The organism is Kocuria salina, assembly GCF_013368965.1.
GTDB classification, from domain to species: Bacteria; Actinomycetota; Actinomycetes; order Actinomycetales; family Micrococcaceae; genus Kocuria; species Kocuria rosea.
The window spans coordinates 167,598-223,799 of sequence record NZ_SSSF01000001.1 but is presented as its reverse complement, the minus strand read 5'-3'; the positions used below and the strand labels follow the sequence as shown (position 1 = coordinate 223,799).

The 56,202-nt window shown below is 75.1% G+C and carries 48 protein-coding genes (1 of these 48 cut by a window edge); 23 read left to right on the top strand and 25 right to left on the bottom strand.

Annotated elements, in window-relative coordinates; all coding sequences use genetic code 11:
* A protein-coding gene (locus E7Z53_RS01035) for a LacI family DNA-binding transcriptional regulator (protein ID WP_176336962.1) crosses the window boundary here: on the top strand, positions 1-820 show its 3' portion. The gene continues 221 nt to the left of window position 1, outside the view; only the last 820 of its 1,041 coding nucleotides appear in the window; the start codon falls outside the window, past its left edge; the stop codon is at positions 818-820.
* On the opposite strand, the gene E7Z53_RS01030 is transcribed toward E7Z53_RS01035, so the two are convergent.
* Positions 807-2,024: an MFS transporter gene (locus E7Z53_RS01030; protein ID WP_081994034.1), complete on the bottom strand. Its 1,218-nt coding sequence runs from the start codon at positions 2,022-2,024 to the stop codon at positions 807-809. The two genes, E7Z53_RS01035 and E7Z53_RS01030, sit on opposite strands and share 14 nt — an antisense overlap.
* 290 nt (positions 2,025-2,314) lie before the next feature.
* On the opposite strand from E7Z53_RS01030, the gene E7Z53_RS01025 reads away from it, so the two are divergent.
* Genes E7Z53_RS01025 through ligM form a run of 3 tightly spaced genes read left to right on the top strand, consistent with a single transcriptional unit; the run spans position 2,315 to position 5,526 of the window.
* Positions 2,315-3,187 carry a methylenetetrahydrofolate reductase gene (locus tag E7Z53_RS01025; protein ID WP_176336961.1) on the top strand — a complete coding sequence of 291 codons (873 nt, stop codon included), beginning with the start codon at positions 2,315-2,317 and terminating at the stop codon, positions 3,185-3,187.
* Positions 3,188-3,204: 17 nt separating this feature from the next.
* On the top strand, positions 3,205-4,059 hold the full coding sequence (gene purU / locus E7Z53_RS01020) for a formyltetrahydrofolate deformylase (protein WP_035923823.1): 855 nt from the start codon (positions 3,205-3,207) through the stop codon (positions 4,057-4,059).
* Positions 4,060-4,116: 57 nt separating this feature from the next.
* A complete protein-coding gene (gene ligM / locus E7Z53_RS01015) occupies positions 4,117-5,526 on the top strand; it encodes a vanillate/3-O-methylgallate O-demethylase (protein WP_017834679.1) in 1,410 nt (469 codons plus the stop codon).
* Here the strand turns inward: ligM and E7Z53_RS01010 are convergent.
* From E7Z53_RS01010 to E7Z53_RS01000, 3 genes are read right to left on the bottom strand one after another with little or no spacing between them, the layout of a single operon-like run.
* Positions 5,523-7,640: a bifunctional anthranilate synthase component I family protein/class IV aminotransferase gene (locus E7Z53_RS01010; protein WP_176336960.1), complete on the bottom strand. Its 2,118-nt coding sequence runs from the start codon at positions 7,638-7,640 to the stop codon at positions 5,523-5,525. The genes ligM and E7Z53_RS01010 overlap by 4 nt on opposite strands.
* Before the next feature lie 7 nt (positions 7,641-7,647).
* Positions 7,648-8,358 (bottom strand): FadR/GntR family transcriptional regulator, encoded by a 711-nt coding sequence (locus E7Z53_RS01005; RefSeq protein ID WP_095650268.1) that lies wholly within the window; start codon positions 8,356-8,358, stop codon positions 7,648-7,650.
* A gap of 45 nt (positions 8,359-8,403) precedes the next feature.
* Positions 8,404-8,787, bottom strand: coding sequence for a hypothetical protein (locus E7Z53_RS01000; protein ID WP_176336959.1), 384 nt, complete (start codon positions 8,785-8,787; stop codon positions 8,404-8,406).
* Positions 8,788-8,923: 136 nt separating this feature from the next.
* On the opposite strand from E7Z53_RS01000, the gene E7Z53_RS00995 reads away from it, so the two are divergent.
* Both E7Z53_RS00995 and E7Z53_RS00990 read left to right on the top strand, forming a co-directional pair.
* Positions 8,924-9,244: a putative quinol monooxygenase gene (locus E7Z53_RS00995; protein WP_017834683.1), complete on the top strand. Its 321-nt coding sequence runs from the start codon at positions 8,924-8,926 to the stop codon at positions 9,242-9,244.
* A gap of 82 nt (positions 9,245-9,326) precedes the next feature.
* Entirely contained in the window at positions 9,327-10,124 is a 798-nt protein-coding gene (locus E7Z53_RS00990; protein WP_017834684.1) for an IclR family transcriptional regulator, read from the top strand.
* Between the two features lie 22 nt (positions 10,125-10,146).
* On the opposite strand, the gene E7Z53_RS00985 is transcribed toward E7Z53_RS00990, so the two are convergent.
* The gene (locus E7Z53_RS00985; RefSeq protein WP_176336958.1) at positions 10,147-11,745 is read right to left on the bottom strand and encodes a GMC family oxidoreductase; all 1,599 of its coding nucleotides are present in this window, start codon (positions 11,743-11,745) and stop codon (positions 10,147-10,149) included.
* Positions 11,742-12,356, bottom strand: coding sequence for a hypothetical protein (locus tag E7Z53_RS00980; RefSeq protein WP_095650269.1), 615 nt, complete (start codon positions 12,354-12,356; stop codon positions 11,742-11,744). Before E7Z53_RS00980 ends, E7Z53_RS00985 begins: the two co-directional genes overlap by 4 nt.
* Positions 12,357-12,486: 130 nt before the next feature.
* On the opposite strand from E7Z53_RS00980, the gene E7Z53_RS00975 reads away from it, so the two are divergent.
* Positions 12,487-12,924, top strand: a complete 438-nt coding sequence (locus E7Z53_RS00975; protein ID WP_017834687.1) for a GNAT family acetyltransferase — start codon at positions 12,487-12,489, stop codon at positions 12,922-12,924.
* A 7-nt stretch (positions 12,925-12,931) separates the two neighbouring features.
* Here E7Z53_RS00975 and E7Z53_RS00970 read toward each other — a convergent pair whose 3' ends face one another.
* Positions 12,932-13,858, bottom strand: a complete 927-nt coding sequence (locus tag E7Z53_RS00970) for a DUF5996 family protein (protein WP_095650270.1) — start codon at positions 13,856-13,858, stop codon at positions 12,932-12,934.
* 209 nt (positions 13,859-14,067) lie between these two features.
* Here E7Z53_RS00970 and E7Z53_RS00965 point away from each other — a divergent pair, with 209 nt between their 5' ends.
* Together E7Z53_RS00965 and E7Z53_RS00960 are read left to right on the top strand one after the other, a co-directional pair.
* Positions 14,068-15,528, top strand: coding sequence for an MFS transporter (locus tag E7Z53_RS00965; protein ID WP_017834689.1), 1,461 nt, complete (start codon positions 14,068-14,070; stop codon positions 15,526-15,528).
* Between the two features lie 187 nt (positions 15,529-15,715).
* Positions 15,716-17,296 carry an alpha/beta hydrolase gene (locus E7Z53_RS00960; protein ID WP_109243154.1) on the top strand — a complete coding sequence of 527 codons (1,581 nt, stop codon included), beginning with the start codon at positions 15,716-15,718 and terminating at the stop codon, positions 17,294-17,296.
* Between the two features lie 210 nt (positions 17,297-17,506).
* Here the strand turns inward: E7Z53_RS00960 and E7Z53_RS00955 are convergent, their stop codons facing one another.
* Positions 17,507-18,469: a DMT family transporter gene (locus E7Z53_RS00955; RefSeq protein WP_109221392.1), complete on the bottom strand. Its 963-nt coding sequence runs from the start codon at positions 18,467-18,469 to the stop codon at positions 17,507-17,509.
* Between the two features lie 93 nt (positions 18,470-18,562).
* Between E7Z53_RS00955 and E7Z53_RS00950 the strand changes: the two genes are divergently transcribed.
* Both E7Z53_RS00950 and E7Z53_RS00945 read left to right on the top strand, forming a co-directional pair.
* Positions 18,563-19,738 (top strand): PQQ-dependent sugar dehydrogenase, encoded by a 1,176-nt coding sequence (locus E7Z53_RS00950; RefSeq protein ID WP_095650273.1) that lies wholly within the window; start codon positions 18,563-18,565, stop codon positions 19,736-19,738.
* A 199-nt stretch (positions 19,739-19,937) separates the two neighbouring features.
* The gene (locus tag E7Z53_RS00945; RefSeq protein WP_176336957.1) at positions 19,938-22,046 is read left to right on the top strand and encodes a glycosyl hydrolase family 8; all 2,109 of its coding nucleotides are present in this window, start codon (positions 19,938-19,940) and stop codon (positions 22,044-22,046) included.
* A 30-nt stretch (positions 22,047-22,076) separates the two neighbouring features.
* On the opposite strand, the gene E7Z53_RS00940 is transcribed toward E7Z53_RS00945, so the two are convergent.
* From E7Z53_RS00940 to E7Z53_RS00920, 5 genes are read right to left on the bottom strand one after another with little or no spacing between them, the layout of a single operon-like run.
* On the bottom strand, positions 22,077-23,129 hold the full coding sequence (locus E7Z53_RS00940) for a siderophore-interacting protein (RefSeq protein ID WP_017834695.1): 1,053 nt from the start codon (positions 23,127-23,129) through the stop codon (positions 22,077-22,079).
* Complete coding sequence (locus E7Z53_RS00935) at positions 23,126-24,091, bottom strand: ABC transporter ATP-binding protein (RefSeq protein WP_017834696.1); 966 nt, start codon at positions 24,089-24,091, stop codon at positions 23,126-23,128. Before E7Z53_RS00935 ends, E7Z53_RS00940 begins: the two co-directional genes overlap by 4 nt.
* Positions 24,088-25,167, bottom strand: coding sequence for a FecCD family ABC transporter permease (locus tag E7Z53_RS00930; protein ID WP_176336956.1), 1,080 nt, complete (start codon positions 25,165-25,167; stop codon positions 24,088-24,090). The genes E7Z53_RS00935 and E7Z53_RS00930 overlap by 4 nt, the downstream gene beginning before the upstream one ends.
* Positions 25,164-26,255: a FecCD family ABC transporter permease gene (locus tag E7Z53_RS00925; RefSeq protein WP_176336955.1), complete on the bottom strand. Its 1,092-nt coding sequence runs from the start codon at positions 26,253-26,255 to the stop codon at positions 25,164-25,166. The genes E7Z53_RS00930 and E7Z53_RS00925 overlap by 4 nt, the downstream gene beginning before the upstream one ends.
* 13 nt (positions 26,256-26,268) lie before the next feature.
* Positions 26,269-27,375: an iron-siderophore ABC transporter substrate-binding protein gene (locus tag E7Z53_RS00920; RefSeq protein WP_440941477.1), complete on the bottom strand. Its 1,107-nt coding sequence runs from the start codon at positions 27,373-27,375 to the stop codon at positions 26,269-26,271.
* A 213-nt stretch (positions 27,376-27,588) separates the two neighbouring features.
* On the opposite strand from E7Z53_RS00920, the gene E7Z53_RS00915 reads away from it, so the two are divergent.
* The 5 genes from E7Z53_RS00915 to E7Z53_RS00895 all read left to right on the top strand — a co-directional run bounded on the left by E7Z53_RS00915 (position 27,589) and on the right by E7Z53_RS00895 (position 35,110).
* Positions 27,589-29,058, top strand: a complete 1,470-nt coding sequence (locus tag E7Z53_RS00915; RefSeq protein WP_109268342.1) for a pyridoxal phosphate-dependent decarboxylase family protein — start codon at positions 27,589-27,591, stop codon at positions 29,056-29,058.
* Entirely contained in the window at positions 29,058-30,404 is a 1,347-nt protein-coding gene (locus tag E7Z53_RS00910; protein WP_176336954.1) for a lysine N(6)-hydroxylase/L-ornithine N(5)-oxygenase family protein, read from the top strand. The genes E7Z53_RS00915 and E7Z53_RS00910 overlap by 1 nt, the downstream gene beginning before the upstream one ends.
* Complete coding sequence (locus tag E7Z53_RS00905) at positions 30,401-32,800, top strand: GNAT family N-acetyltransferase (protein ID WP_176336953.1); 2,400 nt, start codon at positions 30,401-30,403, stop codon at positions 32,798-32,800. Before E7Z53_RS00910 ends, E7Z53_RS00905 begins: the two co-directional genes overlap by 4 nt.
* Positions 32,801-32,887: 87 nt before the next feature.
* On the top strand, positions 32,888-34,000 hold the full coding sequence (locus E7Z53_RS00900; RefSeq protein WP_176336952.1) for a hypothetical protein: 1,113 nt from the start codon (positions 32,888-32,890) through the stop codon (positions 33,998-34,000).
* A 93-nt stretch (positions 34,001-34,093) separates the two neighbouring features.
* Positions 34,094-35,110 (top strand): DNA topoisomerase IB, encoded by a 1,017-nt coding sequence (locus E7Z53_RS00895; protein WP_176337218.1) that lies wholly within the window; start codon positions 34,094-34,096, stop codon positions 35,108-35,110.
* Between the two features lie 43 nt (positions 35,111-35,153).
* Here the strand turns inward: E7Z53_RS00895 and E7Z53_RS00890 are convergent, their stop codons facing one another.
* Positions 35,154-36,389 (bottom strand): FG-GAP repeat domain-containing protein, encoded by a 1,236-nt coding sequence (locus tag E7Z53_RS00890; RefSeq protein WP_176336951.1) that lies wholly within the window; start codon positions 36,387-36,389, stop codon positions 35,154-35,156.
* Positions 36,390-36,668: 279 nt separating this feature from the next.
* Positions 36,669-36,914 carry a hypothetical protein gene (locus E7Z53_RS00885; protein WP_176336950.1) on the bottom strand — a complete coding sequence of 82 codons (246 nt, stop codon included), beginning with the start codon at positions 36,912-36,914 and terminating at the stop codon, positions 36,669-36,671.
* Positions 36,915-37,274: 360 nt separating this feature from the next.
* On the opposite strand from E7Z53_RS00885, the gene E7Z53_RS00880 reads away from it, so the two are divergent.
* A complete protein-coding gene (locus tag E7Z53_RS00880; RefSeq protein ID WP_176336949.1) occupies positions 37,275-38,036 on the top strand; it encodes a DUF6544 family protein in 762 nt (253 codons plus the stop codon).
* Positions 38,037-38,094: 58 nt separating this feature from the next.
* Here E7Z53_RS00880 and E7Z53_RS00875 read toward each other — a convergent pair whose 3' ends face one another.
* Both E7Z53_RS00875 and E7Z53_RS00870 read right to left on the bottom strand, forming a co-directional pair.
* Positions 38,095-39,669, bottom strand: coding sequence for a DUF4389 domain-containing protein (locus E7Z53_RS00875; protein WP_176336948.1), 1,575 nt, complete (start codon positions 39,667-39,669; stop codon positions 38,095-38,097).
* A 184-nt stretch (positions 39,670-39,853) separates the two neighbouring features.
* Complete coding sequence (locus E7Z53_RS00870; protein WP_176336947.1) at positions 39,854-40,852, bottom strand: zinc-dependent alcohol dehydrogenase family protein; 999 nt, start codon at positions 40,850-40,852, stop codon at positions 39,854-39,856.
* Positions 40,853-41,135: 283 nt separating this feature from the next.
* Between E7Z53_RS00870 and E7Z53_RS00865 the strand changes: the two genes are divergently transcribed.
* Entirely contained in the window at positions 41,136-41,999 is an 864-nt protein-coding gene (locus E7Z53_RS00865; protein ID WP_035923377.1) for a VOC family protein, read from the top strand.
* A gap of 74 nt (positions 42,000-42,073) precedes the next feature.
* Here the strand turns inward: E7Z53_RS00865 and E7Z53_RS00860 are convergent, their stop codons facing one another.
* The gene (locus E7Z53_RS00860) at positions 42,074-42,331 is read right to left on the bottom strand and encodes a DUF6480 family protein (protein ID WP_176336946.1); all 258 of its coding nucleotides are present in this window, start codon (positions 42,329-42,331) and stop codon (positions 42,074-42,076) included.
* 288 nt (positions 42,332-42,619) lie between these two features.
* Here E7Z53_RS00860 and E7Z53_RS00855 point away from each other — a divergent pair, with 288 nt between their 5' ends.
* The 4 genes from E7Z53_RS00855 (at position 42,620) to E7Z53_RS00840 (ending at position 48,152) form a co-directional block, all read left to right on the top strand.
* The gene (locus E7Z53_RS00855) at positions 42,620-44,314 is read left to right on the top strand and encodes an ABC transporter substrate-binding protein (RefSeq protein ID WP_176336945.1); all 1,695 of its coding nucleotides are present in this window, start codon (positions 42,620-42,622) and stop codon (positions 44,312-44,314) included.
* 97 nt (positions 44,315-44,411) lie between these two features.
* Positions 44,412-45,416, top strand: a complete 1,005-nt coding sequence (locus E7Z53_RS00850) for an ABC transporter permease (protein ID WP_176336944.1) — start codon at positions 44,412-44,414, stop codon at positions 45,414-45,416.
* Complete coding sequence (locus E7Z53_RS00845) at positions 45,413-46,375, top strand: ABC transporter permease (RefSeq protein ID WP_017834715.1); 963 nt, start codon at positions 45,413-45,415, stop codon at positions 46,373-46,375. The genes E7Z53_RS00850 and E7Z53_RS00845 overlap by 4 nt, the downstream gene beginning before the upstream one ends.
* A 13-nt stretch (positions 46,376-46,388) precedes the next feature.
* Entirely contained in the window at positions 46,389-48,152 is a 1,764-nt protein-coding gene (locus E7Z53_RS00840) for an ABC transporter ATP-binding protein (protein ID WP_176336943.1), read from the top strand.
* 20 nt (positions 48,153-48,172) lie between these two features.
* Here the strand turns inward: E7Z53_RS00840 and E7Z53_RS00835 are convergent, their stop codons facing one another.
* A complete protein-coding gene (locus E7Z53_RS00835) occupies positions 48,173-48,544 on the bottom strand; it encodes a fluoride efflux transporter FluC (protein ID WP_176336942.1) in 372 nt (123 codons plus the stop codon).
* Positions 48,541-48,951, bottom strand: a complete 411-nt coding sequence (locus tag E7Z53_RS00830) for a fluoride efflux transporter FluC (protein ID WP_109221376.1) — start codon at positions 48,949-48,951, stop codon at positions 48,541-48,543. The genes E7Z53_RS00835 and E7Z53_RS00830 overlap by 4 nt, the downstream gene beginning before the upstream one ends.
* An 81-nt stretch (positions 48,952-49,032) precedes the next feature.
* Between E7Z53_RS00830 and E7Z53_RS00825 the strand changes: the two genes are divergently transcribed.
* A complete protein-coding gene (locus E7Z53_RS00825) occupies positions 49,033-50,115 on the top strand; it encodes an FUSC family protein (RefSeq protein WP_109221375.1) in 1,083 nt (360 codons plus the stop codon).
* Between the two features lie 49 nt (positions 50,116-50,164).
* On the opposite strand, the gene E7Z53_RS00820 is transcribed toward E7Z53_RS00825, so the two are convergent.
* The 5 genes from E7Z53_RS00820 to E7Z53_RS00800 form a co-directional block, all read right to left on the bottom strand.
* Positions 50,165-50,977 carry a hypothetical protein gene (locus E7Z53_RS00820; RefSeq protein ID WP_146202062.1) on the bottom strand — a complete coding sequence of 271 codons (813 nt, stop codon included), beginning with the start codon at positions 50,975-50,977 and terminating at the stop codon, positions 50,165-50,167.
* Between the two features lie 417 nt (positions 50,978-51,394).
* Positions 51,395-52,804: an MBL fold metallo-hydrolase gene (locus E7Z53_RS00815; RefSeq protein WP_176336941.1), complete on the bottom strand. Its 1,410-nt coding sequence runs from the start codon at positions 52,802-52,804 to the stop codon at positions 51,395-51,397.
* 112 nt (positions 52,805-52,916) lie between these two features.
* Positions 52,917-54,074: a glycosyltransferase gene (locus E7Z53_RS00810; RefSeq protein ID WP_176336940.1), complete on the bottom strand. Its 1,158-nt coding sequence runs from the start codon at positions 54,072-54,074 to the stop codon at positions 52,917-52,919.
* Positions 54,075-54,082: 8 nt separating this feature from the next.
* On the bottom strand, positions 54,083-55,303 hold the full coding sequence (locus E7Z53_RS00805) for an NAD-dependent epimerase/dehydratase family protein (protein ID WP_176336939.1): 1,221 nt from the start codon (positions 55,301-55,303) through the stop codon (positions 54,083-54,085).
* 50 nt (positions 55,304-55,353) lie between these two features.
* Positions 55,354-56,121, bottom strand: a complete 768-nt coding sequence (locus E7Z53_RS00800) for a methyltransferase domain-containing protein (protein WP_176336938.1) — start codon at positions 56,119-56,121, stop codon at positions 55,354-55,356.
* Between the last annotated feature and the right edge of the window lie 81 nt (positions 56,122-56,202).

The following is a 56,202-nucleotide window of genomic DNA, read 5'->3' as shown; positions in this document are numbered from 1 at the left end:
GATGGCCGGCGCCGTGGACGCCTGCGGCCGCGCCGAGGCCGACCTCATGCTGAGCACGCTGCCGAGCCTGGAGCAGGGCGACGTCCCCCCGTTCTCCGAGGACTGGTTCGCCCGCTGCGGCCGGACGGGCGAGACCGCGGTCATCGCCGTGACCACCCCGCTGACCGCGGAGCAGGTGGCCGCCGCGGCCCAAGCGCAGGTCCCGCTGGTGGCCATCGACCCCGTGAACAGCCTGCCGTCCACGGTCCCCAGCATCGGCTCCACCAACTGGGCCGGCGGGCACGAGGCCACCACCCACCTCCTGGGGCTCGGGCACCGCCGGATCGGCCACCTCAGCGGCGCCGGGGGCTCGGTCCCGGCGCGCGAGCGCCTGGCCGGCTACCGCAGCGCCCTGGAGGACGCCGGGGTGCCGCACGACCCCGGGCTCGTGACGGGCGGCGGGTTCAGCTACGAGGCGGGCTTCGCCGGCGCCCAGGAGCTGCTCGAGCTCGAGGATCCGCCCACGGCCCTGTTCGCGGCCTCCGACGAGGCCGCCCTCGGCGCCTTCGAGGCCGCCCGGCAGGCGGGGCTGCGGGTGCCCGAGGACCTCAGCGTGGTCGGCTTCGACGACACGTTGCTCGCGCGCTGGGCCTCGCCCAAGCTGACCACGGTGCGCCAGCCCCTGCACGCCATGGGCGAGATGGCCGTCGAGCGCGCGATCACCCTGCTGGCCGGCGGGTCCCGCCGGGTCCACCCGCTCCAGCTCCAGACCTCGCTCGTCGAGCGCTCCTCCACCGCCGCGCCCCGGGGCGCGGCGGACGGGGTGGTCACTCCCGGATGAGGCGGGCCCGGCCGGCCTGCCAGCCGAAGACCGCCGCGAGCGTGCCGACCGCCGCGAACATGACGCCCGCCGCGGCGAAGCCCCCGGTCCAGTGCAGCAGCTGCCCGACCAGGAAGGTGCCCGAGGAGCCCACGCCGTAGCCGACGCCCTGCATCATGCCCGAGAGCCGCACCGCCATGTGGCTGCTGCGGGTCCGCAGCGCGATCATCGTCAGGGCCACGGCGGTGAGGCTGCCCTGGCCCAGCCCCAGCAGCCCGGTCCAGACCCAGATCAGCTGGAGGGGCCCGAAGATCGAGAGCACGAAGCCGCCGCCGGCCATGAGGGCCACCGCGGCGTTGAGCACCCGCTGGTCGGCCATCCGCGCGGCCAGGACCGGGGCGAAGAGCGAGCCCGTCATCTGGAGCAGGATGGACACGGCCACGATCAGCCCGGCGGCGGCGCCGTCGATCCCGCGGTCCCGCAGGATGGGGGCGAGCCACGCGAAGACGCTGAAGGACATCATCGCCTGGAAGACCATGAACAGGGTGATCTGCCAGGCCACCGGCGAGCGCCAGGGGCCGGGCCCGTCGGTCCCTGGCGGCGGGGGGCCGGGCGCCCGGCGGCGGAGCGCCACCGGCACGAGCAGCGCCACCACCACGGCCGCGGGCACCGCCCACACCGCCAGGGAGCCCCGCCAGGAGCCCGTGGCCTGGAACACCGGGTAGGTGAGGCCCGCGCCGAGGGCGGCGGACGCGCAGATCGCGGTGGTGTAGAGCCCGCTCATCAGGCCGATCCGGTGGGCGAAGTCCCGCTTGACGATGGACGGCAGCAGCACGTTGCCCAGGGCGATCGCGGCGCCGCACGCGACCGTCCCCGCGAGCAGCAGCGGCAGGGCGCTCGCCCCGGGCAGGGGCAGCCCGCGGGCCACCAGGCCCAGGGTCAGGACCACCATCGCGCCCAGCAGCACGTTCTCGGACCCGAACCGGCGGGCCAGGCGCGGCGCGAACGGCGCGAAGACGCCGAGCAGCGTCACCGGGGCGGTGGTCAGCACGGTGACCGCCCACCCGGGGAGGCCGGCGGCCGCGGTGATCTCCGGGAGGATCGCGGAGAAGCTGGAGAAGACCGTGCGCAGGTTCAGCCCGATCAGGACCACGCACACGGCGAGGTAGACGAGTGCCCGGCGGGACGTCGGGGCGCTCGGCGGATCGGCGTGCGGGCTCGGCACGGGGGTCTCCTCGGGGATCGGGGGCAGGCCGGCCCCGCGAGAGGCGGTCCGGACAGGCTCCACGGTACTGCGACAGCGCTCCGACCCCGTGCAGCGTAGGAACTTTGCGCACCGCGCTCCCGGTGCCGCGGGTACCGACCGGCCTCGGGGTGTTCGCAGGGTGCTGGGCATGCTCCCACGTAAACACTCTGTACATAGTTATTGTGACCTGCAACACTGGCGGCGAGACCGTGTGAACCCCACGCCCGCGGCACGCCCCCGGGCGCGCACCGCGGAAAGGATGTGGACCGATGCCGATCGACCCGCCCCACGCCGGACCGGCCGCCGCGCTGCTCCGGGACTTCTCCCTCGAGATGACGGGCAAGGACGTGCCGGCCCTGGAGGAGGCCGCCGCCGTGGTGCCTCCGGGGACCCGGATCAACGTGACCTTCCTCGGCAACGAGGACCTGGGCATGCGCGTGGCCGCGGCCCGTGCGGTGCGGGAGCACGGCTTCGTCCCCGTGCCCCACCTCTCGGCGCGGAGGCTGCGCTCCCAGGGCGAGCTCGAGGAGTTCCTCGCGGCGCTCGCGGAGGTCGGCGCCGCCGAGCACGTGTTCGTGGTGGGCGGGGACCCCGAGACCCCCGAGGGCCCCTACCCGGACTCCCTCTCCGTCATCCGCACCGGGGTGCTCCCGCGGCACGGCGTGCGGGGGGTGGGCGTCAGCGGCTACCCGGAGGGCCACCCCGGCATCGACGACGCCGCCCTCTGGTCCGCCCTGACCGACAAGACGGCCGCGATCCGCGAGCAGGGCCTCGAGCCCGAGATCATCACCCAGTTCGGCTTCGACAAGGACCCGGTCCTGGAGTGGCTGGCCGAGGTGCGCCGCCGCGGCGTCGACACCCCGGTGCGGATCGGGGTGCCGGGGCCGGCGGGCGTCCGGCGGCTGCTCGGCTACGCGCGCCGCTTCGGCGTGGGCACCTCGGCGGGGATCGTCCAGAAGTACGGCTTCTCCCTGACGAACCTGCTGGGCACCGCGGGCCCGGACCGCTTCCTGCGCGACCTCGCCGCCGGCCTCGACCCCGCCGTCCACGGGCAGGTGCTGCTGCACTTCTACACCTTCGGCGGGCTGCGGGCCACGGCCGAGTGGGTCCGCGAGTTCGGGACGGACGGGGGGACCCCGTGAGCGCGGCCCGCCCGTCCATGCTCCGCCCGGACCACGCCAGCCTCGTGGTGCACGGCCGGGACCAGCCGGGGATCGTCGCCGTCGTCACCGAGGTCCTCGCCCGGCACGGCGCGAACATCGTGGCCCTCGACCAGCACTCGGACGACCCCGAGGGCGGGGCGTTCTTCCAGCGCACCGTCTTCCACCTGCCCGGCTACCCGGCCCTGCGGCCGGCGCTCGAGCAGGACCTCGGCGCGGCCCTCGCGGACGGGTTCGAGCTGGAGTGGCGGTTCACGGACCTCTCGGTGCCGCGGCGCGTGGCGATCTTCGCCTCGAAGTCCGACCACTGCCTGCTCGACCTCGTCTGGCGCCAGCGCCGGGGCGAGCTGCCCATGACGATCTCCATGGTCGTCTCCAACCACCCCGACATGGCCGAGGACGTCCGCGGCTTCGGCATCCCCTTCTTCCACGTCCCCACCCAGGACAAGGCCGCGGCCGAGGCGGAGCACCTGCGCCTGCTGCAGGGCAACGTCGACCTCGTGGTCCTCGCCCGCTACATGCAGATCCTGTCCTCCACGTTCCTGACCGAGGTCGGGGTGCCGGTGATCAACATCCACCACTCGTTCCTGCCGGCCTTCATCGGGGCCGAGCCGTACCGCAAGGCCAAGGAGCGGGGCGTGAAGATCATCGGCGCCACCGCGCACTACGTCACCGAGGACCTCGACGAGGGCCCGATCATCGAGCAGGACGTGGTCCGGGCCTCGCACCGGGACTCCGCGCAGGAGCTCGCCCGCCGCGGCGCGGACGTGGAGCGCCAGGTGCTCTCCCGCGCCGTGCTGTGGCACTGCCAGGACCGCATCATCCGGCACGACCGCCAGACCATCGTGTTCTGATCCCCGCCCCGGCCGCGCCGTCGCGGCCGGGGCACCACCGCAGAGAAGGAGTCAACCGTGGCACCCCGCACTCTCCAGGACGTCCTCGACGCCTCGAACGGCACCGTCGAGCTGCTCCGCAACTCGCAGATCGGCGCGTACGTCTACCCCGTGGTCGCGCCCGAGTTCCACAACTGGCGCAGCGAGCAGAAGGCGTGGCGGGAGACCGCCGTGCTCTACGACCAGTCCCACCACATGGACAACCTGTTCATCCGCGGCAAGGACGCCCTGCGACTGATCTCGGACACCGCGATCAACAGCACGAGGACGTTCCCCGTGAACAAGGCGAAGCAGTACGTGCCCACCACCCCGGCCGGCCACGTCATCGGCGACGGCATCCTGTTCCACCAGGAGGAGGACGAGTACGTCTACGTGGGCCGCGCCCCGGCCGCCAACTGGCTGCTCTACCACGGCGAGACCGGCGGCTACGACGTCGACATCGAGGTCGACCGCCGCTCCCCGTCCCGACCGATGGGCAAGCCCGTGGTCCGGAAGTACTGGCGCTTCCAGATCCAGGGCCCCAGCGCGTGGCAGATCATCGAGAAGCTCAACGGCGGGCCGCTCGAGCAGCTGAAGTTCTTCACCATGGACCGCATGAGCGTGGGCGGCGCCCGGGTGCGCACCCTGCGCCACGGCATGGCCGGCGCCCCCGGGCTGGAGATCTGGGGCCCCTACGAGTCCTACGACCAGGTGCGGGCCACGATCCTGGAGGCCGGCGCCGAGTTCGGCATCGTGCCCGTCGGCGCCCGGGCGTACCCCTCGAACACCCTCGAGTCGGGCTGGATCCCGTCCCCGCTGCCGGCGATCTACACCGGGGAGGGCACGGCGGACTACCGGAGGTGGCTCGGGGCGGACAGCTACGAGGCCACCAACGCGCTCGCCGGCAGCTTCGTCTCCGAGAACATCGAGGACTACTACCTCACGCCGTGGGAGCTGGGCTACGGGTCCTTCGTGAAGTTCGACCACGACTTCATCGGCCGCGACGCCCTGGAGCAGGTCGACCCCTCGACCCAGCGCCGGAAGGCGACCCTGGCCTGGAACGCCGAGGACATGACGAAGATCTTCGCCTCCCTGTTCGACACCGAGGGCCCGGACTACAAGTACTTCGACCTGCCCCTGGCCAACTACGGCTCGTCCAACTACGACGCGGTGGTCGACGCCGACGGCCGCACGGTGGGCCTGTCCATGTTCACCGGCTACAGCTACAACGAGCGCAAGGGCCTGTCCCTGGCGACCATCGACCCGAACGTGCCCGAGGGCACCGAGCTGAAGGTCGTCTGGGGCGAGCCGGACGGCGGCAGTCGCAAGACCACCGTGGAGCCGCACGAGCAGCTCGAGGTCCGGGCCGTGGTCAGCCCCGTGCCCTACTCCGAGGTGGTCCGCAAGGACTACCACGGGGGGTGGCGGACCGCCTCGGCGAAGGGCTAGCCGAGGAGCGGTCCGAGGGCGCGCAGCACGGGCCCGGGCTCCCAGCGCCCGAGGCCGTCGACCGCCCCGACGGGGTGCACGCCCGCCACCGAGTTGGTCACGAACACCTCGGTGGCGCGGGCGAGCTCCGCCCACGCCACCGGGCGCTCGCGGACGTCCGTGCCGGCGGCGCGCAGCGCCGCCAGCACGCGGGCGCGCACCACCCCGGGCAGGATCCGTCCGTCCGCGGGCGGGGTGAGCACGGCGCCGTCGACGACGACGAAGACGTTCGCCCGGCCCGTCTCCAGGAGCATGCCGTCCGCGTCCACGAGCAGCGGGTCGCAGCTGCGCGACCACAGCCCGGGGACCGGCTCGTGGGCGAGCACCCGGCGGTCCGCCCACTTGTGCCCCCCGAGGCCGCCGGGCAGCCGGACGGGGACGAGCCGCCACGGCGGCACCGGCTCCGGGGGGAGGGCCGTGGCCGTGACCGTCACGGTCACGGCGCCCCCCGGGGCGGGCACGGCCGTGATCCGCAGCCGGTGCGGACCGGGCAGCGCGGCGGCCCGGTCCAGCACCTCGCCGCGGACGCCTGCGGGCAGGGCCGCACCGCAGCAGGCGAGGCAGCTGGCGCCGAGCCGGGCGAGGTGGGCCTCGAGGTCCACGGGCGCGCCCTCGCGCACGAGCAGCGTGGTGAACACCCCCTCCTCCCGGGCCGGCGGGAGGACCGGCAGGGCCGGGAGGAGCTCGAGCACGGTCGCGGGCCGGTGCCCGTCCCAGTCCCGCCGGAGGTCCTCGTCCAGCACGGCCCCGACGGCGTCGAGCAGGGGCACCGCCTTCACGAGCGTCTCGTGCGCCTCGTCCGCGGGGTCGGAGTCGGCCACGATCCCGCCGCCCACCCCGAGCCGGACCCGGTCGCCGGTGAACTCGAAGGTGCGGATCGCCACGTTGAGCACCAGACCGGCCGGGCCCGCGCGGCCGATCGCCCCCGTGTAGATCTCGCGGGCCGCGGGCTCGAGCGCGTTGACGATCTCCATGGCCCGGATCTTGGGCGCACCCGTGCAGGACCCCGGGGGGAACGTGGCCCGCAGCAGCGCCCCGTCCCCCAGCCCCGCGGGCAGCCGCCCGTGCACGTCCGCCACCAGGTGGTGGACCCCGGTGTGCGGCTCGACCCGGGGCGTGGCCGGGGCGCGCACCGACCCGGGCACGCACGCCCGGGAGAGGTCGTTGCGCATCAGGTCCACGATCATGACGTTCTCCGCCCGGTTCTTCGCCGAGCCGTGCAGCGCCGCGGGGTCGCTCGCGGCCGGTGCGGTGCCCTTGATCGGGGACGTCAGGACCGTGCGCCCGGTGCGGCGCAGGAACAGCTCCGGGGACAGGCTCGCCACCGCGGCCCCCTCCGGGAGGCGCAGGAACGCGGCGAAGCGCGGGGCCAGGGCCTCCTGGCCGGCGCAGAACAGGTCCAGCGGGTCGCCCCGGAAACCGGCCTCGAGACCGCGGCAGACGTTGGTCTGGAAGACGTCGCCGTCGCGGATGTGGCCCAGCACCGCGGTCACGGCGGCGGCGTGCGCGGCGGCAGAGGCGTCGGCCGTGAAGGGCCCGCACCGGTAGGGCGCCGGTGCGTGCGGGGCGTCCGGCGCCGTGCGGGCGAGCTCCCGCGCGGCCGCCACCCGGGCCGGGTCCGTGCCCGGCAGCCACTCGAGCACCCAGGCGCCGTCCGCGGCGCGGTGGCGCAGGACGTGGTCGTAGTACCCGAGGTGGTGGTCCGGCAGCCGCGCGGGGCGCGGCGGGGCGGTGGGGAGCCGCTCGAGGCGCCGGGCCAGCTGGTAGCCGAGGTAGCCGATCCAGCCGCCGCCGAAGGCCGCCTCCTGGGGGTCGTCCGGCGGGGGATCCCCCTCCGGGGTGGCACCCGGCAGCGGGGCGTCCGGCAGCGGGGCGTCCGTCAGCGGGACCCGGGCGTCCAGGGCCGCGAAGGGGTCCTCGCCGGCGCCCAGCACCCGGAGCGGCCGCACGCCGATCACGGTGTCGCCGCCGGACCAGTCGCCGAACAGCCCCACCAGCCCGGGCTGGTCCCGCAGGGCCCGCAGCATCTGCACCGGGGACAGGCGGACCCCGGTGAGGACCTCCTGCGTCGTCACGGCCGCCTCAGCCGTTCCCCGGGGCGGTCGCGGACGGCCCGTCGCCCGCCTCCGCCTCGAGCCGCCACCGGGAGTTCGCCAGGTGCGCGCGCATCGCCGCCGACGCGGCGAGCGGGTCGCGGGCCCGGATCGCGTCCAGGACCGACCGGTGCTCGGCGGCGACCCGGGCCGCGCGCCCGCCGCCGGGGGCGCCGTCCAGCCGGCGCGGCGGCATGGTGATCATGGCGGGCCCGAGGCCGGTCAGGGCGTCCACGTAGTACGGGTTCCCGCTGGCCTCCGCCACGGTCCGGTGGAACTCGAAGTCGTTCTCCAGGGACGCGGCCGGGTTGTCGACCTCCTCCTCGGACCGCGCCAGGGCGTCCTCCATCCGGGCTAGCTGGTGCTCCTCCCGCGCCGTGGCCGCCAGCGCCGCGGCCTCGGACTCGACCCCGGTGCGGAAGGCCAGCAGGCGGCGCCGGTCCTGCAGGGTCCGCACCGGCCGGCTCGTCCCGCCGGGCGCGGCCGGAGGGGTCAGCACGAAGCTGCCGCTGCCCCGCCGGGTGTGCACGAGTCCCTCCGCCTGCAGCCGGGCGACGGCCTCGCGCACCACCGTGCGGCTGACCCCGTGCTCCGCGATCAGGGTGCTCTCGCTGGGCAGGCGCTCGCCGGGGGAGATGCGCCCGTCCACGATGCGCGCCCGGAGGTCGTCCACGAGGGCGGAGGTGAGGTTGCGGCTCATGGGGACATGATCCCACCCCGGGAGCGGCCCCCGCAGCCCGGGGCGTCAGGGCCGGCGGCCGACCTCCTCGACCACGCTGCGCCCCGTGCCCGCCCGGGACTCCCAGGCCCAGGTCTCGTGCAGGCGCACCCTGCCGTCCCCGAGCACCTCGATGCGGGACGTGCACGCCCCGCCGGCGGTCTCCCCGGCACGGTCCAGGTGCGAGTAGCGGAAGCTCAGCCCGTCCCCGGCGCGCGTGCCGACGAGGAAGCCCCGGCGCACCGAGCCGCCCGCGTACTCGGCCCACACGAGGTCGTCCTCCTGGTGGTAGTCGAAGACCGTGTCGGAGCCGACGTCCCCGTCGGCGGCGTTGGACACGCCCACGAACGTCCTCCCGTCGAGGTCCACGGTGTCCGGCGCGGTCGGCGGGGTGCGGTGCAGATCGGTCATGGGTCCACCGTACGGTGCGCCGGGCGCCGTCGTTATCGGTCCGCGATAACCTCCCTTGGCGGGCCCTTCCACGGGACGCGACACTGGCACCGAGAGTCCCGGGGTGAACCGGGACGTCCGCGAGAGGGGAGCAGGGATGATCTTCATCGTCGTCAAGTTCAAGGTGAAGCCGGAGTGGGCCGACCGCTGGGTCGAGTTCTCGAAGGAGTTCACCGAGGCCACCCGCGCGGAGCCGGGCAACCTGTGGTTCGACTGGTCCCGCAGCGTGGAGGACCCGCACGAGTTCGTGCTCGTCGAGGCCTTCGCGGACGACGGCGCGGGCCCGCACGTGAACAGCGACCACTTCAGGAAGTTCACGGCGGAGGCGCCCCAGGCGCTCGTGGAGACCCCGCAGATCATCAGCGAGCAGATCTCCGCCTCGGGCTGGAACCGGATGGGGGAGATCACGGTCGGCTGACCGTCCGACGGCGCGCCGCCGGCCCGGGAGCGAGGCTCCCGGGCTGTTGGCATGTGCAACCCGGCACGCCACAATGTGAGGCATGACCGCACGCGACACCGGCATGGCCTCCGTCCAGAAAGCCTTCGCCCTCCTGGACGTGGTCGCGCGGGATCCCCGGGGCGCCACGGCCAAGGACATCAGCACCGAGCTGGGGATGCCGCTGCCCTCGGTCTACCGGCTGCTGCAGACGCTCGTGGCCTCCGAGCACGTGGTGCACCTCCGGGACCAGCGCCGCTACGGTCTGGGCTACAAGCTGCACGCGCTCGACGCCTCGCTGCGTCAGCAGGTCGCGACCCCGGCCACCGTGCAGCGCGCGGTGCGGGAGCTGCACGGGAGCGCCGACGCCGCCGCGTACTTCGCGGTCTACCGCGGTGACGCCGTGGTGGTGGCGCACGTGGTCGACTCCCCGCGCCGGCCGCGCATCGACCCCATGGACTTCGGCTTCACGGGCGGCGCGCACGCCACGGCCTTCGGCAAGATCCTGCTCTCCCGCATGGACGACGACGAGGTGGCGGACTACCTCGGCCGCCACGGGATGCGCCCCCTGACGGACCGCACGCTCACCACGCCGGACGAGCTGGGGCGCGAGCTCGGGCGGGTGCGCGCGGAGGGCGTCGCCGTGGAGCGCGAGGAGTTCGTGCCCGGCGCCTCGTGCCTGGCCGCGCCGGTGGTCGACTCCGCCGGGCGCACCCTGGGCTCCGTGGCCGTGTCCCTGCGGCCCACCGACTTCGAGCGGCGGCACCGGGCGATCGCGCCGGTCCTGCGGGACGCCGCGGACCGGGTGGGACGGGCCCTGCGCGCCGCGGAGGGCTGCCCGGTCCGGTCCGCGACCGGCTGAGCAGCCCTCCGCCGGCCGGCGGCTACAGGTGGCGTCCCGCCAGCTGCTCGGCGATGTAGTCCGCCTGCCGGGCGGCCAGGGCCACGATCGTCAGCGTCGGGTTCGCCGCCGCGCCGGTCGTGAACAGGGAGCCGTCCGCGACGAACAGGTTCGGCACGTCGTGGGTCTGGCCGAACGCGTTGGTCACCCCGTCCTCGGGGCGCTCGCTCATCCGGGCCGTGCCCATGTTGTGCGTCGACGGGTAGGGCGGCGTGTGGTGCACGGAGGTCGCGCCCACGGACTCGTAGAGCAGGGACGCCTGCTGATAGCCGTGGTTGCGCATCGCCACGTCGTTCGGGTGGTCGTCGAAGTGCACGTTGGGCACGGGCAGTCCCAGGTGGTCCGTCACGGAGGAGTTGAGGGTCACCCGGTTGCTCTCCTGCGGCATGTCCTCGCCCACCACCCACATCCCGGCGGTGTTCTCGTAGCCGTCCAGCAGGGCCGTGAACTCCGGCCCCCAGGAGCCGGGGTCCACGAAGCTGGCGAGGAAGGCGGGGCCCAGGGAGATCGTCTCCATGTAGTAGCCCCCGGCGAAGCCGCGGTCGACGTCGTGCCGGGACTCGTCCGCCACGAGCCCGGCCATCGTCTCGCCCCGGTACATGTGCACCGGCCGGTCGAACTGCGCGTAGATCGAGCCCGTGGTGTGCCGCATGTAGTTGCGGCCCAGCTGCCCGGAGGAGTTCGCGAGCCCGTCCGGGAACAGCGGGGAGCCGGAGAGCATGAGCAGCCGGGGCGTCTCGATCGCGTTGCACGCCACCGCCACCAGCCGTGCCCGCTGCCGCTGGACCCGGCCCTCGCCGTCGACGTAGAGCACGCTGTCGACCAGGCCCTTCTCCGTGTGGGTGATCTGCACGGCGTGACAGTCCGGGCGCAGGTCGAGGTTCCCGGTGCGCAGGGCCTTGGGGATCTCCGAGACGAGCGTGGACCACTTCGAGCGGTTCTTGTCGCCCTGGAAGTTGAACCCGTCCTGGACGGACGCCGGCCGCCCGTCGTAGGGCTCCGCGTTGGTCCCGTAGGGGCCGGTCGCGTAGTGCCGGTAGCCGAGCTTCTGCGCGCCCGCGGCGAGCACCTTGTAGTTGTTGTTCGCGGGCAGCGGCGGCCGGCCGTGGCGGTGGGTGCTGCCGATCTTCTGCTCGGCCCGGTCGTAGTACGGGGCGAGGTCCTCCAGGCCGATCGGCCAGTCCAGGAGGTTGGCGCCGTCGACGCGCCCGTAGACGCTGCGCGTGCGGAACTCGTGGGCCTTGAACCGGGGCGTGGCCCCGGACCAGTGGGTGGTGGTCCCGCCGACGGCCTTGACGATCCACGCCGGGAGGTTGGGGAAGTCCCGGGCGATCCGCCACGACCCCGTGGTGGTGCGCGGGTCCAGCCAGGCCATCTGGTGGAAGGCCTCCCACTCGTCGTTGACCCAGTCCTCGCTGGTCAGGTGCGGCCCGGCCTCGAGGAGCACCACCTTGACGCCCTTCTCCGTGAGCTCGTGGGCGAGGGTGCCTCCGCCGGCTCCGGAGCCGATGACGACGACGGCGGAGTCGTCGTCGAGCTCGATCCGTGCGGCGCGCTGCTGGTCCTGGGGCATGGTGGTCATGCGGTCTCCCCGTGCTCGATGACGTCCGACCCCTTGAAGAGGTCGCTGAAGGGCTGCTCGGTGGTCTCGGAGGCGCCCTGCCGGTCCAGGTTCCACCCCTCCTTGGGGGCCGCGGTCGCCACCGGGTAGCCGAGGGGCCCGCACTCGGCCAGCTCCTCCTCGGACTCCTCGACGCGCGGGTCCGGCAGCCAGTCGAGGTCGTCGAAGCCGCGGTGCAGGTAGCCGCCCTTCGAGAAGGACTCGCCCTCGTAGCCCAGGGCCTCCCACACCTCGTGGTCGTCGTAGAGGTGCAGCACGGTGGTGCGGCGGATGAAGCCGAAGAACTCGAGGTCGGCGATCCGCTTGAGCACCTTCAGCGCGGCGTCGTCGGACAGCTCCACGAACGGTGCGTCGCTGAGCGAGTTCAGGGTCAGCAGCCCCTGGGTCAGGGCCATCCGGAACCACGTGGAGTCCTCGGCCTCGGCGGCGATCTTCTCCGCCATCCGTTCGTACGGGCCGTCGGGGATCCGGGGGTGGGGGAACGCCACCCGGATGACGCGGGTGAGGGTGCGCTTCGCCTCGTCCGTCAGGGCGAGGGCGTTGAGAGCGGAGTACTTCGCGGGATAGACCATGGGTCTCCTCCTCGTCGGCGGTGACGGGTGTGTCTCAGAGTGTGAGCCAGCGCACGTCCGCGGGCCAGGTCCGTTATCGCAGGACGAGAATCGGCGCCCGTGAGAGCATGGGCCGACCGAAGGAGGCCGTGTGATCGTCGAACGACTGCCGGAGCACCTGCACGAGGACGCCGTGTCCCTGTGGGAGGAGGCGGGGCTGACCCGCCCCTGGAACGACCCGCGGGCGGACCTGGACCGGGCGCTCGCCGGCCCGACCTCCACCGTCCTGGCCGCCGTCGAGGAGGGGCGTCTCGCCGGCACCGCCATGGTGGGCCACGACGGCCACCGGGGGTGGGTGTACTACGTGGCCGTGCACCCGTCCCGCCGGGGCCAGGGGCTCGGCCGCGAGCTGATGGTCGCCGCCGAGGGGTGGGTGGCCGGGCGCGGCATCCCGAAGATGCAGCTCATGGTCCGCAGCACGAACACGGGGACCCGGGAGTTCTACGAGCGGATGGGCTACGCCGTCCAGGACACCGTGGTGCTCGGGAAGTTCTTCGACCCCGAGCGGCAGGCCCGGCAGAGCGGCTGAGCCCGGCTCAGCGCAGGGGGTCGGTGACGCCCTGCGGGCAGTCGTAGCGGGCGAAGTCCCAGGCGCTGCGGCGCGCCCCCGCCCGGTAGGCGCTGTCCCAGAACTCCAGGACGGCGCCGTGCGGATCGGGCAGCGCCCGCACGTCGTCGTAGCGCAGGACCGCGAGGTGGCTGCCGCCGCGCTCGCGCCAGGACGCGGCGGCCGGCCGCAGGGGCTCACCGGCCAGCCCGTCGGGCTCCGGGGCGGTGTAGGAGTAGAAGGCCGGTTCCGGGAACGAGGGGTCCCCGAACCAGAACCCGGAGCTGATGACCTCCCGGGAGTAGGCCTCCCGGGTGACCGGGTCCGTGCCGGGCGGGGGATCCACGAAGCGGTCCGCGAAGCGGGTCACGGCGATGTCGAACGTGTGCCAGAAGTGGTGCACGGGGCTGGTCTTCCCGGACCAGCCGGCCGCGAACTCCTCCAGCAGCAGGTTCACCTGGCCGAGGACCTGCCAGTAGCGGGTGACGGCGGCGGTGTCGTAGGCGGCGTGCTCGGTGTCGGCGCCGAACGGGCGCCCGGAGTCGGGCAGGTCGAACGGGTGGGGACGGGCGATCGTCACCTCCACCCCCACCGCCTCCAGGGCGTGCAGGACCCGGGCGTGGAACTCGGCGACGGACAGCCCCGGCAGGGCGAAGGAGTGCCGGGCCCCGGCGGCGGTGCTCACGTCGAGGCGGTGGTCCAGGAGGTCGAGGTCGACGGCGAAGACCGGGTCCCGTCCCATCGGCCGGGTGGTGATGCCGCGGCCGGTCAGGTGGAACGGCACGTTCCACCAGTGGTTGCGCCGCGGCGCGGACGCCAGCCGCACCTTGCCGACCACCTGCGCGAACCGGTGGAGGGTGTCCAGGGTGTCCCGCCAGGACTCGTAGGGCATCTCGGGGAACGCGACGTGGGTCATGGTGGCCTCCTGCGCCCCAGTGTGCTGCCCCACCGGGCGGTCCGTCCAGGGCGCCCGGGGCCGCAGGCACGGGACCGGGGGGTCCTCCCGGTGGGACACTGGGCGGGAACGATCCGGTGACGGCGCGGGGGTGCTCCGGCGGGGCCCCGTGCCCGACCCCGTGCCGGACCCCGGGACCGACCCCGGTACCGAGGAGGAACGAGCTGCCCATGGTGCGATCCTCCGGCGACGGCCCTCCGTCCGAGCCGCTGGCCTGGGGTGAGCGGCGGGCTCGCTGGGTGCTGGCCGCCACCGTGCTCGGCTCGGCCCTGACGTTCATCGACACGACGGTGGTGAGCATCGCCCTGCCGTCCGTCGCCGCCGACCTGGGCGCGGGGAGCACCGGCCTGACCTGGGTGGTCAACGGGTACACGCTGACCCTGGCCGCCCTGGTCCTGCTCGGCGGCTCGCTGGGGGACCGGTACGGCCGGCGCCGGATCTTCCTGATCGGCGTCGGCTGCTTCGCCGGGGCCTCCGCGCTGTGCGGCCTGGCCCCGGACGTCACCGTCCTCGTCGCCGCGCGGGCCGTCCAGGGGATCGGCGGCGCCCTCCTGGTGCCGACCGCGCTCGCGATCCTGCAGGCCTCCTTCGCCCCGGAGCACCGCGCCCGCGCCATCGGCGCCTGGTCGGGGCTCACAGGGGTCGCCTCGGCCGTGGGGCCGTTCGCGGGCGGCTGGCTCGTCCAGACCACCTCGTGGCGGTGGGTGTTCCTGGTCAACCTCCCGGTGGCGCTCGCCGTGGCGCTGATCGCCCGCCGGCACGTCCCCGAGTCGAGGAACCCGGCGGCGTGCCCGCAGCTGGACGTGCCCGGCGCGGCGCTGCTGGTGGCCGGTCTCGGGGCGCTGACGCTCGGGCTGACCACCGCGTCCGGCGACGACCCGTCGGTGCCGGCGGCGGGCGGGGCGCTCGCGGCCGGGGCCGTCCTGCTGGCGGCGTTCCTGCTCCGGGAGCGGCGTGCGAGGTCCCCGCTGCTGCCGCCCGCCCTGTTCCGCCGGCGCCTGTTCGTGGCGGCGAACGTCATCACCTTCGTGGTCTACGCCGGCCTGGGCGCGGTCTTCTTCGTCCTCGTCGTCGCCCTCCAGGTGGGAGCCGGGTTCTCGCCCGTGGCCGCCGGACTGGCCCTGCTGCCCGTCACCGTCCTGATGCTGCTGCTCTCGCCGTCCGCGGGCGCCCTGGTGCACCGGGTGGGTCCGCGGGCGCCCATGACCGCCGGGCCGCTGATCGCCGCGCTCGGGGTGCTCCTGCTGGGCCGGGCCGGGCCCGGGGCGCACTACCTCCTGGAGGTGCTGGTGCCGGCCGCGGTGTTCGGCGCCGGGCTGACCCTGCTGGTCACGCCGCTGACCGCCACGGTCCTCGGCGCGCTGCCCACGGAGCAGGCCGGGCTGGCCAGCGGGGTCAACAACGCCGTGGCGCGCACGGCGGGCCTGCTCGCGGTCGCGGCGATCCCGCTGGTGGGCGGGCTCGGGGAGACCGGTCTCACCGACCCGGCCCGGCTCCGTGCGGGGTTCCCCGTGGTCATGGGGCTGTGCGCGGGCCTGCTCGCGGCGGGCGGGCTGCTGTCCGCCGTGGTCCTCCAACCGCCCGCGGCGCGGGGCGGGCCGGGCGGCCTTCGCGCCACGACACATCCTTGACCGCCCGATCGGCACGCTCCTAGCCTGAAGCCCCTGGTGGCACGCCGGTGGGGTGCGGAGGCCGGGGCGCGGGGGCGCCCGGTGCCCGGGCGGGCCGCGAGGCCGGTGGCAGGATCCTGACGTGCGCGTCCGCGCTCGTGCTCGCGCACCGGCGTCCGGCCGGTCCGACCGAAAGCAGTGGTGAGCCATGCGTGCTCCCGAGAACGACCACCGCCCCGCCTCCGGCCCCGGTCCCCGCGACCGGAGGCGCCGGCGCACGCGCCGGGCGGGCTCCGCACTGGCCCTGGCCGTGCTGCTGGCGACCGCTCCGGCGGCCGGGGCGGCCACGGTCGCCGCACCGCCGCCAGGCGTCCTCGTCACCGCCCAGGTGCCGCCCGGGCTCGAGGAGTTCTACGCCCAGCAGCCCGTCTGGACCCCGTGCGGGGCGGCGGCGGAGTGCGCCCTGGTGCAGGTGCCGCTCGACCACGAGAACCCGGCCGCAGGGCAGATCCAGCTGGCGGTCACCCGGGTGCCGAGCACGGACCCCGCCGCCCGGCAGGGCTCCCTGCTCGTGAACTTCGGCGGCCCGGGCGGATCCGGGACGGCTTCGATCGAGGCGTGGGCGGCCGGACTGGACCCGCGCGTCCGGGCCGCGTACGACATCGTGGGCTTCGACCCGCGGGGCGTGGGCAGCTCCACCGCGGTGGAGTGCCTCGACGACGCCGCAATGGACGCGAGCCGGGCCACCACGGTCGACCCCGACACCCCGGAGGGCCTGGCCCAGGCCGTCGCGGCGGCCGAGCGGTTCGCCGCGGCGTGCGCGGCGAACACCGGCCCGCTGCTCGGCGAGGTCGACACGGTCAGCGCCGCCCGGGACCTGGACATCCTGCGGGCGGTGCTCGGCGACGAGGAGCTCGACTACCTCGGCTACTCCTACGGCACCCGGCTCGGCGCCACGTACGCCGACCTCTTCCCCGAGCGGACGGGACGGTTCGTGCTGGACGCGGCGGTGGATCCGTCCCTCGACGGGGCCCGACTGACCCTCGATCAGGCCGCCGGCTTCGAACGTGCCCTCCGGGTGTACGTCGAGTCCTGCCTGCCCCTGGACGGGTGCCCGTTCGAGGGGACCGTCGACGAGGGGACGGCCGAGATCGAGGCGCTGCTCCGGCAGACCGAGGTGCAGCCGCTGCCGACCGCCGACGGGCGGCCGCTCACCGTGAACGACGCCGTCAGCGGGCTCATCAAACCGCTCTACGACTCGCGCATCTGGTGGTTCCTGACCCAGTCCCTCACGCTGGCCACGGAGCACGGGGACGGGACGGGACTGATGCGCCTTGCGGACATCGCCTACGGCCGGGGACCCGACGGCACCTACGCCAACTCCAGCGCGGCGAACATCGCGATCAACTGCCTCGACCTTCCCGAGGACGACGACCCCGCCGCGATGGCGGCGCTGGACGCGCAGCTGCAGGAGGTGTCCCCGACCCTCGGTGACTGGTTCAGCCACGACGAGGTCACCTGCGGGGCCTGGCCGCACGAGCCCGTCGGTGTGCCCGCCCCGATCGACGCCGCCGGTGCCGGGCCCATCCTGGTGGTCGGCGGCACGGGGGACCCGGCCACGCCCTACGCGTGGTCGCAGGCGCTGGCCGAGCAGCTCGAGGGCGGGCACCTGCTGACCCGGGTGGGCGAGGGGCACGGGTCCTACGCGACCGGCAACCGGTGCATCGACGAGACGGTCACCGCTCATCTCCTCGAGGGCGTGCTGCCCGCGGAGGAGCGGATCTGCTGAGCCGGAGGGCCCGCGGCGGAGCGGGCAGAAAGCGGCCGGTACGAGATCGCCCCCGCACCGGCCCAGCCACCAGGGAAATCAGGAAGATCCGGCGGCCTCGCCCCATCCTACTGAGACGCCGGTCACGGATCACCCCTTGATTTTCCGGACCGCGTGCGAACCGGCGCGGACCGCCGCCGCCGATCGACCGGCAGGACGTCCGGCGGCAGCTCATGAAGAACCATGACGGGCTCCGCGGCCGCTGCGGTGTGGTCCGTCTCCGCCCGGGCGGGACCGGCCGGCGTCCCCGCGGCGGAGCCCTGCGCGCGGCAGGCCCGGCAGCTGTCCCGCCAGGGACGCGACGAGGGCCAGGCCGAAGCCCGCGGCCTGGAGGCCCGTGAGCGTCTCGTCCAGCAGCAGGAGGCCCAGGGCCGCGGCCGTCACCGGAGTCAGCGGGATCAGCAGGGTCAGGCTCGTGGCCGGCACGCGCCGGCCGGCGTGGAACCACGCGGCGTAGGCAATGGCGCCGCCGGGCAGCGCCAGCCAGGCGTAGCCGAGCACGGCCGGCAGGTCCAGGAAGAAGGCACCGGTGTCCAGCAGGGGCACGAGCGGGGCGATCATCAGACCGCCCAGGGTCAGCTGCCAGCCGGTCGCCGCGAGCCCGCTCATGCCGTCGGGCAGACCCCACCTGCGGGTCAGGACCACCCCGGCGGCCATGACCGCGGTTCCGGCGAAGGCCGCGGCGAGCCCCAGGGCGTCCAGGGTGACGGTCCCGGCGAACACGGCCACGGACACGCCCGCCACTGCGGCGAGGGCCCACAGCATCCGGGGCAGCGGCGTGCGCTGCCGGAAGGCCAGCAGCAGCAGGAGTGCGGCGACCAGGGGCTGGGCGGAGCCCACGACCGCGGCGAGACCGCCCGGCAGGCGGTAGGCGCCGAGGAACAGCAGGGGGAAGAACGCCCCGAAGTTGAGCAGCGCGAGCACCGCGAACCGTCCCCACCAGTCCCGCGGCGGCCGCTGCCGGGTCAGGGCGAGCAGCAGCAGCCCGGCGGGGAGGGCCCGCAGGAGGGAGGCGGTCATGGGCCGGTCCGGCGGCAGCAGCTCGGTGGTGACCACGTAGGTGGTGCCCCACACGACCGGCGCCACGGCGCCCAGGAGGATCAGCCGGGCACGACCGGCCGGGGCGTGGTCCACCGGCGCACCTCCGATCCGCTCCGCGCCCCGTCCGGGGCAGGATGCCCCGATCCTACGGGTCCGGCCCGGCGGCGACCGGAGTAGATTGCCACCATGGACATCCGCGGGGGGATCGTGAGCACGCTGTCCGTGCTCGTGCTGCTGCTGAGCGCCTGCGCCCCGGAGGGCGGCGGGACCGTGGCCACCGGCGAGCGCCTGGGCGCCCCGGCGGACGCCCCCGCCCTCGACGTCGAGGTCGTCGTGGACGAGCTCGAGCTCGCGTGGGACGTGGCCCGCACCCCGGAGGGGACCGTGCTGGTCACCGAGCGGGGCGGCCGGCTGCTGGCCCACGACGAGCAGGGCACGCGGGAGGTCGCGGCCGACCTGGACGACCTGTTCGTGGGCAGCGAGGCCGGGCTGATGGGCCTGGAGGTCTCCCCGGACTTCGGGCGGACCCGGGAGATCTTCCTGTGCCACGCGACGCGCACCGGGGACGGCCGGCCGCAGGACGTGCGGGTCACCCGCTGGCGGCTCGACGAGGGCGCCGCGGCGGCCGAGCGCACCGGGACGGTCGTCGACGGCCTGCCCATCAGCTCCGGCCGGCACAGCGGCTGCCGGCTGCGCTTCGTCCCGGACGGCACGCTCCTCGTGGGCACCGGGGACGCCGCGCAGGGCGCGAACCCGCAGGACCCCGACTCGCTCGGGGGCAAGACGCTGCGGCTGCACCCCGACGGCACGGTCCCGGAGGACAACCCGTTCGCCGACCGGGACGGGCCCGGGGCCGCCGTCCACACCCTGGGCCACCGCAACGTCCAGGGCCTGGCGGTGCAGCCCGGGACGGGCACGGTGTGGTCGGCGGAGCACGGCCCCGGCACCGACGACGAGATCAACGTCCTGGAGCCCGGCGCCAACTACGGGTGGGACCCGGCGCCCGGCTACGACGAGTCCGTGCCCATGACCGATCTCGAGGAGTTCCCGGACGCGCTCCCGGCCGCGTGGTCCTCCGGGCGCCCGACGGTCGCCCTCAGCGGGGCCGCCTTCCTCGAGGGGGACCAGTGGGGGGCGTGGGAGGGCGCCCTGGCGGTCGCGGAGCTGAAGAACACCGGCGTGGGGGTCTACCGGGTCGAGGACACCGCGGTCACCGGGCTGACCCGCATGGCGGAGCTGGAGAACGACTACGGCCGGCTGCGCTCGCTGACCCTCGACGACGAGGGCGCGCTGTGGGTCACCACCTCCAACGGCGACGACGACGCCGTCCTGCGCGTCACGGCGAGCGCCGGCGACTCCTGAGCGGGGCGCACGACACGCCGGAGGGCGCCGGTGCCGCCCGCCCGCCGGGCGGCTCCGGTTGACTGGCGCCTGACACCGTCCCCCGAACGGCCCCTGCGGAACGGTCCCCCCGGTGACGCGGCCCCCGACCTCGTCACGATCCCCCTCCCGCACCCCCACCCCCACCCCCACCCCCCTCTCGGGCCCAGGGAGTTCCCCCATGCACCGCCGCACCCTTCTCGCGCTGGGCGCCGCCCTCGCGACTGTCCCCGTCGCCGCCCCGACGACCCCCGCACAGGCAGGAACCACGCTCAGCCCGAGCAGCACGACGCAGCGGCAGCTGGACGCCGCGATCCGCACGCTGTGGGCCGACTGGACGTCGCTGCTGCGGCACGACGCGGCCCGCGGCTGGTGGGCCGTCCGTGCCGATGCCCAGAACGGGGCCAACCCCTACGTCGCGGAGGGGCAGGGGTACGGGCTGATGCTCAGCGCCCAGCTGGCGCCCCTCGACCCCCGGGCCCGCGGCTACGTCGACGGGATCACCCGCTACGTCCTGGACCACCCCTCCCGGATCGACCCGGGCCTGCACGCCGCCGAGCAGGACGACCGCATGGTCTCCCACCACGGCCGGGACAGCGCCACCGACGGCGACCTGGACCTCGCCATGGGGTGGCTGATGGCGCACCAGCGGTGGGGCTCCGGGGGGACGTACGACTACCGGCGGCTGGCCCTGACCCGCATCGCCGCGATCAAGCGCTCCCTGATTTCCCCCACCACCGGGCTCGTCGAGCTCGGGGACTGGTCCAACGGGGCCTGGCGGAACGTCTCGCGCCCGAGCGACTGGATGATCGGGCACTTCGGGGCGTTCCACCGCGCCACGGGGGACGTGAGCTGGGCGGCCGTCTGGGGGCGGCGACCAGGCCTGGCTCGACGCCCTGGGCCGCTGTCTGGCGGCCCGCACCGAGTTCACGTCCTACTACTCCAGCTCGATCCAGCTGCTGTCCATGGTGAGCGTCTCCCGCGCCTACGCCCTCCACCCCTGAGCCGGCGCGGACCGCCGTGCGGCGCGTCGCCCCAGCCCGGTCGACGGCGCCCCGCCGAGCTCCGCCCCGGGGCGGATCCGCGGCGAGCCGGGGCCGGGCAGAGTGGACCCATGCCCGCTCCCGCCCCCTCCCGCATCGCGGCCCTCGACGTGGCCCGCGGTCTCGCGATCCTCGGCACGCTCGCCACCAACATCTGGATCTTCAGCCACCAGGGCGGCTTCCTCGGCTATCTGACCGATCCGCTGGCCGGCACCGCCGGCGGAGCGGCGCGCGCTGCCCAGGCGCTGCTGATGGCCGTGGCCAACGGCAAGTTCCTGGGCCTGCTGATGCTCCTCTTCGGGATCGGCCTCGCCGTCCAGCACGTCTCCGCCCGGCGGCGCGGGCTCGCGTGGCCCCGGTCCTACCGGGTGCGGGCGGGGATCCTGTTCCTGGACGGGCTGCTCAACTACCTGCTGATCATCGAGTTCGACGTCCTGATGGGCTACGCGCTCACGGGGATGGTCGTGGCGTGGCTGGTGACCACCTCGGAGCGGGTGCAGCGCGGCGTCGTCCTGGCGTGCGCCGCCGCGCACGTCGCGGTGATCGGCGCGCTGACGGCCGTCCTCGTCGTCGTCCCCGCCGGGGACCCGGCCGAGGCCCTGGCCCGGCCGAACCCCTACGCCGACGGCACGTGGTGGGAGCTCGTGCTGCTGCGGGTGGACGCCGTCGTCCTGTTCCGCGCCGAACCCGTCCTGATCCTCGGGCTGGGGGTGGTCATGTTCCTGGCCGGGCGGTTCCTGTGGCGGGCCGGTCTCCTCGTCCCGGACGGGGGCCGGTGGCGGCGGCGGCTCATGGTCCTGGGTCTGGGGGTCGCCCTGCCCGTGGACCTGGGCCTGAACGTCCTGGGCGGGCAGGCCGGTGCCTTCTTCGCCCGCTACACCACCGCCCCCGTGGTGGCGCTGGGTCTGCTGGCGCTCGTGGCGCACCTCGGTGTGCGTCGTCCCGGACAGCCGCCGTCCTGGGCCGCGCGGAGGCTGGCGGAGGTCGGCCGGACGGCCCTGAGCTGCTACCTGCTGCAGAACCTCCTGGCCTCGGCGCTGTTCTACGGCTGGGGCGCGGGCCTGGCCGTGGCCGCGGCCCAGCACCGGCTGCCCGCCACGGTGCTCGCCTGGCTGGTGGTGTGCGCCGCCGTGCTGGTCTTCGCGCACCTGTGGCTGCGGCGCTTCCCGCGCGGCCCGCTTGAGGAGCTCACGGCGCGCGCCGCCGGCGCGCGCCGTGCCCCTGCGGCCGTGGCCCGCGAAGGCTGAGACCTCGGACCCGGCCCGGCGCGCGGCCGCTCAGGACTCCGCCTGGCCCTGCCGCCAGTAGCCCATGAAGGAGACATGCTCCTTGGGGATGCCCGCGGCGTCGACGCACAGCCGGCGCAGCGCCTTGACGGTGCCGGACTCGCCGGCGAGGAACACGTAGGGGGCGTCGGCGCGCGCGGGGGCGGCCACCGACCAGGCCCGGGGCTCCGCGGCGTTCTCCGCGACCGCCAGGGCGGGCGTCCCGCGGCCGCGCTGCGGGCGGCGGCCGGCCAGGACGTCGTCCACGGCTCCGCCGGGCAGCTCGAGCAGGCGCGCGAGGCGCACCGCGGCCCGGTGCCCGTGCCCGGCCGGCTCGGCGCCCCCGGCGCGCGGCAGGACGTGCAGCCGGACGTCCGGAAGGTCCGCGGGCAGGCGGTGGGCGGCGACGTCCTCGGGGTGCGGGACCTCGAGCACCACGTCGAGGCGGGGGCGGGTCCCGCCGGCGGGCAGCCCGTGATGGGCGTCCGTGAACTCCTCCGCGACGGACATCAGGGCCGGGGCTGCGGTCTCGTCCCCGACGGCGAGCACGCGCTGGGCGCCGCCGTGGTCCCACGCCGCCCAGGGCCGCTCCTGGGGACCGGGTCCGAGCAGGTACACGCGCTCGCCGGGGGACACGGCGGCCGCCCACCGGCTGCCCGGGCCGTCCTGGGCGTGCCCGCCGTGCACCACCACGTCGATCACGAGCTCCGGGACCACCATCCCGCAGAACGTGGTGCGCCGGACGCCGCGCACGGTGTAGGTGCGCATCCACCCGCGCTCCTCGGCGGGCCGGGCGAACCAGCCCTCCCGCAGCCCCAGGGACAGGTCCGCCCGCTCGGGCTCGCGGCCGGGGGGCGGGACCAGCAGCTTGATGTAGGCGTCCCGGCACCGGGTTCGGTCCCCGGCCCCGATGAGCGCGGGGGACAGGCCGGCGAGCTCCGGGCCCGCCAGGGTGATCCGGCGGAAGGACGGGCACAGCTGGGTCACGGACGTCACGGCGGCCTCGACGCACAGCACGGGGTCCGCGCGGGCACCGGTGGCCTCGGGGGTGGGGATGACGGTCACGGCAGGGTCCTTCCGATCTCGGCGGCGGCCCGGGGCGCGGGCTCCAGGGCCACGGGTGCGGCGGGCGGTACGGGGTGGGAGCCCTCGCGGGCCCGCCCGCGGGGCAGGACGACGGGCCGGCCGCCCACGGGGTCCCGCGCGACGTCCGCCCGGAGCCCGAAGACCTCGGCCAGCAGCTCGGGGGTGAGCACCTCGGCGGGCGTGCCCACGGCCACGATCCGTCCCGCGGCCATCGCCACGAGCCGGTCGGCCACGCGCGCGGCCAGGTTCAGCTCGTGCAGGACGGCGACGACGGTGGCCCGGCCGGCACCCGGCCCGTCCGGGTGCTCCAGCCCCCGGAGCATGTCCAGCAGGTCCACCTGGTGCGCCAGGTCGAGGTAGGAGGTGGGCTCGTCGAGGAGCATCGTGCGGGCGCGCTGGGCCAGGGTCAGGGCGATCCAGACCCGCTGGCGCTGCCCGCCGGAGAGCTCCTCCACGGGGCGCGCGGCCAGGGCCGTGAGCTCGGTGAGCTCCATCGCCCGGGCCACGGCCGCGTCGTCGTCGGGGGAGGGGGCGCCCCACCACCGGCGGTGCGGGTGCCGTCCGCGCTCCACGAGCTCGGCGACGGTCAGGCCCTCCGGGACCACGGGCGACTGCGGCAGGAGGCTGACCGAGCGGGCGTACTGGCGGGCGTGCCACTCGCGCACGCCGCGGCCGTCCGCCTCGAGCGTGCCGGCGAGCGGGCGCAGCTGCCGGGACAGGCCCTTGAGCAGCGTGGTCTTGCCGCAGCCGTTGGCGCCGATGAGCACGGTGGTGGCCCCGTGCGGGATGTCGAGGTCCACCTCCCGCACCACGGTGCGGTCCTGGTAGCCCAGGGACAGGCCGCGCATCCGGAACGCGGGGACGCCGGCGCCGGGGTCCGCCACGGGCTCCTCCACGGGGCGCAGGCCGGGGCGCACGTCGTCGCGCAGCTCGGGGCTCATGCCAGGGCTCCTCTCCGCTGCCGCACGAGCAGCCACAGCATCACGGGGGCGCCCACGGCGCCCGTGACCACACCGGCCGGCAGCTGCACCTGCGCCACCAGGCCCGCGCCGACGGCGTCGGCAACCACCACGACCACGGCGCCCACGAGGGCGCACGCCACGATCGAGGTCCGCCCGCGGGTCAGGGCGGTGGCCACCGGGGTGGACATGAGCGCCACGAAGGCGAGCGGGCCGGTCGCGGCCGTGGCCACGGCGGCCATCAGCACGCCCAGGCCCAGGGCGAGGGCCCGGCTGCGCGCCGGGCGCGCCCCGAGCCCGGCCGCCAGCTCCGGGCCGAGCTCGGCGGGCTCGAGCGCGCGGTGCACGGCCACGGCCGCGGGCACGGCCAGCAGCAGGCACGCCCCGAGGACCGTGATCCGGTCCCACGTGGCGGCGTTGAGGGAGCCCGCGGTCCAGAGGGCGGCGTCCTGGGCGGAGTTCAGGGACAGCCGTGCCAGCAGGGCCGCGGTGAGGGCCTGGGCGAGCGCGGCCACGCCGATGCCGGCGAGCAGGAAGCGCTCGCCCACGATCCCCCCGGTGCGCAGCCGCACCGAGGCGGTGGCGATGAGGGCCGCGGCGAGCAGCGCCCCGGCCAGGGCGGTCCAGGACACGGCCGTGCCCCGCAGACCCCACAGCGCGGTGCCGGCCACGGCTCCCGCCGCGGCGCCGTAGGTGATGCCCAGGATGTCGGGGCTGGCCAGGGGGTTGCGGAGCACCCGGCGGAACAGGGCGCCGGAGCAGCCGAGGGCGGTCCCGGCGAGCGCGCCCAGCACGGCGCGCGGCAGCTTCTCCTGCAGCACGATGAAGCTCGCCCCGGGGATCTGCTCCCCGGCGAGGATCGCGAAGAAGTCGGGGACCGTCACGGTGTAGCGCCCGAGCAGCACGCGCACGGCCAGGGCCGCGAGCAGCGCCAGGGCCAGCAGGGCGACCGCCCGGCGGGTGCGGCGGGTCCGGTCGCGGCGGACGCCCCGGACGAGCTCGGCGGCGCCGGGATCCGCGGGGGCGGCGGGCGCGGGGGCGAGCACGGTGCCGGTCACAGCGTCACGCTCCGGCCCCGGCGCAGCAGCGCCAGCAGCACGGGCACGCCCAGCACCACGGTGGTGACGCCCACGTGGATCTCCTGGGGCGGGGTCAGCACCCGGCCCAGGACGTCGGCCGAGAGGAGCAGCACGGGGCCCAGGACCACGCTGAACAGGACGATCCAGCGGTAGTCGCCGCCGAGGAGACGGCGCACGGCGTGGGGCACGAGCAGGCCCACGAAGGCGATGGGGCCCGCGAGCGCCGTGGCCGAGCCGGAGAGCAGGACCACGCCCACGAAGACGAGGACGCGCTGCACGCCCAGGTCCACGCCCAGTCCGTGGGCGAGCTCGTCGCCCAGGGCCATGGCGTTGAGCCCCGAGGAGCCGCCGAGCACGAGGAGCACGCCGAGCAGCACGAGCGGCGCCACGGCGGCGAGATCGGTGGTCTCGGCGCGGGCGACCGAGCCGATGCTCCAGAACCGGAAGCGGTCCAGGACCGCGGGCAGCATCAGCACCACGGAGGAGGTCAGCGCGGTGAAGCCGGCGTTCACGGCCGCGCCGGAGAGGACCAGGCCCGCGGGGGTCGGGGCGCCGCCGCCGAGCCGGGAGGAGCCGAAGACGAGCACCGCGGCCACGGCCGAGCCGGCGAGAGCCAGAGCGGTGAGCTGCCACGTGGTCACGAGGCCGAGCCAGCCGATGCCGAGAACCACCGCGCACGCGGCGCCGGCGGTCAGCCCCAGGAGCCCGGGGTCGCCCAGCGGGTTGCGGCTGACCCCCTGCATGCCGGCGCCGGCCACGGCCAGGGCCGCCCCCGCGAGCACCGCGGTCAGGGTGCGAGGGATCCTGCTCTGCACCACGGCGGCGTCGATGCCCAGGCCGGCGGAGACCTGCGCCCAGCCGCCCTCCAGGAGCGCGGCGGGCAGGCCGGTGAGCACGGCGACCACGGTGGCCGGGTCCACCGAGCGGGCCCCCCAGAACAGGGAGGCCGCGGCGGCGAGGGCCAGCAGCAGCACGGCCGCGGACAGGGCGAGACCCCGGCGCCGCTGCGCGGTGCCGGGGACCTGCCGGGTGGCCCGGGCGGGGGAGACCGTGCTCGAGCTGCTCACCGGGACCGCGGTCTCACCGGCCGCCGGCGGACGCGGCGGCCTCGGCGATGTCCGGCAGCACGTTCTCGAGCGCCCACGGGATGCTCAGCGGGGAGGCGGCCGAGACCGAGAGCACCTCCTGCTGGTCGCTCTGGAGCACCAGGGCGTCGTTCTCGACCGCGGGGACGCGGCTGAGCAGGGGGTCGTTCTCGATGGCCTCCCGCACGCTGTCGTCCTCGGCCCAGCTGACGAAGACGTCGGAGGTCAGCTCGTCGGCGCGCTCCGGGGACCAGGTGATGAAGAACTCGTCCTCCTTGCCCTCGGCGGCCTCCGCGACCGCCTCGGACTGGACCATGCCGAGGGACTCGAGGAACTTGGGGCGGTTGTCCACCGCGGTGTAGGCGAAGATCTGGTCGGCCGCGGACGGGTCGAGCGTGCCGTACACGAAGGACGTGCCCTCGAGCTCCGGGTGCTCGGCGGCGGCGTCCTCGATCTGCTGCTCGACGTCCGCCACGACCTCGGCGGCCCGCTCCTCCCGGCCCAGGGCCTGGCCGATGAGCTCGGTGGAGTCCTGCCAGGACGTCCCGTAGGCCACGGCGTCCTCGGGGAAGCCGACCACGGGCGCGATCTCGGAGAGCTTGTCGTAGTCCTCCTGCGTCAGCCCGGAGTAGGCGCCCAGGATGACGTCCGGCTGGAGCGCGGCGATCGCCTCGAAGTTGATGCCGTCCGTCTCGGCGTAGGTCTCCGGGGCCTCGGCGCCGGACTCCTCGAGCGCGGCGTCGAACCAGTCCGTGGAGCCGTTCTCGTTGGCGCCGAAGTCCAGGGCGGGCACCCCGACCGGGACCACGCCGAGGGCGGTGGCGACGTCGTGGTTGACCCAGGACACCGTGGCCACGCGCTCGGGGGCCTCCTCGATCGTGGTCTCGCCGAAGGCGTGCTCCACGGTGCGCGGGAACTCGCCGGTGGCGCCCTCCGCGGACGCGGACCCGCTCCCGGACTCCCCGCCCGCCGGTCCGGTGGAGCACCCGGTCAGGACCAGGGCCCCCGCGGCCAGCAGGGCGGCCGGGGCGAGGACGCGGCGGCGCGCGGCGGACGGGGCGGGGAACAGCGGGCGCGGAGCGCGGGGGAGCAGAGAGGTCACGGCCACCCTTTCGGACGTCGACGGCGGAACCGTCGGTGGGACGCGAGGTGAGGCAAGGGTTGCCTAACCCGGAAGACAGGGATCACCCTAGGGCGTGATCCGGCGAATACGCAACACGAGCATGATGTAATCGCTCCGCCGATGTGGTTAGGTATGCCTTGCCTAACTCCACGAGGGGCCCGAGCGGCCCCGTCCACCCCCTGCGAGGAGCCCATGCACGACTTCCTGCTGACCCACGACACCCCGGCGCAGTACGCCCGCGCCCTGCACGAGACCGTGGACGTGCTCGCCGTCCACCTCGCCGGCGCCCGGAGCCCCCGCTCCGCCGCCACGCCCGAGGAGCTCGAGGAGCTGGTCGCCGCGGTGGACCTCGAACGGCCCCTCGGGGACCTCGGCGCCGTGGTCGAGGAGACCCGGCGGCTCTACCTCGACCACGCCGTGCACTTCCACGCCCCGGGCTACATGGCCCACCTCAACTGTCCCGTGGCCATCCCGGCGGTGGCCGCCGAGGCGCTCACCGCCGCGGTGAACACGGCGGTCGAGACCTGGGACCAGAGCACCACCGCCACCCTGGTCGAGCAGCGGATCGTGGACTGGACCGCCGCGCGGATCGGCTTCCCCGCCGCGGGCGAGCCGGACGGCGTGTTCACCACCGGCGGCACCCAGTCCAACCTCCAGGCGCTGTTCACGGCCCGGGAGGAGCGCCTGTCCCGGGCGCACCCGGCGTCCCGCGGGGAGCGGCTCGGGCGGCTGCGGATCGTGGCGGGGGAGCACGCCCACTTCAGCATCGCGAAGGCGGCGCACCTGCTGGGGCTGTCCGCGGACGCGGTCGTGCCCGTGCCCGCCGCGCGGGGCGGAGCCCTGGACCCGGTCGCCCTCGAGCGCGTCCTGCACGAGGTCGCCGCGTCCGGCGCGGAGGTCGCCGCGGTCGTGGCCACGGCCGGCACCACGGACCTCGGGGCGATCGACCCCCTGGCCGACGTCGCCCGGGCGTGCTCCGCCCACGGCGTCTGGCTGCACGTCGACGCCGCCTACGGCGGCGGCCTGCTCGTCTCGCCCGCCCACCGCCACCGGCTGGACGGGATCGAACGGGCGGACTCCGTCACCGTGGACTTCCACAAGTCCTGGTTCCAGCCGGTCGCCGCCTCCGCCCTGCTGCTGCGGGAGGGGCGGAGCCTGCGCTTCTCCACGTGGAGCGCCGAGTACCTGAACCCCCGGCACGCGGTGCGGCCCAACCTCGTGGACAAGTCCCTGCAGACCACGCGCCGCTTCGACGCCCTGAAGCTGTGGATGACCCTGCGCACCGTCGGCGCCGAGGGGATCGGCCGCGCCCTCGACCGGGTGCTGGAGCTCGCCCAGGAGGCGGGCCGGATCGTGGACGAGACCCCCGACCTGGAGCTGGTGGCCGAGCCCGTGCTCTCGACCGTCCTGTTCCGGCACCGGTCCCCGGACGCCGACGACGACGCCGCGGACCGGCTCGTGGAGACCGTGCGGAGCGCGCTGTTCGACTCCGGCCGCGCCGCGGTCGCCTCGACCGTCCTCGACGGCCGCCGGTGCCTGAAGCTCACGCTCCTCAACCCGGCGACGACCACCGAGGACGTCCGGGGCGTGCTGGACCTCGTCCGGGCCGCCGCCCGCGGTGCCGCGCCCCGCCCGCTCGAGGCCGCGGCGGGGGCCCGCTGATGGCGCCCGCGACCGGGCACGTCCACGACCTGCTGGGCATCGGGATCGGCCCCTTCAACCTGGGCCTGGCCTGCCTCGCCGCACCGCTGGAGGACCTCGACGCGGTGTTCCTCGACGCGAAGGACGCCTTCGACTGGCACCCCGGGCTGATGCTCGAGGACGCCACGATCCAGGTCCCGTTCCTCGCCGACCTCGTCACCCTGGCCGACCCCACCTCCCCCTACTCCTTCCTCCACTACCTCAAGCGGACCGGACGGCTGTACCCGTTCTACATCCGGGAGGACTTCAACCCGCTGCGCGCCGAGTACAGCGCCTACTGCCGGTGGGCGAGCGAGCAGCTCGACAGCCTGCGCTGGGGCCGGGAGGTCGTCGGCGTCGAGCGCGACCCCGCCGACGACGCCTACGTGGTCACGGCCCGGACGGCCGCCGGGACGGAGCAGTGGCGGACCCGCCGGCTGGTCCTCGGCGTCGGCACGGTGCCCGCAGTGCCCGCGGGCGTGGACCCCGCCGCCGGCACCGTCCTGCACACCAGCGACTACCTGCCCCGGCGCGAGGAGCTGCTCGGGCGGGGGAGCGTCACCGTGCTCGGCAGCGGCCAGTCCGCCGCCGAGGTCTACCGCGACCTGCTCGAGCGCTCCGGCGCCGACGGCCCGCGGGTGGACTGGATCACCCGCTCCCCGCGGTTCTTCCCCATGGAGTACACGAAGCTCACCCTCGAGCTGACCTCCCCCGAGTACGTGGACCACTTCCACGGCCTCGGCGCGGACCGGCGGGACCGGCTCAACCGCGAGCACGCCAGCCTCTACAAGGGGATCAGCGCGGAGCTGGTGAACGACATCCATGAGCTGCTCTACCGCCGCTCGGTGCACGGGCACCCCGCCGGCCTGCTGACCACGAGCACCACCCTCATGGGTGTCGAGCAGGACGGCGGCGACCTGGTCCTCGCCCTGCACGACGACGAGCTCGAGCGCGACTGGCGGCACCCCACCGGCGCCCTGGTGCTGGCCACCGGATACCGCGCCGAGGTGCCCGGCTTCCTGGCCCCGGTCCTCGACGACATCGCGTGGGACCCCGCCGGCCGCTACGACGTCTCCCGCGACTACGCGGTCGACCACGAGCGCTCCCGGATCTGGGTGCAGAACGCCGAGGTGCACACCCACGGCCTGACCTCCCCCGACCTCGGCATGGGCGCCTACCGCAACAGCGTCATCCTCCGGGCCGTCACGGGCCGGGAGGTCTACCCGGTCGAGCCAGCCATCGCCTTCCAGACCTTCGGCGTCCCCCGGGGCGCCGCCCAGGACGTCCCCCGTGACGTCCCCCGCGACATCCCCCAGGAGACCGCATGACCGCCCGCCCCGCGCCCGCCCGTCTCGCCACCCCCGGCGGCGTCCTGACCCTTGAGCCGCTCGTCCCGGACGCGACCACCGTCGAGCTCCTGCACGCCTGGCTCACCCACTCCCGGTCCCGGTTCTGGGACCTGCTCGACGCCGACCCCGAGCGCGTCCGGCGCACCTTCGCAGCCGTCGCCGAGGACCCGCACCGCGACGCGTGGCTGGCCCGCCTCGACGGCGTCCCGCTCGGGCTCGTCGAGACCTACGACCCCGGCGCGGTGCTCCTCCCCGGCCACTACGCGCACCGGCCCGGCGACGTGGGGATGCACCTGCTCCTCGCCCCCGCACGGACCCCCGTGCCGGGCACGAGCGCCGCCCTCATGGCCGCCACGCTGCGCTGGCTCTTCGAGGCGCGCGGGGCCCGGCGCGTCGTCGTCGAGCCCGACGTCCGCAACACCGCCGTCCACCGGCTCAACGCCCGCGCCGGCTTCGAGGTCCACGGCCCGCTCGAGCTGCCCGGCAAGACCGCGCTGCTCAGCACGTGCACCCCCGAGGGGTTCGCGGCCTCCGAGCTGGGCCCCGCGACCGCCGTGGTCCCCGCCGTGGTCCCCGTCGCGGTCCCCGGGGAGGAGGCCGACGACGGGCCCGCCCACCTCGGCCTGCACCCGATGCGGACCGCCCACCGCCACCTGTGCTGCAAGGCCCTGGCCGAGTTCGCCCACGAGCGGCTGATCGCCCCCGAGCCCGTGGGGGAGGGGCTCTACGAGGTCCGCACCGGCGGGGACCGGGTCCGCTACCGGTTCCGCGCCCGGCGCACCGCCCTGGAGCACTGGGTGCTGGACGAGGGCTCGCTGCGCCGCTCCGTGGACGGCGCGGACGCCGAGCCGGACGCCCAGGCGCTGGTCACGGAGCTGGCCCCCGCGCTCGGCATGCCCCCGCACCTGCTGGCGACCTACCTCGAGGAGATCGCCGGGACCCTCGCCTCGGCCGCGTACAAGCTGGTGCACCGGACCCGGCCCTCGGCCGCGCTCGCGGAGGCGGGCTTCCAGGACGTCGAGGCGGCGATGACCGAGGGGCACCCGGGCTTCGTGGCCAACAACGGCCGGATCGGGATGGGCGTCACCGAGCACGACCGCTTCGCCCCCGAGGCCGCCCGTCCGGTGCGCCTCGTGTGGCTCGCCGTCCGCCGGGAGCTCAGCCGCCTCGACACCGGGCGCGGCCGCACCGAGGAGCAGCTGTGGGCCGGCGAGCTGGACCCGGCCGTGCGGTCCCGCTTCCGGGCCCGGCTGACCGGTCTGGGCCTGGACCCGGAGGACTACCGTCCCCTGCCGGTGCACCCCCACCAGTGGGAGCACCGGATCGCGGTGACGTTCGCCCCCGACCTCGCCCGCCGGGACCTCGTGCTGCTGGGCACCACCGGGGACGAGCACCGGGCGCAGCAGTCGATCCGCACGTTCTTCAACGTCTCCCGTCCCGACCGGCACTACGTGAAGACCGCCCTGGCCGTGCAGAACATGGGCTTCCTCCGGGGGCTCTCCCCCCGGTACATGCGCGACACCCCCGCGATCAACGACTGGGTCGCCGACGTCGTCGCGGCCGACCCGGTGCTCGCGGAGGCCGGGTTCTCGGTCCTGCGGGAGGTGGCCGCGGTCGGCTACACCGGGGACGCGTACCACCGCGCCGCCGCCTCCGGCCACGGGGAGGAGGGCCCGCACACGAAGATGCTCGCGGCGCTGTGGCGGGAGAGCCCCGTGCCCCGGCTCGCGGACGGGGAGCGGCTCGCGACCCTCGCGTCCCTGCTGCACGTCGACGCCGGCGGCACACCGCTGGTCTCCGTGCACGTGCGCGCGTCCGGGCTGGACGCCGCGGAGTGGGTGCGGCGGCTGCTCGCCGTGTACCTCGCCCCGGTGGCCCGGTGCCTGCTCGCCCACGACCTCGTGTTCATGCCGCACGGAGAGAACGTCGTCCTCGTCCTGGCCGGGCACGTCCCGCGGCGGGCGGTCATGAAGGACATCGGCGAGGAGGTCGCCGTCGTCACGGACCGGCCCCTCCCGGAGGGCCTCGAGCGGATCCGCCACGTGGTGCCGCCCGCCACGGCGGCGCTGTCCGTGCACACGGACGTGTTCGACGGCGTGCTGCGGCACCTCGCGGGCCTGCTCGAGGCCGACGGGCTGCTGGCCGCGGACGAGTTCTGGGACCTCGCGGCGCGGTGCCTCCAGGACGTCGCCGACGCCGACCCGGCCGGCGCGGACCGCGTGCCGCTCTTCGCGCCCCGGTTCGAGCACTCCTGCCTCAACCGGCTGCAGCTGCTCAACACCCTGCAGATGGTCGACCTGACCGACCAGGCGGCGTCCCTGCAGTACGCAGGGACCCTGGAGAACCCGGTGGCCGGGCGGGTGCCCGTGCGCTGACCCGCCCGCCCCGCCCCGTCCGGGACCGGGCGGGCCCCGCCCGGACCCCGAGTGGCGTTTCCCCGGGTCCTGCCCCAGGATTGAGCGGTGCCCGACGACCGTTCCGCCACCGCCGACCCCGCCCCCGGCCACGACTCCGGCCACGGCTCCGTGCCCGAGCTGCTGGTCGGCCTCGTCCTCTCCCCGCAGATCGCGGGCGCCCTGCCCCGGGACCTCGCGGCCTCCCTGCAGGGGCCGCTGCACGCGCGCTATCCCGGGGTGCGCTGGCGGGTGGCGGCGGTGACCGACCGGCTGGTCGTCCCGCCCGCCGACGGCCTGGACCTGCTCGAGGCCGCGCGCGACCGGATGCTCGACGAGGACTGGGACCTCGTCGTGGTCCTCACGGACGTCCCGCTCAAGGACGGCCGCAGCCCCGTGCTCACGCAGCTGAGCCCTGTGCACGGCGTGGGCCTGGTCGCCGTCCCGGCCCTCGGCGCGCTGCACGTGGGGCAGAAGGTGCGGCAGACGACCGTGCGGGTGGTCGGCCACCTGCTCGGCCACGACACGGAGGACGCGGGCGACGCCGACGCGCAGGAGGAGCTCGTGCGGCGGGCGCGGCAGCGCTCGGAGGACCTGGTGGACCGGCCCGAGGACAACGCCGTGCAGTTCACGGCCCGCGTCCTCGGCGGCAACGTGCGCCTGCTGCTCGGGATGATCCGTGCCAACCGGCCGTGGACCCTGGTGGTGCGCCTGTCCCGCACGCTCGCCCTGGCCGCGGCGACCGGCGTGCTCACCCTGGTCGCCTCGGACCTGTGGCTGCTCGCCGCCGCCTACGGGCCCTGGCGGCTGGGGCTGCTGGGCCTGCTGTCGATCGGCGCGGTGACCGGCGCCCTCGTCGTCGGCGCCCGGCTGTGGGAGCGCCCGCGCCGGCGGGCCGAGCGCGAGCAGGTGGCCCTGTTCAACCTCGCCACCGCCGCCACCGTGGCCATCGGCGTCTCCGTCTTCTACCTCGCGGTCTTCGCCCTGTCCTGGCTCGGGGCGCTGCTGCTCGTGGACGGCGGAGTCTTCGCGGCGGTGATCGGCGCTCCGGCCGGGGCGGTGGAGTACGTCAAGCTCGCGTGGCTGACCGCCACGCTCGCCACCGTGGGCGGGGCCCTCGGGGCCGGGCTCGAGGACGACGACGCCGTGCGCGCCGCGGCGTACACCCGCTCGGAGCCCTGACCCGGACCACCGCCGGCCTCGCCCGCGCGGACGCCGACAGTCAGTAGACTTGGTGTTCCCGGGGTGTTCCCGGAGCCGACCCGGGAGGACACCATGGCCGCCGCGCAGCAGAGCCCCGCGAAACCCCGCACGCCCCGCACGCCGCGCCTGCGGCGCAGCAACTGCAGCCGTCCCGGGATCACCCGCCGCGGGTACGGCAAGGGGTTCGCCTACCGGCACGCCGACGGCACGAAGGTCCAGGACGGGGACGAGCTCGACCGGATCCGCGGGCTGGCGATCCCCCCGGCCTGGAAGGACGTGTGGATCAGCCCCCAGCCCAACGGGCACATCCAGGCCACGGGAGTCGACGGCGCCGGGCGGCGCCAGTACATCTACCACCCCCGGTGGCGGGAGCTGAAGGACCGCGAGAAGTTCGACCGCGTCCTCGACTTCGGCGACACGCTCCCGCAGGCCCGCCCGGCCGTCACCCGGCTGCTGCGGACGGAGGGCGCCACGGAGGAAAAGGCCTGCGCGGCGGCCTTCCGGCTCATGGACGAGGCCGCCCTGCGCATCGGCAACGAGGAGTACGCCCAGTCGAACGGCTCCTACGGCGTCACCACCCTGCTGGTCCGGCACGTCCGGGTGGACGGCCGGGACGTGCACCTCGACTTCCCCGGCAAGAGCGGGCACCGGTGGGCGCTGAGCCTCCGGGACGCCGACCTCGCCGCCGCGCTCGCGCCCCTGCTGGAGCGCGGCCCGGACGAGACCGCGCTCGCGTTCCGCGACGAGGACGGGCAGTGGACCGGCATCACCAGCGCCCGCCTCAACGACTTCGTGCGGGACCGGTGCGGCCCCGACTTCACCGCCAAGGACTTCCGCACCTGGCAGGGCACGGTGACCGCCGCGATGGCGCTCGCCGCCCGCGCCGGCACCCGCCCCAGCGAGAGCGCCCGGAAGAAGGCCGTGTCCGTCGCCATGCGGGAGGTCGCCGAGCACCTGGGCAACACCCCCGCCATCGCCCGCAGCTCCTACACGGACCCGCGCGTGATCGACCGGTTCCTGGACGGCGAGACCATCGACGCCGCCACCTACCGGGCCGCGGAGCGGTCCCTGCGCGGATTCCTCACCTGAGCCGCGGGCCCGGGGTGGCCGGGCGGCCGCCCCGGGCCCGTGCTCAGGACAGGCCCACGTAGGTGGCCGAGTAGCCGAAGCCGACGACGTCGTCGCGGCCGTCGCCGTCGACGTCCCCGAGCAGGCGCGGATACCGCGCCGGGTCCCAGCCGGCCGCCCAGCCGAAGGAGCCGGACGTCAGCTCGGGCCCGGTCAGGAAGTCGTCGTCCCCGTAGGCCACGAGCACGCCCGCGTTGCCGAAGCCGACCACGTCCAGGATCCCGTCGCCGTTGATGTCCGCGAGGTCCCGGGGGTGCCGGTCGGTGCGCCAGCCCTGCGCGGCGCCGAAGTCGGCGAGCTCGAGCGAGACCGGCTGGTACCTGGGCTCGCCCGGGGCGGAGGGCCGGGAGTAGGCGGCGAGGGCCCCGCGGTGGCCGAAGCCGATCACGTCCGGGGGAAGGTGACCGCTGACGTTGCCGACGACCCGGGGGTGCTGGTCGACGCGCCACCCCTGGGCGTACCCGAAGTCGCGGATCTCCAGGGCGGGCTGGGTGAACGTGTCCCCGAGCGCCGAGAAGTAGGAGACGTAGGTGCCGGCGTCACCGAAGCCCACGATGTCGGCCGTCCCGTTGCCGTCCATGTCGGCGAGCATCCGGGGGTTCTTGTCGATCCGCCACCCGCGGTCCCAGCCGTAGCTGTCGATCCGCTTGCCGGTGCCGTCGAAGGTGCGGTCCGCCCGGCCGTGGGAGACGGTCACGCCGGAGTACCCGAAGCCGACGATGTCCGCCGTCCCGTTCCCGGAGAGGTCGGCCAGCTCGCGGACGTGCTGGTCGACCCGCCAGCCCTGGTTCCAGCCGAACTCGCGGACCTTGAGCTGCGGCGCGGTGAAGCTGCCGTCGGGCTGCGCGTAGGAGACGATCACGCCGGCGTTGCCGAAGCCGACGAGATCGTCCCGGCCGTCGCCGTCGACGTCGGCGACCGTGCGCGGGTGCCGGTCGGTGCGCCAGCCCTGCGCGGTGCCGAAGTCGCGGACCCTCAGCACCGGCGCGGCGAACGTGCCGTCGGCCTGGCCCTGGGCGACGAAGACGCCGGGGTCGCCGAAGGCGACGACGTCGGCGCGGCCGTCCCCGTTGACGTCGGCGAGCTCGCGCACGTGCTGGCCGACCCGCCAGCCGTCGACGTAGGAGAGGAATCCCTGGGTGGACACGGCGTGGGCCGGTCCGGCGAGAGCGATGCCGGTGGTGGCCAGCGCCGCCGCGGAGAGCCCGGTGAGCAGCCGGGCCGTCGGTGAGCGTTTCATGGTGGAACCTCCAGGTTCCGTGGAGCGGAGAACTCGGTCCGGAGCGCCGGACGGCGGGTGGGACGCCGGTCGGCCCCCACCGCCCGGCGATCGGCCGTGCGCTCGGCCGGGGTCCCGGGACCGTGGGTCCACCGGTGACCGCGCTCTGCCGAGCGGACGGAACTGCTGGTGGGACCAGTCTAGATCCGTGCGTATGCGATCGCTAAGTGTTCTCCGTGCCGTGCTGAATCGTTATCCCGGATCCGTGACCGGAGGCCCGGGTCCCCGTCCCGGGGCCGCTCAGCGGCGGATGCCGCGGCGGATGCCGCGGCGGAAGTACAGGACCGGGCCCACGAAGTTGACGGCGATGATCGCGGCCCACTTCCCCTTGCCGCCGTTGACCTCCGCCGCGGGCCGCAGGGCGAGGCCCGTCCAGGCGGTGGCCGCCAGTGAGACCTGCACGGACGCCAGCGTCAGCAGCGCGGTCCGCTGCCCCGGCGTGAGGTCCTTCCACCGGGTGCTCCTCCTGGTGCCGATGCGCGTCATGGTCGTCCTCCCGGTGCTCGGGGACTCGGGGTCCCGGCGGCCGCTCCGCGGGCGGCCCGTGGCACTCATGCTGGTGCGGGCGCCGCCGGCAGTCAACGCCTGACCGGCATGCGGGCCCCGGGCGCCGGTGCACGCGCATGGGGACATCCTGCTCCACCGCCGGGTCCCGTGTCCGCGTGTGACCGAGGATTCCGGGCGTCGGCGGGCTCCGGCACCCGCGGCGGGGCCGGCACCGGGCCGGCGGTCTAGCCTGGGAGGTATGACCCGGTCCCGGACCTTGTCGCCGTCCGTTCCCGTCCCCGTCCCCGTTCGGGGGCCGGTCGCCGGAGCGGCCGCCGCCGTGCCGCTCGGGGTCCGGCCGTGATCGGCCGGCTGCCGCGCGGTGCCCGCCGGCACTGGGCGGACCTGGAGCGCCCGGGCCACCCGGTGCCTCCCCCGGTGGACACCGCGGCGTTCGCCGGCCTGCCTGAGCCCGCGCGCCGCTGGTTGGAGCACGCCGTGCCGCCCGGAACCCCGGCGTGGGCCGCGGCGGAGCTGTCGATGCGCGGCGAGATCCGGCTCGGCGGCGCGTGGCGCGCCTTCTCCGCCCGGCAGCTCGTCGCGCCCGGGATCGGCTTCGTCTGGGCCGCCCGCACCCGGGTCCTCGGCCTGCTGGTCGCGGGCTACGACCGGTACGGGCCCGGCGGGGGCGAGCTGCGGTGGCGGCTGCTGGGCCTCGTGCCCGTGCTGTCCGCCGCGGGGCCGGACATCACGCGCAGCGCCGCCGGGCGGCTCGCGGGCGAGGCGGTCGTCGTGCCGTCGGCCTGCCCGGCCGCCGCGTGGTCCGAGGGGCCTGTCCCGGACACCGCCGTCATGACCTGGGTCCTCGACGGGGAGCGCGAGGACGCCCTGATCCGGGTCGACCCGGACGGCCGGCTCCGGGAGCTGAGCATGCAGCGGTGGGGCGACCCCGACGGCACCGGGTACGGCCGCCGCCCCTTCGGGGTCGCGTTCTCCGAGGAGGCCGATCTCGCCGGCGTGCGCGTGGCCACCGTCCTGCGCGCCGGCTGGGCCTGGGGCACCGACCGGCAGGCCGAGGGCGAGTTCTTCCGGGCGCGGATCGAGGACGTCCGGTTCCGCTGAGCGGCCCTCCCGGCACGGGACTCCCCGAACGGGGCGACCTGCCCGGGAAGCCGTCCGGTCAGCGGGCCGGTCCCTGGTCGACCGGTCCGTCCCCGGGCAGGTCCTGCGGCCGGTCGGGCGCCGGGGAGGACCACGGCACCGGCGCCGCCGCGGGGGACGGCGGCTCGACCGGCCCCTGGTCGAGCCGGAACGGCGGGTACTCGTCCCGCAGGAGCAGCACGTAGGCGAGGACCCGGTTGACCCAGCGGTTGATGCCCACGACCAGCGCGAACAGCTCGGGACGGTACCGACCCGTGAAGAGCAGGACCACGGCGGCCACCAGCACGAGCAGCCCGAGCAGGGACGGTCCCCAGCTGGTGGTCGTCGTGCCGTCGTCGCCGCTGCGGGTGGTGCTCCACGTGCCTCCGCCCGTGAGCACCCCGACGATCAGCAGGTGCGGGATCGCCAGGAGCCACCACTTCACGAGCACGAGACCGCGGGAGAGCCGCTCCGGGTAGGCGACCTCCAGCTGCGCCGGGTGGTCCGCGCGGGCCAGGGTGAAGGGCGGGTACCGGTCGGTGCCCAGAGCGGAGTAGGAGTAGAACGCCACCCGCCAGCTCCACCGCAGGACCCCCACGCTGAAGGAGAACCATGAGGGCGGGTACCGGCCCGTGAACAGGATGGCGAACCCGGCGGCGACCGTGGTGACCACCAGGGCGAACCACAGCACGGCCAGCACGATCAGGTGCGGGACCACCAGCAGCCACTTGACCAGCCACAGCCACCGGGACAGCCCCGCGTCGAGGAAGCCGGTCAGGCGCACGGGCGAGACCGGCGGCGGGGTCCGGTCCTGCCCCGGGTTCTCGGCGAGGGCCGCGCCCGGGCCCGTGCCGCGCGGCGGGGTGCGCGGGTCGATGTCCCTGCCGAGTCCGGCGGCGCCGAGCAGCAGCAGCGGGAGGCCCACGACCAGTCCGGCCAGCCCGCCGACCAGCTGGCCGCCGGCCAGGGGGCCCAGGAGGTCGGAGCGCGCCCCGAGCTGCAGGTCCGCCCAGACCGGCCGGGTGGCGTCGGCGTTCATCACCACGAGCGTCCAGCTGCCCGAGCGCAGGTCCAGGGTCAGCTCCCGGGTGCCGGGGCCCTGGTCCGAGTCGGCCCAGAAGGTCTGGTTCCCGGGCCGGTCGGGCACCCGCTCGCCGGGCACCCGGGCCCGCGTGTCGTCCCCGGACTCCGTGGCGCGGCCGAGCTCGGCGTGGGCGACACCGTCGAGGTACCGGTCGACGTCGGCGGTCTCGGCCACGCCCACGAAGATGTCCTGCTGCGGGTCGGCCGCCGTCACGCGCACCTGCACCCTGCCGAGCTGGTCGAGGAAGGGCACGGGGGAGAGCTGGGCGTCGCCGACGTCGAGCACGGCGGGCGGGCCCACCAGGGCGTAGGTGATGGTCTGGTGCCGGTCCGGGGACGCGGTGAGGAAGCGCCCGTCCTGCTGGGCCGCGGCCGCGCCGGCGAGGACCAGACCGCTCACGAGCGCCGCCAGGCCCAGGGCGGTCAGCAGGGTGCCCAGGACCAGCAGCACCCACTGCCCGGGTCTGGTGCGGCGCGGGGCGTCCTGCCGGTCGGCCGGACGGGGTGGGCGGGAGGCGGGGTGCTCGTTCACGGAAGCTCCTGAGGAGTCGGGCGGTGGCCGGAGCCCGGTGCGGGGCGTCCGCGGGATGTCGGCGGGTGGTCTCTTCGATGTGCTTCCCGGGTCCGCTGCCCTGCGGTGCGGTCCCTGCGGTGCGGTGCGGTGCGGTGCGGTGCGGTGCGGCTCGGTCCCGGCCCGGGGCCGGTGGGGCCGGGGCTCACCCGCGCAGGACGGCGGCCCCCGTGATCCGGTCCGCGGCCAGGTCGGCGAGGGCCCGGTCCGCGGCGCGCAGGGGATAGGGGACGGTGGTGGGGCGCAGCCCCAGCCGGGCGGCCAGCCGCAGGAACTCCTCGCCGTCCTGCCGGGTGTTGGCGGTCACGCTGCGCAGCTGCCGCTCCTGGAAGAGCTCCGCGGCGTAGTCGAGGGCCGGGACGTCGCTGAGGTGGATCCCGGCGACGGCCAGGGTGCCGCCCCGGTCCAGGGCGCGCAGCGCCGGGGGGACGAGGGTGCCCACGGGGGCGAAGAGGATCGCCGCGTCCAGCGGCACCGGGGGAGGCTCGTCGGCCTCCCCCACGAAGGCGGCGCCCAGGTCGCGGGCCAGCTCGCGCGCCGCCTCCGAGCGGGTCATGACGTGGACCTCCGCGCCCTGGTGCAGGGCCACCTGGGCGGCGAGGTGGGCGGACGCGCCGAAGCCGTAGATGCCCAGCCGGCCCCCGGGCGGCAGCTGGGCCCGCCGCAGCGCCCGGTAGCCGATGATCCCGGCGCACAGCAGGGGGGCCGCGTGCTCGTCGTCGAACTCCTCGGGCAGGCGGTAGGCGAAGGCCTCCGGGGCCAGGGTGAGCTCCGCGTAGCCGCCGTCCTGGTCCCACCCGGTGAAGCGCGGGGCGGTGCAGAGGTTCTCCCGGCCGCGGCGGCAGAACCGGCAGCGGCCGCAGGTGTGCCGCAGCCACGCGACGCCCACGCGCTCGCCCTTCCGGAACCGGGCGCAGCCGGGACCCGCGCCCACCACCTCGCCGACGATCTCGTGGCCCGGGATCACCCCCGCCCGGTGCAGGGGGAGGTCGCCCTCCACGAGGTGCAGGTCGGTGCGGCACACCCCGCAGGCCCGCACCCGGAGGAGCAGCTCCCCGGGCCCCGGCACGGGGTCGGGGCACTGCCCGAAGCGCATCGGCCCGCCGGCCGCGGGACCGGGCTCATCGATCCACCACGCACGCATGCTGTCCTCGTCGATCCCCCCGGGGAGGGCTCCGGCCGCGGCCGTGACCCCTGTCCTGGCTCCGAGTCTAGGAACGGATCGGGGGCGCCGTCAGGAAACGAGGAATGTTAATGCCCGGCCCCGGAGCCCGGGGCCGTGCGGGCCGCCCCCGCTTCTCGGCGGGAGGTGTTCCCAATCGGGACGCGGGGGACGAGCATGGGGGGACGAAGGACCGCGCGGGTGCGGCCCGCGTCGCAGGCACCCGGGCGGAACCCGATCCGGCGCGCGACGAGAGGACTCAGGGATGACCGAGCGCATCGACCGATGGCCCACGGGGGCTCCGTGCTGGGCGGACATCATGGTCTCGGACCTGGACCGTTCCATGGACTTCTACGCGAGCGTGCTCGGGTGGCGGTTCACGCCCTCGGACCCGGAGTACGGCGGCTACTGCAACGCCCTGGTGGACGGCCAGCCGGTGGCGGGGATGTCCCCCGCGCTGCCCGAGATGGAGGACGACCCGCACGCGTGGGCGGTCTACCTCGCGTCCGACGACATCGTGGCCACGGGCAGGGCCGCGGTGGCGGCCGGTGCCCGGCAGCTGTTCGAGCCGATGGCCGTGGGCAGCTTCGGCACCATGGGCGTGTGGATTGATCCCACGGGGGCGGCCTTCGGGGTGTGGCAGCCGCAGGAGCACACCGGGTTCAGCATCGTCGGCAAGCACGGGACCGTGGCCTGGTGCGACCTCCTGACCACCGACCAGACAGCCGCCGAGCGGTTCTACGCCGAGGTCTTCGGCTACACGTACCAGGACATCGGGACGCGGCACGAGGCGTACGCGGTGTTCACGGTCCCGGGCATGGACCGTTCGGCCGGCGGCATCGGCGTGGCCGCCGAGGACGTCGACCACCTGCAGGAGGCGCCGCCGCTGTGGTGGGTCTGCTTCGAGGTCGACGACGCCGACACCGCCGCCGAGCGGGTCGTCGCCGCGGGAGGCGCGCTGGTCCAGGAGCCGGAGGAGTTCGGCTACGGGGAGCTGGTGTTCGCCGCCGGCCCGGACGGCGAGCGCTTCGCCATGATGGGCCCGTCCTCGGAGGACTGGACGGAGGAGGACGACGAGGACGCCGACCCGGACGACGACGGCGCCGACGGGGACGCCGGCCGGCCGTGAGCACACCCCTGCCCGCTCCGGCCGGCAGCGGGCCGGGGCGTGGGGCGACGGCCCGGTGCCTCAGGGCGTCGGGCTCAGAACATCCCCACGACGGCGCCGACGAACCACAGCACCACGAACAGCGCCACGAGGCCGATGATGACGGCCAGCGCGAGCTTCCCCTTCGAGGAGTCGCCGGGCCGGTCGACGTCGAGCTCGGGGTTGGTGGGACCCACGCCCGAGCCGGCGTCGGGAGGGGTGTCGCCCTCGATGCTCAGGCCGGACTCCTCGTTCAGGGCGTCACCGGTCTTCTTCGGGTCGTTGCGTGCCTGCTCGGGATTGATCTCGGCCACGGGGTCCTGCTCTCTTCCGGTGGGACGTGCTGGGACGGGTGCTCCCAGCAGAATAGCAAGCTTGCTGGTGAAACGGCCGGGGTCGCCCGGGTGCGCCGGGAACGGGCGACCCGGTGTGCGCGATCGGAAACATGCCCGCCACGCGGGCATGAGATGACTTGAGTGCAACTCGTGGTATCACTTGTACCGTGTGGTACCCGTCACACGCCTGCCGGCAGTCCGGGGACCCGCGTCCCCGCTCCGCCACCCGGAGCCGGTCCTGCCGCTCGCCCCTCGAGGAGTCCGTTCATGTCCACGCCATCCCGTCCGGGGCGCGCCCGCCGCCCTCTCGCCGTCACCTCCCTGGCCGCCGTGGCCGCCCTCGTCCTCACCGGCTGCCTGTCCTCGGACCGCGAGGAGGGGGGAGCCGGCGCCACCCCGGCCGCCGGCGGCGGCGACGTCGACGGCACGTTCGTCTTCGCGGCGTCGTCCGACCCCAAGACCCTCGACCCGGCGTTCGCGCAGGACGGGGAGTCCTTCCGCGTCTCCCGCCAGATCTTCGAGGGTCTCGTGGGCGTGCAGGAGGGCTCGGCGGACCCCGAGCCCCTGCTCGCCGAGTCGTGGGAGCAGTCCGAGGACGGGCGGACCTACACGTTCCAGCTCCGGGAGGGCGTCACCTTCCACGACGGCACGGCGTTCGACGCCGAGGCCGTCTGTGCGAACTTCGAGCGCTGGTACAACTTCGAGGGCCTCCTGCAGTCCGAGAACATGGCCTACTACTACGGCTCGCTGTTCAAGGGCTTCGCGGACGCCCCCGAGGACGCCATCTACTCCGGCTGCGAGGCCACGGGGGAGGGGGAGGCCGAGGTGACCCTGAACAAGCCGTTCGCCGGTTTCATCGCCGCCCTGTCCCTGCCGGCGTTCGCCATGCAGTCCCCCACGGCCCTCGAGGAGTACGGCGCGGACACCGCCGGCGGCACGGAGGAGTCCCCGGAGCTCTCCGAGTACGCCCAGGGCCACCCGGTGGGCACCGGGCCGTTCCGGTTCGACTCCTGGGACGTGGGCAACCAGGTGGTCCTGGCCGCCCACGGCGACTACTGGGGCGAGCAGGGCCAGGTCACCGACGTGATCTTCCGGATCATCGACGACCCCCAGGCCCGCCGCCAGGCGCTCGAGTCCGGCAGCGTGGACGGCTACGACCTGGTGGCCCCGGCCGACACCCAGGCCCTGACGGACGCCGGCTACAACGTGGTCACCCGCGACCCGTTCACGATCCTGTACCTCGGCTTCAACCAGGCGCAGGAGGAGCTCGCGGACGTCGACGTCCGCCGCGCCATCGCGCACGCCATCGACAAGGAGGCCCTGGTCTCCCAGACGCTGCCCGAGGGCACCACGGTGGCCACCCAGTTCATCCCGGAGTCCGTCAACGGCTACAACGAGGACGTCACCGAGTACGAGTACGACCCCGAGCGGGCCCGCGAGCTGCTCGCGGAGGCCGGCTACGCCGACGGCCTGGAGCTGGACTTCAGCTACCCGACCGGCGTCTCCCGCCCCTACATGCCGAACCCCGAGCAGACGTTCACCACGCTCACCGCGCAGCTGGAGGAGGTGGGCATCACCGTGAACCCGCAGCCGGACAAGTGGTCCCCGGACTACCTCGACCGCATCAACGGCACCCCGGACCACGACCTGCACCTGCTCGGCTGGACCGGCGACTACAACGACACCGACAACTTCGTGGGCGTGTTCTTCGGCCGGGAGAAGCCCGAGTTCGGCTTCGCGGAGCCCGAGCTGTTCCGGGCGCTGGCCGAGGCCCGCGAGCTGACCAGCGTCGAGGAGCAGACGCCGGTCTACGAGGACATCAACGAGCAGATCATGCAGCTGCTGCCGGCGGTGCCCCTGGCCAACCCGGCGCCGTCGCTGGCCTTCGACCCCCGGGTGGAGTCCTACCCGGTGAGCCCGGTCAACGACGAGGTCTTCAACAGGATCGAGCTCAGCGAGTGAGCCCGGGTCCGGGGCGGCGCAGCGCGCCGCCCCGGGCCGCCCCCGCCGTCCTCCCGGCGGTCCTCCCCTCTGCCCCTCTCCGTCCGGAAGGACCGGAATGCTCCGCGTCATCGGCAAGCGGCTCGCCCTGCTCGTCCCCACCCTCCTCGGCCTGTCGGTCCTGCTCTTCGCGTGGGTCCGCGCCCTGCCCGGCGGGCCGGCCACCGCCCTGCTGGGGGACAAGGCCACCCCCGAGGCCGTGGCCCGCATCAACGAGGTCTACGGCTTCGACCGCCCCCTGCTCGAGCAGTACGTCGTCTACACGGGCCAGCTCCTCCGGGGGGACTTCGGCGCCTCCATCGTGACCGGCCGGCCCGTGGTCCAGGAGTTCCTCACCCGCTTCCCCGCCACCCTGGAGCTCTCGCTCGTGGCGCTGGTCTTCGCCGTGGGCATCGGGGTCCCGCTCGGCTACGTGGCCGCCCGCCACCGCGGCAGGCTCCTGGACCACTCCTCGGTGGTGCTGTCCCTGCTGGGCGTCACCGTCCCCGTGTTCTTCCTGGCGTTCATCCTCAAGTGGCTGCTCGCGATCCAGGTCCCGCTCTTCCCGGCGGACGGACGGCAGGACCCGCGCATCGACGCGACGCACCACACCAACTTCTTCGTCCTCGACGGCCTCCTCACCGGCGAGTGGGACGCGGCGTGGGACGCGCTCCTGCACCTGGTCCTGCCGGGTGTGGCCCTGGGCACCATCCCGCTGGCGATCATCGTGCGCATCACCCGGGCCTCGGTGCTGGAGGTCCAGAGCGCGGACTACGTGCGCACCGCCCGCGCCAAGGGCCTGACGCGCGGTCTGATCCGCGGCCGCTACATCCTGCGCAACGCCATGCTCCCCGTGGTCACCACCATCGGCCTGCAGACCGGCCTGCTGATCTCCGGGGCCGTGCTCACCGAGACCGTCTTCGCGTTCAACGGCATCGGCCGATTCCTGCGGGACGCGATCTTCACCCTCGACTACCCCGTGCTGCAGGGCTTCATCATCTTCATCGCCCTGGCCTACTCCCTGATCAACCTGCTGGTGGACATCTCCTACAGCCTCATCGACCCCCGGGTGCGTGTCCAGTGAGCGCCACACTTCCTCCTGCCCCCTCCGGCCCCTCGCACACCGAGGGCCCCGAGGCCGTCACGACCACCCCGGGCACCACCGCGGCGGTCGGCACGAGCCTGTGGAAGGACGCCTTCCGCCGGCTGCGCCGCAATCCCGCGGCCATCGCCGGGGCCGTGATCGTCGGCGTCTTCCTGCTCGTGGCCCTCCTGGCCCCGTGGCTCGCCCCGTTCGGCGGCGAGGAGCTGCCCGGGCGCACCGAGATCACCCCCACCACCATCCCCGGCCCCGGCGAGGTCGAGGGCTATCCGCTGGGCCTGGACCGCTTCGGCGGGGACCTGCTGTCCAAGCTGATCTGGGGGGCCCGCGCCTCCCTGGTGATCGGGGTGGTCTCCACCGCCCTGGGCCTGGTCGGCGGAATGGTCCTCGGCCTGCTGGCCGGCGGCCTCGGCGGCTGGGTGGACAGCGTGATCATGCGCTTCGTGGACATCCTGCTCTCCGTGCCCAACCTGCTGCTCGCGGTGTCCATCGCCGCGATCATGGGGCAGAGCCAGTGGGCCGTGATGATCGCGATCGGCGCCTCCCAGGTGCCCATCTTCGCCCGCCTGCTGCGATCCTCGATGCTGTCCCAGCGGGGCGCCGACTACATCCTCGCCGCCCAGACCCTGGGCCTGTCCCGCCGCACCATCACCATGAGCCACCTGCTGCCCAACAGCACCGGGCCGGTCATCGTCCAGGGCACCCTGACGCTGGCCACCGCGGTGATCGACGCGGCCGCCCTGTCCTTCCTGGGCCTGGGCGGCGGCGTGCCGCAGACGGCGGAGTGGGGCCGCATGCTCACCTACGCCCAGGCCGAGCTGTCGATCGCCCCGCAGCTGGCGTTCCTGCCCGGCCTGTGCATCGCCGTCACCGCCCTGGGCTTCACCCTGCTGGGGGAGTCCCTGCGCGAGTCCCTCGACCCCAAGTCACGAACCGCGTGAGGTGCACCGACCGATGAGACCGGAGAACCACGCCCCGGGGGCGGACCCCGCCCCGCTGCTCGAGCTCGGGAACCTCGCCGTGGCCTTCAGCACGATGAACGGACCGGTCCAGGCCGTCCACGAGGCGTCCCTGACGCTGCGCGAGGGCCGGACCCTCGCCATCGTGGGGGAGTCCGGCTCGGGAAAGTCCACCACCGCCATGTCCGTGATCGGGCTGCTGCCTGGCAACGGCCGGGTGACCGGCGGCTCCGTCCGCTTCGCGGGCCAGGAGCTCGTGGGCCTGGACGAGGCGCGGATGCGGCGGATCCGCGGCCGGCAGATCGGGCTCGTCCCGCAGGACCCCATGTCCAACCTCAACCCCGTGACCACGGTCGGCCGCCAGGTGGCCGAGACCCTGCTCGTGCACGGACTGGCCACCCGCCGGGACGTGGACGAGAAGGTCGTGGCGGCGCTCGCGGCCGCGGGGCTGCCCGAGCCCGAGCGGCGCGCCCGGCAGTACCCGCACGAGTTCTCCGGGGGCATGCGCCAGCGCGCGCTCATCGCGATCGGGCTCGCCTGCCGGCCGCGGCTGCTCATCGCCGACGAGCCGACGTCCGCCCTCGACGTCACCGTGCAGCGCACCATCCTGGACCAGATCGAGCGGATGACCGAGGAGATCGGCACGTCCGTGCTGCTCATCACCCACGACCTGGGCCTGGCCGCGGAGCGCGCCCAGGACATCGTGGTGATGCACCGCGGGCGGATCGTCGAGGCCGGCCCGTCCGCCCGGGTGCTCGAGGACCCGCAGGACGAGTACACCCGCCGCCTCGTGCAGGCGGCGCCCTCGGTGGCCGCGGCCCGGGTGGGCCGGCAGAACGCCCCGTCGCCGGGCCGGACGGGAGCGGGGACGACGGCGGCGGCTCCGGTGGCGGCCGGTCCGTCGGCCTCGGGCCCGACGGCGGGAGGCGTCGCGGCCCCCGCCGCCCAGGAGGCGGCCGGGGCCGCCGCCCAGGAGCCGCTGGTGGTGATCGAGAACCTCACCAAGGTCTTCAAGGGGCGGCTGGGCCAGGCGGACTTCACCGCGGTCCAGGACGTCTCCCTCACGGTGCCCCGCGGCAGGACCGTGGCGATCGTGGGCGAGTCCGGGTCGGGGAAGACGACGACGGCGCGGATGCTGCTGAAGCTCTTCGAGCCCACCTCCGGGTCGATCCGCTTCGACGGCCAGGACGTGACAGGACTCCGGGGCAGGCAGCTGGCCGCGTTCCGGCAGCGGGTCCAGCCGATCTTCCAGGACCCGTACTCGTCCCTCAACCCGATGTTCACGATCGGGCGGATCGTCGAGGAGCCGCTGTCCACCTACGGCCGCGGCACCCGGGCGGAGCGCCAGGACCGGGTGAAGTGGCTGCTCGAGGAGGTCGCCCTGCCGCCCTCGACGGTCAGCCGCTACCCCAACGAGCTCTCCGGCGGCCAGCGCCAGCGCGTGGCGATCGCCCGGGCGCTCGCCCTGCAGCCGGAGCTGATCGTGTGCGACGAGCCGGTGTCCGCGCTCGACGTGCTCGTGCAGAAGCAGATCCTGGACCTGCTGGGGCGGCTCCAGGACGAGTTCGGGCTGTCCTACCTGTTCATCTCGCACGACCTCGCGGTGGTCCGGCTGATCTCGGACGAGGTGTGCGTGATGAAGGACGGCCGGCTGGTGGAGGCCGGCGCCAGCGAGGAGATCTTCACCGACCCGCAGCACCCGTACACCCGGCAGCTGCTGGCCTCCATCCCCGGCAACGAGCTGCGCGTAGGGGTCTGAGACCGGCCGGGCGGCCGCGCTCAGCGCAGCGGTGCGGTCGCGGCCAGCCCCGTGAGCACCGCGAGCACGGTCAGCGCGCCGGTGCCCGCGGCGTTGAGCACCGCCCGGAGCGTCCTGCCGTCCCGGACCAGCCGCACGGTGTCGGCCATCACGGTGGAGAAGGTGGTGTATCCGCCGCAGAAGCCGATCACGGCGACCGACGCCGCGGGCCCGCCCAGCACCCCGGCCAGTGCGGCCCCGGACAGGAGGCCGGCCAGGAACGAGCCGCTCACGTTGACGACCACGGTGCCGGCGGGGAAGGACGTCCCCCACCGCTGCCGCACGGTCCCGTCCACCGCGAACCGGGCCATCGCGCCCAGTCCGCCGAGGAGGCAGATCAGCAGGGCGGTCACGCGCGCCGCCCGCGGGCCGCGAGGACGGTGCCGGCGAGGCACGCCAGGAACCCGCAGAGCAGTGAGATCCCCACGTAGGCCAGCGCCTGTCCCGCGGCCCCGCCGGTCAGCAGCCGCTCGGTCTCGAGGGCGAGCGAGGAGAATGTCGTGAAGCCGCCCAGCGCCCCGGTGCCCGCGCCGAGGCGCAGCAGCATCCCGCGGGGGGTCTCCGCACCGCGCCGCAGGAGGGCCTCCAGGAGCATCCCCAGCAGGAACGCCCCGATCAGGTTCGCGGTCAGGGTGGCCAGGGGCCAGCCGGCCACCGTCGGCACTAGCTCGGCGAGTCCGTGGCGGGCGCCGGTGCCCAGCGCCCCGCCGGCCCCCACGGCGAGGACCAGCAGCAGGCGCCGGTGCGGCGGTCGGCTCATGGGGGTGCTCCTCGGGGGCGGGCTCCCCGGGGGGAGCGGTCGGCGGGCTCGATCCTACCGGCCGGTCCGTAGGATGTCCGGGTGCAGACGATACGCGGCGCCCGGATCCTCCTGGCCCTCAAGACCTCGCTCGCCGTGGCCCTGTCCTGGGTGGTGGCCCAGCGGATGCCCGGCGTGATCGACCAGTACCCCTACTACGCGCCGCTGGGCGCGATCTCCGCGATGTACCCGACCGTGCTGGGTTCGGTCCGCGCCGGGCTGCAGACCGTGGCCGGCATCGCCCTGGGCATCCTCCTGGCGGCCGGGGTCCTGCTGGTCGGCGAGCCCAACCTGGTGACGGTCGCCGTGGCGGTCGGCGTGGGCGTGCTCCTGGCTGGCATCCGCCGGCTCGGGGCGGGTGCGGAGTACGTCCCGGTCGGCGCGCTGTTCGTCCTCATCGTCGGGGGCCAGGACGCCGAGGGCTTCTCGGCCGGCTTCCTCGTGCAGATGTCGGTGGGCGTGGCGATCGGGCTGCTCGTCAACGTGACGGTCTTCCCGCCGCTGGACTTCCGCACGGCCCGCCTGCAGCTCGACCGGCTGCAGAACGTCGTCGTCGACTACCTCGAGGACGTCGCCGGGGAGCTCGCGGAGCCCGGGACCACCGGGGGACGGGACTGGCGCCGGCGCAACCACTCCCTGGTGCGGATCACCGGCGAGGTGCGCGAGGCGGTCGACGAGTCGGCGCGCAGCGCCCGCGGCAACCCCCGGATGGTGCTCCGGCGGCGGCGGCGACCCGCCGCGGACCCGGGGGACCCGGGCTACGACTCCCTGCTGAAGCTCGAGAACGTCATCTTCCACCTCCGGGGCTTCACGGACGCGGTGCGCGAGCTCTACGACCACCAGGCGCACGACTGGCTGGTGCCCGCGGCCCTGACCGCCCGGCTCGGCGAGGCGGTGCAGTCCGCCGCCGACGCGGTGCGGGCGTGGGCCGCGGATGAGGATCCGGAGGAGGCCGCCGAGCGGGTCCGCTCCCTGGTGGGCCGGCTCCACTCCGATCTGACCGACCCCTCCCGGGCGGAGGACCGGCTCGTCATGGCCGCGGCCCAGGATCTCGCCCGGCTCGTGGCGGTCCTGGACCCGCCGACCGCCCCGACGGCCGGCAGCAGCGCCGTGACCCGGGGATAGGGGTCTCCGCCGTCCCGGGGCCCGTGGGGCCACCGGGACGGCGGGCGGCTCAGGACCGGCTGCGCCGCCGCAGGTGCAGCGCGCCCGCCGCGCTCGCGGCGATCCCCGCGGCGAGCAGGCCCGCGGCCAGGCCGGCGCCGGGACGCTGCTCCGGCTCCGCGGCGGCCGTCTGCATGTTGAGGCCCGGGTTGACCTCCACCGGCGCGGTCTCGGCGGGCACCTCGACGGGCGCCGCCTCGACGGGTGCTGCCTCGACGGGCGCCGCCACGGCGGGGGCCGGGGCGGGCTCCGCCGGGGCCGGGAGCACCGGCGCCATGGGGGCCGGGGCCGCGGGCGCCTCGCAGGCCAGGACGGCCTGCTCGAGGAGCACGAGGAACTGGTCGACCGCGCTCTCGTCGAGGGCCAGCTCGGCCAGCAGCGCCTCGAACGCCACGGCGGCCTCGGCGACGGCCTGCTCCGCGACGGCGGGGTCGAGCGTGCCGAGCGCAATGGTGAGCTGCTGGTCGAGCTCCACCAGACGGGCCTCGGCCAGGGCGACGGCCTCCGCGTCGCCGGACTCCTGGGCCGTCATCAGCGCGGCCGCGGCCGCCTCCAGCTCCTGCAGGCTGGGTCCGCCGACGCCCTCGACGAGCGCGGCGTACTGGGCCTCGGCGGCGGCCACGGCCTCGGCCGAGAGGTCGAGCGCCCCGAGCGACTCGGGGGTGAGCCCGGCCCCGGCCAGCGCCGCGTCCAGCTGTGTCGTGGCCTGCAGGCAGGCGGGGTCCCCCGGGGCCGCGACGGCCGCCGGGGCCCCGAGGAGGAGGCCTCCGGCCAGCATCGCGGCGGTGGCGCCCGTGGCCGCCCATGTCTTTCCAGCAGTCATGTCCTGTGTCTCCTGTGCTCGGTCGTCGCCCCGGGGTCGCCCCGCGGCCGGCAGCGCGCGGCAGGACCTCCCCCCGCGTCGCCGGTCCGCGCGATGGCGGGGGCGACAGGAAATGTCGTGCTGCTGGTCGTGCGGCGTGCACCGCGGAGCTCGCGGAGATCCGGAGCGCGTCCGATGGACTGCTGTGCCGTCAAACTACTTGCCGGTAGCCCGTGTTGACAATAGTGAACAGGCCGGACGCGTGCGGGCCCCGGCCACTGGGCTCCGGCGGCGTCCTGTGCGTGCTGGGTGCTCCCGGTCGCCGTCCTGCGTGCACAGGACGGGAGCCGGGCACGCAGGACGCCCCGTCCCCCCGGTGCGGTGGCACCGGGGGGACGCGGCGTCAGGGGCGGGGCTGCCGTCCGAGCGGAGCGGGGCTCAGCGGGCGGGGGTGGCCTCCAGGGCCTCCTGCCCGGCGGACCAGGCGGCGTAGGAGCCCTCGAGCTCCACCACGTCGTAGCCGGCGTGGCGCAGGGTCGAGGCCACGACCGAGCTGCGCAGCCCGCTCTGGCAGTAGGTCACGATCGTGCCCTGCTCCGGGAGCCGGTCCAGGTTCCACAGGACCCGGCCGCCGTGCAGCTGGGTGGAGCCGGGAATGTGGCCGGCGGTGTGCTCGCTCACGGCGCGCACGTCCAGCAGGACGGCCTTGTCGAAGGTCTCGACCTCCTCGGGGGAGACCAGCCGCGGGGTGGCCTGCGGCAGGCCCTCGATCCCGGTTACGTAGCCGGCCACGGCGTCGATGCCCACGCGCACCAGGTGGTCCCAGAACTCCTGGGCGGCCTCCTGGTCGGGCGCCAGCAGCACCAGCGGCCGGTCGTCGGCCTCGGGGTTCACGGCCCAGGCGCCGAAGGTCGCGATCGACTTCCCCGCCGGGATGTTCAGCGCCCCGGCCACGGTCCCGGTGTGCACCTCGTCCGCGGAGCGGGCGTCCACGAAGGTCACCTCGCCGGCCGCCAGCCGCTGCGCGACCTGCTGCGGGTCGAGCTCGGGCAGGGGCGCCCGCTCGCCCATGACGGCCGGGCCCCTGCGGTTCTGGTTCTTCATCCGGCCGAAGTAGAACGGTGCGTCCGGCTGGCCGTCGAGCAGCTCGGCGACGAAGCCGGCCTCGTCGTCGGCCGCCAGGTAGGGGCCCCACCAGGCGTAGAGGCGCTCGTAGCCCACCGTGGTGGAGGGGATCGCGCCCAGGGCCTTGCCGCAGGCCGAGCCCGCGCCGTGGCCGGGGAAGACCTGGACGTGGTCGGGGAGGGTCAGGAACTTCTCCTTGAGGCTGGCGAACATCTGCTTCGCGCCGAGGAAGCGGGTGTCCACGCCGCCGGCGGCCTCGTCCAGCAGGTCCGGACGGCCCAGGTCGCCGGAGAACACGAAGTCGCCGGTGAGCAGGTAGCCCGGGGCGTCGGCGAAGGCGCCGTCGGTGACCAGGAAGGACAGGTGCTCGGGGGTGTGGCCCGGGGTGTGCGCCGCGGCCACCACGATGTTGCCGATGCGGATCTCGTCGCCGTCGTGCAGGCGGTTCGCCTCGAACTCGTACTGCCAGTCCTCCCCGCCCTCGCCGGAGACGTGGATGTCCGCGCCGGTGGCCGCGGCCAGCTCGCGGGTGCCGGAGAGGTAGTCGGCGTGGATGTGGGTCTCGGTGACGGCGGTGATCTCCATGCCGTTCTTCGCGGCCATGTCCCGGTAGACGTCGATGTCGCGGCGGGGGTCGACCACCAGAGCCTGGCCGGTGCGCTGGCACCCGATGAAGTAGCTGGCCTGGGCGAGGTCCTCGTCGTAGATGCGCTCGATCAGCATGGGATTCTCCTTCGTTCGATGGCTGGTGACGCGTGTCCGGAAGGGTTCCCGCGTCGTCCTGAGCGCAACGATAATACCCCTGGGGGTATAGCGCAAGTACCCCCGGGGGTATCTAGTCGGAGGGGTGCCGGGGCGTCGGCCGGCGGTTCCGATGCCGGCGGACCGCCTCGTCGTAGCAGGCCACGAGGAACTCCGTCGCGGCCCGCCAGCCGAGGCCCTCGGCCTCCGCCCGGCCGGCCGCGCCCATCCGCGCGCGCAGGGCCGCGTCGTCGAGCAGCCGGGCCAGGCCCGCGGTGAGCGCGTCCGCGTCGCCGGGCGGCACGAGCAGCCCGGTCCGCCCGTCGGCCACCGCGAACGGGATGCCGCCGGCCCGGGCGCCGACCACCGGCACCCCGCTCGCCAGGGACTCCAGGGCCACGAGACCCAGCGTCTCGGTGGTGGACGGGAACGCGAGCACGTCCGCCGAGGCGTAGGCGGCCGCCAGCTCCTCCCCGGCGAGCCGGCCCGGGAAGACCGTGGGGGTGCCCGCGAAGCGCCGTTCGAGCTCGGGCCGGTGCGGGCCGTCGCCCACCACGGCGAGCCGGGTGCCCGGCAGCCGCCGGATCGGCTCGAGCAGCGCCGTCACGTTCTTCTCCCTCGACAGCCGCCCCACGGAGAGCACCAGCCGCTCCCCGGGGTGCCCGCCGGTGAGCCGGGACCGCATCGCGGCGGAGGCCCTGGCGGGGTGGAACAGGACGGTGTCCACGCCCTTGGGCCACAGCGCCACGCGGCGCACGCCCAGGGCCTCGGCCCGGTCCACCATGGGCCCCGACGTGCACAGGTTGACCTCGGCGAGGTTGTGGGTCGTGCGGATCCACCGCTCCACGGGCCGGCGCAGGGCGCCGAGCCCGTGCCCGAACACGCTCATGTACTGCGGCACGTCGGTGTGGAAGGACGCCAGCAGCGGCAGGTCCCGCGTCCGCGCGGAGAGCGCGCCCCACGCGCCGAACCACACCGGGTTCACGGCGTGCACCACGTCGGGGCGGAACGCCGACACGGCCCGCTCCGTGCGCGGGGACGGCAGGCCTCCCCGGGCGTCCCGGTACCAGGGGAACGTCACGGACGGGGTCCTGACCACCCGGTGCGGACCCCAGTGCCCGGGCGGATCCCCCGGTGTGAGCACGAGCACCTCGTGGCCGAGGTCCCCGAGCTCGTCCAGGGTGCGCGTCAGACGCGTCACCACCCCGTCGACGTTCGGGGCGAAGACGTCCGTCCAGAGCGCGATCCGCATCCGCCGGCTCAGGCGCCCGCGGCCGGGACCGCGGAGCGGGCCGGCCGCGCCGGGATCCCCGGGGGCCGGCGGGAGTTCCACACGGACGTCGCCGGGATGCGGGAGCGGTCCACGCGGTGGGCCCAGCGCACGGCGGTCCGCTCGACCTCGAGCAGCAGCCCCTCCGAGAGGGTGGTGGGCCGCAGGCCGAGGTCCAGGAACGCGTCGTTGTCCACGTGCAGGTCGTTCTCCGCGGACTCCTGGCGGGGATTGGGGACCATCTCCACCTCGGCGCCGGTGAGCCCGGCCACGAGCTCCGCGAGGTCGCGGACCCGGTGGGTCTCCGTCATCTGGTTGAAGATCTTCACGCGGTCGCCGGCCGCCGGGGGGTGGAGCAGTGCCAGCTCCACGCACCGGACCATGTCCTGGAGGTGGATGAACGCCCGGGTCTGCCCGCCGGTGCCGTGCACGGTCAGCGGGTGGCCGACCGCCGCCTGGACGAGGAAGCGGTTGAGCACCGTGCCGTAGTCGCCGTCGTAGTCGAAGCGGGTGACGAGCCGCTCGTCGAGCGCCGTCTCCGCGGTGCCGGTGCCCCAGACGATGCCCTGGTGCAGGTCGGTGATCCGCAGGCGGTCGTTCCTGGCGTAGAACGCGAACATGGTCTGGTCCAGGACCTTGGTCATGTGGTACAGCGAGCCGGGGTGGGAGGGGTAGAGGATCTGCTGGGGGACCGTGCCGTGCGGTCCGGGGACCTCCACGTCCAGGTAGCCCTCCGGGATGCGCATCCCGGCGGTGCCGTACCCGTAGACCCCCATGGTGCCCAGGTGCACCACGTGGACGTCCAGCCCGGACTCCACGACCGCGCACAGCACGTTGTGCGTGGCGCCGACGTTGTTGTCCACCGTGTAGCGCTTCGTGGCCGGGGTGCGCATGGAGTACGGCGCCGCCCGCTGCTCCGCGAAGTGCACCACGGCGTCCGGGCGCTCGACGACCAGGAGGTCGAGGAACGCCTCGTAGTCGGCGGCGAGGTCGATCTCGGCCCCGCCGATCCGCCGGCCCGTCAGCTCCTGCCAGGCCGCGCGGCGCTCGTCGAGGCCGCGGATGGGCGTCAGCGACTCCGTCCCGAGCCGGACGTCGATGGCGCGGCGGGAGAAGTTGTCCACCACCACCACGTCGTGGCCGCGCGCGGACAGGTGCAGGGCCGCGGGCCAGCCGCAGAAGCCGTCGCCGCCGAGGATCGCGATCTTCACTGGTGCTCCGTTCCCGGGCCGCTGCCGGGCCCGTCCTGTCGGTCTCGCGCTCAGCGTGGGGCACGCGCGTGAACCGGGAGTGAACGGTCCAGGACCAGCTGCTGGTGCCCGAACGAACCGGGGAGCACCTCCCAGCCCGGACCGGTCAGCTCGCGCAGCTCGTGGGGCAGGTAGGCGCGGCGCAGGGACCGCAGCCCGTCGGTGCGCAGGAAGGAGCCCGGGGCCAGGGGCAGCACGCCCACCGAGTACAGCCGGTAGGCCGCCGGGCTGCGCACGAGGTCGTTGTGCAGCACGAGCCGGCCGGCCAGGTGCTCCGAGTCCGCCGCGAGGTCCCGCACCGGCCCCGGGTCCAAGTGGTGGAGCAGGTGGTTGGAGACCACCACGTCGAACGTCACGCCGGCCGCGACCAGTTCCCGGCTGGTGACCCGCCGGAAGACCGGGGGCACTGCCCGCGAGTGCCGGGTCGACCAGCGGCGGGTCCGCGCCGAGGCCCACTCGTGGGCGCGGGCGTCCGGGTCGATGCCGGTGACCCGCAGGTCGATCCCGTCCCGCTGCGCCCACCGGGCCAGGGCGCGTGCCACGTCCCCGCCGCCGGCGCCGACGTCCAGGAGGGTCAGCGGCCGGCCGGGCACGGCCAGGGGCCGAATCCGGCGCCGGTAGGTCGCGGCCCACCCGGCGACCAGGGAGTTGACCACGTCGAAGCGTGCGTAGGTGCGCCGCAGTGCGACGAGATCGCAGCAGGGGTCGTCCATGAGCTCGCGCAGCCCGGCGTCCCGCCGGGAGAGGTCGGGCCGGGAGCGCGGCTGGACGGAGGGCATCTGCCCATTCTCCGCGGGCCGACACGATCCGCCAAGGAGCACGGCGGGTCGGGGGCGGCGCGGGGTGCCGTCACTAGACTG

Excerpts from the sequence above, each read along its gene's own strand:
- E7Z53_RS01025 (WP_176336961.1), top strand. The coding sequence starts at position 2,315 with ATGCCGATCGACCCGCCCCACGCCGGACCGGCCGCCGCGCTGCTCCGG.
- purU (WP_035923823.1), top strand. The coding sequence starts at position 3,205 with ATGCTCCGCCCGGACCACGCCAGCCTCGTGGTGCACGGCCGGGACCAG.
- E7Z53_RS01005 (WP_095650268.1), bottom strand. The coding sequence starts at position 8,358 with ATGAGCCGCAACCTCACCTCCGCCCTCGTGGACGACCTCCGGGCGCGC.
- E7Z53_RS01000 (WP_176336959.1), bottom strand. The coding sequence starts at position 8,787 with ATGACCGATCTGCACCGCACCCCGCCGACCGCGCCGGACACCGTGGAC.
- E7Z53_RS00995 (WP_017834683.1), top strand. The coding sequence starts at position 8,924 with ATGATCTTCATCGTCGTCAAGTTCAAGGTGAAGCCGGAGTGGGCCGAC.
- E7Z53_RS00990 (WP_017834684.1), top strand. The coding sequence starts at position 9,327 with ATGACCGCACGCGACACCGGCATGGCCTCCGTCCAGAAAGCCTTCGCC.
- E7Z53_RS00985 (WP_176336958.1), bottom strand. The coding sequence starts at position 11,745 with ATGACCACCATGCCCCAGGACCAGCAGCGCGCCGCACGGATCGAGCTC.
- E7Z53_RS00980 (WP_095650269.1), bottom strand. The coding sequence starts at position 12,356 with ATGGTCTATCCCGCGAAGTACTCCGCTCTCAACGCCCTCGCCCTGACG.
- E7Z53_RS00970 (WP_095650270.1), bottom strand. The coding sequence starts at position 13,858 with ATGACCCACGTCGCGTTCCCCGAGATGCCCTACGAGTCCTGGCGGGAC.
- E7Z53_RS00965 (WP_017834689.1), top strand. The coding sequence starts at position 14,068 with ATGGTGCGATCCTCCGGCGACGGCCCTCCGTCCGAGCCGCTGGCCTGG.
- E7Z53_RS00960 (WP_109243154.1), top strand. The coding sequence starts at position 15,716 with ATGCGTGCTCCCGAGAACGACCACCGCCCCGCCTCCGGCCCCGGTCCC.
- E7Z53_RS00950 (WP_095650273.1), top strand. The coding sequence starts at position 18,563 with ATGGACATCCGCGGGGGGATCGTGAGCACGCTGTCCGTGCTCGTGCTG.
- E7Z53_RS00945 (WP_176336957.1), top strand. The coding sequence starts at position 19,938 with ATGCACCGCCGCACCCTTCTCGCGCTGGGCGCCGCCCTCGCGACTGTC.
- E7Z53_RS00935 (WP_017834696.1), bottom strand. The coding sequence starts at position 24,091 with ATGAGCCCCGAGCTGCGCGACGACGTGCGCCCCGGCCTGCGCCCCGTG.
- E7Z53_RS00915 (WP_109268342.1), top strand. The coding sequence starts at position 27,589 with ATGCACGACTTCCTGCTGACCCACGACACCCCGGCGCAGTACGCCCGC.
- E7Z53_RS00910 (WP_176336954.1), top strand. The coding sequence starts at position 29,058 with ATGGCGCCCGCGACCGGGCACGTCCACGACCTGCTGGGCATCGGGATC.
- E7Z53_RS00905 (WP_176336953.1), top strand. The coding sequence starts at position 30,401 with ATGACCGCCCGCCCCGCGCCCGCCCGTCTCGCCACCCCCGGCGGCGTC.
- E7Z53_RS00895 (WP_176337218.1), top strand. The coding sequence starts at position 34,094 with ATGGCCGCCGCGCAGCAGAGCCCCGCGAAACCCCGCACGCCCCGCACG.
- E7Z53_RS00890 (WP_176336951.1), bottom strand. The coding sequence starts at position 36,389 with ATGAAACGCTCACCGACGGCCCGGCTGCTCACCGGGCTCTCCGCGGCG.
- E7Z53_RS00885 (WP_176336950.1), bottom strand. The coding sequence starts at position 36,914 with ATGACGCGCATCGGCACCAGGAGGAGCACCCGGTGGAAGGACCTCACG.
- E7Z53_RS00870 (WP_176336947.1), bottom strand. The coding sequence starts at position 40,852 with ATGCGTGCGTGGTGGATCGATGAGCCCGGTCCCGCGGCCGGCGGGCCG.
- E7Z53_RS00865 (WP_035923377.1), top strand. The coding sequence starts at position 41,136 with ATGACCGAGCGCATCGACCGATGGCCCACGGGGGCTCCGTGCTGGGCG.
- E7Z53_RS00855 (WP_176336945.1), top strand. The coding sequence starts at position 42,620 with ATGTCCACGCCATCCCGTCCGGGGCGCGCCCGCCGCCCTCTCGCCGTC.
- E7Z53_RS00850 (WP_176336944.1), top strand. The coding sequence starts at position 44,412 with ATGCTCCGCGTCATCGGCAAGCGGCTCGCCCTGCTCGTCCCCACCCTC.
- E7Z53_RS00840 (WP_176336943.1), top strand. The coding sequence starts at position 46,389 with ATGAGACCGGAGAACCACGCCCCGGGGGCGGACCCCGCCCCGCTGCTC.
- E7Z53_RS00830 (WP_109221376.1), bottom strand. The coding sequence starts at position 48,951 with ATGAGCCGACCGCCGCACCGGCGCCTGCTGCTGGTCCTCGCCGTGGGG.
- E7Z53_RS00820 (WP_146202062.1), bottom strand. The coding sequence starts at position 50,977 with ATGACTGCTGGAAAGACATGGGCGGCCACGGGCGCCACCGCCGCGATG.
- E7Z53_RS00815 (WP_176336941.1), bottom strand. The coding sequence starts at position 52,804 with ATGCTGATCGAGCGCATCTACGACGAGGACCTCGCCCAGGCCAGCTAC.
- E7Z53_RS00810 (WP_176336940.1), bottom strand. The coding sequence starts at position 54,074 with ATGCGGATCGCGCTCTGGACGGACGTCTTCGCCCCGAACGTCGACGGG.
- E7Z53_RS00800 (WP_176336938.1), bottom strand. The coding sequence starts at position 56,121 with ATGCCCTCCGTCCAGCCGCGCTCCCGGCCCGACCTCTCCCGGCGGGAC.